The organism is Actinomadura sp. GTD37, from assembly GCF_041951365.1.
Lineage (GTDB): Bacteria > Actinomycetota > Actinomycetes > Streptosporangiales > Streptosporangiaceae > Spirillospora.
In genome coordinates this window covers 2576284-2626024 of the sequence record NZ_JBGNUS010000001.1, presented here as the reverse complement: position 1 = coordinate 2626024, position 49741 = coordinate 2576284, and the positions used below count along the sequence as shown (strand labels likewise).

At 70.3% G+C, this 49741-nt stretch carries 77 protein-coding genes (2 of these 77 running past the window's edge); 7 read left to right on the top strand and 70 right to left on the bottom strand.

Annotated elements, in window-relative coordinates; genetic code table 11:
• The 20 genes from ACA511_RS12800 to ACA511_RS12705 all read right to left on the bottom strand — a co-directional run.
• On the bottom strand, positions 1-143 hold the start of the coding sequence (locus tag ACA511_RS12800) for a hypothetical protein (protein WP_375024379.1). The gene continues 931 nt to the left of window position 1, outside the view; the window shows 143 of its 1074 coding nt (coding positions 1-143); the start codon lies at positions 141-143; its stop codon lies beyond the left edge, outside the window.
• Positions 140-1081 (bottom strand): hypothetical protein, encoded by a 942-nt coding sequence (locus tag ACA511_RS12795; RefSeq protein WP_375024378.1) that lies wholly within the window; start codon positions 1079-1081, stop codon positions 140-142. The genes ACA511_RS12800 and ACA511_RS12795 overlap by 4 nt, the downstream gene beginning before the upstream one ends.
• Entirely contained in the window at positions 1081-1578 is a 498-nt protein-coding gene (locus tag ACA511_RS12790) for a hypothetical protein (RefSeq protein WP_375024377.1), read from the bottom strand. Before ACA511_RS12790 ends, ACA511_RS12795 begins: the two co-directional genes overlap by 1 nt.
• A 47-nt stretch (positions 1579-1625) precedes the next feature.
• Complete coding sequence (locus ACA511_RS12785; protein WP_375024376.1) at positions 1626-2534, bottom strand: hypothetical protein; 909 nt, start codon at positions 2532-2534, stop codon at positions 1626-1628.
• A gap of 15 nt (positions 2535-2549) precedes the next feature.
• Positions 2550-3725: a siphovirus ReqiPepy6 Gp37-like family protein gene (locus ACA511_RS12780; RefSeq protein ID WP_375024375.1), complete on the bottom strand. Its 1176-nt coding sequence runs from the start codon at positions 3723-3725 to the stop codon at positions 2550-2552.
• Positions 3726-3731: 6 nt separating this feature from the next.
• Entirely contained in the window at positions 3732-4670 is a 939-nt protein-coding gene (locus ACA511_RS12775; RefSeq protein ID WP_375024374.1) for a phage tail domain-containing protein, read from the bottom strand.
• An 11-nt stretch (positions 4671-4681) separates the two neighbouring features.
• Positions 4682-9274, bottom strand: a complete 4593-nt coding sequence (locus ACA511_RS12770; protein WP_375024373.1) for an NlpC/P60 family protein — start codon at positions 9272-9274, stop codon at positions 4682-4684.
• 219 nt (positions 9275-9493) lie between these two features.
• Positions 9494-10096 (bottom strand): hypothetical protein, encoded by a 603-nt coding sequence (locus tag ACA511_RS12765; protein WP_375024372.1) that lies wholly within the window; start codon positions 10094-10096, stop codon positions 9494-9496.
• A complete protein-coding gene (locus ACA511_RS12760) occupies positions 10096-10677 on the bottom strand; it encodes a hypothetical protein (RefSeq protein WP_375024371.1) in 582 nt (193 codons plus the stop codon). Before ACA511_RS12760 ends, ACA511_RS12765 begins: the two co-directional genes overlap by 1 nt.
• A gap of 93 nt (positions 10678-10770) precedes the next feature.
• The gene (locus ACA511_RS12755) at positions 10771-11208 is read right to left on the bottom strand and encodes a hypothetical protein (protein ID WP_375024370.1); all 438 of its coding nucleotides are present in this window, start codon (positions 11206-11208) and stop codon (positions 10771-10773) included.
• Position 11209: 1 nt separating this feature from the next.
• Positions 11210-11650, bottom strand: a complete 441-nt coding sequence (locus tag ACA511_RS12750; RefSeq protein WP_375024369.1) for a hypothetical protein — start codon at positions 11648-11650, stop codon at positions 11210-11212.
• A 6-nt stretch (positions 11651-11656) separates the two neighbouring features.
• The gene (locus ACA511_RS12745; RefSeq protein WP_375024368.1) at positions 11657-11938 is read right to left on the bottom strand and encodes a hypothetical protein; all 282 of its coding nucleotides are present in this window, start codon (positions 11936-11938) and stop codon (positions 11657-11659) included.
• Positions 11939-11942: 4 nt separating this feature from the next.
• A complete protein-coding gene (locus tag ACA511_RS12740) occupies positions 11943-12263 on the bottom strand; it encodes a hypothetical protein (protein ID WP_375024367.1) in 321 nt (106 codons plus the stop codon).
• Between the two features lie 17 nt (positions 12264-12280).
• A complete protein-coding gene (locus ACA511_RS12735) occupies positions 12281-12718 on the bottom strand; it encodes a hypothetical protein (RefSeq protein WP_375024365.1) in 438 nt (145 codons plus the stop codon).
• Positions 12719-12721: 3 nt separating this feature from the next.
• A complete protein-coding gene (locus tag ACA511_RS12730) occupies positions 12722-13093 on the bottom strand; it encodes a hypothetical protein (RefSeq protein ID WP_375024364.1) in 372 nt (123 codons plus the stop codon).
• Between the two features lie 67 nt (positions 13094-13160).
• Positions 13161-13604, bottom strand: coding sequence for a hypothetical protein (locus ACA511_RS12725; RefSeq protein ID WP_375024363.1), 444 nt, complete (start codon positions 13602-13604; stop codon positions 13161-13163).
• Between the two features lie 11 nt (positions 13605-13615).
• The gene (locus tag ACA511_RS12720; protein WP_375024362.1) at positions 13616-14551 is read right to left on the bottom strand and encodes a hypothetical protein; all 936 of its coding nucleotides are present in this window, start codon (positions 14549-14551) and stop codon (positions 13616-13618) included.
• A 77-nt stretch (positions 14552-14628) separates the two neighbouring features.
• A complete protein-coding gene (locus ACA511_RS12715; RefSeq protein ID WP_375024361.1) occupies positions 14629-15021 on the bottom strand; it encodes a capsid cement protein in 393 nt (130 codons plus the stop codon).
• 3 nt (positions 15022-15024) lie between these two features.
• Positions 15025-16941, bottom strand: a complete 1917-nt coding sequence (locus ACA511_RS12710; protein WP_375024360.1) for a phage protease — start codon at positions 16939-16941, stop codon at positions 15025-15027.
• Positions 16938-19397: a hypothetical protein gene (locus ACA511_RS12705; protein ID WP_375024359.1), complete on the bottom strand. Its 2460-nt coding sequence runs from the start codon at positions 19395-19397 to the stop codon at positions 16938-16940. The genes ACA511_RS12710 and ACA511_RS12705 overlap by 4 nt, the downstream gene beginning before the upstream one ends.
• Positions 19398-19463: 66 nt before the next feature.
• On the opposite strand from ACA511_RS12705, the gene ACA511_RS12700 reads away from it, so the two are divergent.
• Entirely contained in the window at positions 19464-19682 is a 219-nt protein-coding gene (locus ACA511_RS12700; protein WP_375024358.1) for a hypothetical protein, read from the top strand.
• Between the two features lie 5 nt (positions 19683-19687).
• On the top strand, positions 19688-20155 hold the full coding sequence (locus tag ACA511_RS12695; RefSeq protein WP_375024357.1) for a hypothetical protein: 468 nt from the start codon (positions 19688-19690) through the stop codon (positions 20153-20155).
• 75 nt (positions 20156-20230) lie between these two features.
• On the opposite strand, the gene terL is transcribed toward ACA511_RS12695, so the two are convergent.
• From terL to ACA511_RS12635, 12 genes are all read right to left on the bottom strand, one after another.
• Entirely contained in the window at positions 20231-21865 is a 1635-nt protein-coding gene (gene terL / locus ACA511_RS12690; protein ID WP_375024356.1) for a phage terminase large subunit, read from the bottom strand.
• On the bottom strand, positions 21865-22074 hold the full coding sequence (locus ACA511_RS12685) for a hypothetical protein (RefSeq protein ID WP_375024355.1): 210 nt from the start codon (positions 22072-22074) through the stop codon (positions 21865-21867). The genes terL and ACA511_RS12685 overlap by 1 nt, the downstream gene beginning before the upstream one ends.
• A 158-nt stretch (positions 22075-22232) precedes the next feature.
• Positions 22233-22415, bottom strand: a complete 183-nt coding sequence (locus ACA511_RS12680; protein WP_375024354.1) for a hypothetical protein — start codon at positions 22413-22415, stop codon at positions 22233-22235.
• On the bottom strand, positions 22408-22848 hold the full coding sequence (locus ACA511_RS12675; protein ID WP_375024353.1) for a DUF6283 family protein: 441 nt from the start codon (positions 22846-22848) through the stop codon (positions 22408-22410). Before ACA511_RS12675 ends, ACA511_RS12680 begins: the two co-directional genes overlap by 8 nt.
• Complete coding sequence (locus ACA511_RS12670; protein ID WP_375024352.1) at positions 22845-23123, bottom strand: hypothetical protein; 279 nt, start codon at positions 23121-23123, stop codon at positions 22845-22847. The genes ACA511_RS12675 and ACA511_RS12670 overlap by 4 nt, the downstream gene beginning before the upstream one ends.
• Complete coding sequence (locus ACA511_RS12665) at positions 23120-23494, bottom strand: hypothetical protein (protein ID WP_375024351.1); 375 nt, start codon at positions 23492-23494, stop codon at positions 23120-23122. Before ACA511_RS12665 ends, ACA511_RS12670 begins: the two co-directional genes overlap by 4 nt.
• 62 nt (positions 23495-23556) lie before the next feature.
• Positions 23557-24078, bottom strand: coding sequence for a hypothetical protein (locus ACA511_RS12660; RefSeq protein WP_375024350.1), 522 nt, complete (start codon positions 24076-24078; stop codon positions 23557-23559).
• A gap of 121 nt (positions 24079-24199) precedes the next feature.
• Positions 24200-24445 carry a hypothetical protein gene (locus tag ACA511_RS12655; RefSeq protein WP_375024349.1) on the bottom strand — a complete coding sequence of 82 codons (246 nt, stop codon included), beginning with the start codon at positions 24443-24445 and terminating at the stop codon, positions 24200-24202.
• A 79-nt stretch (positions 24446-24524) separates the two neighbouring features.
• Complete coding sequence (locus tag ACA511_RS12650; protein ID WP_375024348.1) at positions 24525-24800, bottom strand: hypothetical protein; 276 nt, start codon at positions 24798-24800, stop codon at positions 24525-24527.
• A 53-nt stretch (positions 24801-24853) separates the two neighbouring features.
• Complete coding sequence (locus tag ACA511_RS12645; RefSeq protein WP_375024347.1) at positions 24854-25231, bottom strand: hypothetical protein; 378 nt, start codon at positions 25229-25231, stop codon at positions 24854-24856.
• A gap of 30 nt (positions 25232-25261) precedes the next feature.
• Complete coding sequence (locus ACA511_RS12640; protein ID WP_375024346.1) at positions 25262-25441, bottom strand: hypothetical protein; 180 nt, start codon at positions 25439-25441, stop codon at positions 25262-25264.
• A 15-nt stretch (positions 25442-25456) separates the two neighbouring features.
• On the bottom strand, positions 25457-25810 hold the full coding sequence (locus ACA511_RS12635; RefSeq protein ID WP_375024345.1) for a DUF6011 domain-containing protein: 354 nt from the start codon (positions 25808-25810) through the stop codon (positions 25457-25459).
• Positions 25811-25890: 80 nt separating this feature from the next.
• Between ACA511_RS12635 and ACA511_RS12630 the strand changes: the two genes are divergently transcribed.
• From ACA511_RS12630 to ACA511_RS12610, 5 genes are all read left to right on the top strand, one after another.
• Complete coding sequence (locus ACA511_RS12630) at positions 25891-26091, top strand: hypothetical protein (RefSeq protein ID WP_375024344.1); 201 nt, start codon at positions 25891-25893, stop codon at positions 26089-26091.
• Between the two features lie 286 nt (positions 26092-26377).
• Entirely contained in the window at positions 26378-26605 is a 228-nt protein-coding gene (locus ACA511_RS12625) for a hypothetical protein (RefSeq protein ID WP_375024343.1), read from the top strand.
• The gene (locus tag ACA511_RS12620) at positions 26602-26955 is read left to right on the top strand and encodes a hypothetical protein (RefSeq protein WP_375024342.1); all 354 of its coding nucleotides are present in this window, start codon (positions 26602-26604) and stop codon (positions 26953-26955) included. Before ACA511_RS12625 ends, ACA511_RS12620 begins: the two co-directional genes overlap by 4 nt.
• A complete protein-coding gene (locus ACA511_RS12615; RefSeq protein ID WP_375024341.1) occupies positions 26948-27376 on the top strand; it encodes a DUF6221 family protein in 429 nt (142 codons plus the stop codon). The genes ACA511_RS12620 and ACA511_RS12615 overlap by 8 nt, the downstream gene beginning before the upstream one ends.
• Positions 27373-27777, top strand: a complete 405-nt coding sequence (locus ACA511_RS12610) for a hypothetical protein (protein ID WP_375024340.1) — start codon at positions 27373-27375, stop codon at positions 27775-27777. Before ACA511_RS12615 ends, ACA511_RS12610 begins: the two co-directional genes overlap by 4 nt.
• A 17-nt stretch (positions 27778-27794) precedes the next feature.
• On the opposite strand, the gene ACA511_RS12605 is transcribed toward ACA511_RS12610, so the two are convergent.
• From ACA511_RS12605 to ACA511_RS12420, 38 genes are all read right to left on the bottom strand, one after another.
• On the bottom strand, positions 27795-28139 hold the full coding sequence (locus tag ACA511_RS12605) for a hypothetical protein (protein ID WP_375024339.1): 345 nt from the start codon (positions 28137-28139) through the stop codon (positions 27795-27797).
• On the bottom strand, positions 28136-29038 hold the full coding sequence (locus ACA511_RS12600; RefSeq protein WP_375024338.1) for a hypothetical protein: 903 nt from the start codon (positions 29036-29038) through the stop codon (positions 28136-28138). Before ACA511_RS12600 ends, ACA511_RS12605 begins: the two co-directional genes overlap by 4 nt.
• Positions 29035-29301, bottom strand: coding sequence for a hypothetical protein (locus ACA511_RS12595; RefSeq protein ID WP_375024337.1), 267 nt, complete (start codon positions 29299-29301; stop codon positions 29035-29037). The genes ACA511_RS12600 and ACA511_RS12595 overlap by 4 nt, the downstream gene beginning before the upstream one ends.
• Positions 29301-29570, bottom strand: coding sequence for a hypothetical protein (locus ACA511_RS12590; RefSeq protein ID WP_375024336.1), 270 nt, complete (start codon positions 29568-29570; stop codon positions 29301-29303). Before ACA511_RS12590 ends, ACA511_RS12595 begins: the two co-directional genes overlap by 1 nt.
• 130 nt (positions 29571-29700) lie before the next feature.
• Positions 29701-29919, bottom strand: coding sequence for a hypothetical protein (locus ACA511_RS12585; protein WP_375024335.1), 219 nt, complete (start codon positions 29917-29919; stop codon positions 29701-29703).
• The gene (locus ACA511_RS12580; protein ID WP_375024334.1) at positions 29916-30074 is read right to left on the bottom strand and encodes a hypothetical protein; all 159 of its coding nucleotides are present in this window, start codon (positions 30072-30074) and stop codon (positions 29916-29918) included. Before ACA511_RS12580 ends, ACA511_RS12585 begins: the two co-directional genes overlap by 4 nt.
• Positions 30074-30616: a hypothetical protein gene (locus tag ACA511_RS12575; protein WP_375024332.1), complete on the bottom strand. Its 543-nt coding sequence runs from the start codon at positions 30614-30616 to the stop codon at positions 30074-30076. Before ACA511_RS12575 ends, ACA511_RS12580 begins: the two co-directional genes overlap by 1 nt.
• Positions 30616-30999 carry a hypothetical protein gene (locus ACA511_RS12570; RefSeq protein ID WP_375024330.1) on the bottom strand — a complete coding sequence of 128 codons (384 nt, stop codon included), beginning with the start codon at positions 30997-30999 and terminating at the stop codon, positions 30616-30618. Before ACA511_RS12570 ends, ACA511_RS12575 begins: the two co-directional genes overlap by 1 nt.
• Positions 30996-31769: a hypothetical protein gene (locus tag ACA511_RS12565; protein ID WP_375024329.1), complete on the bottom strand. Its 774-nt coding sequence runs from the start codon at positions 31767-31769 to the stop codon at positions 30996-30998. The genes ACA511_RS12570 and ACA511_RS12565 overlap by 4 nt, the downstream gene beginning before the upstream one ends.
• Positions 31766-31966, bottom strand: coding sequence for a hypothetical protein (locus ACA511_RS12560; RefSeq protein WP_375024328.1), 201 nt, complete (start codon positions 31964-31966; stop codon positions 31766-31768). The genes ACA511_RS12565 and ACA511_RS12560 overlap by 4 nt, the downstream gene beginning before the upstream one ends.
• Complete coding sequence (locus ACA511_RS12555) at positions 31963-32301, bottom strand: hypothetical protein (protein WP_375024327.1); 339 nt, start codon at positions 32299-32301, stop codon at positions 31963-31965. The genes ACA511_RS12560 and ACA511_RS12555 overlap by 4 nt, the downstream gene beginning before the upstream one ends.
• Entirely contained in the window at positions 32298-32735 is a 438-nt protein-coding gene (locus ACA511_RS12550) for an HIT family protein (RefSeq protein ID WP_375024326.1), read from the bottom strand. Before ACA511_RS12550 ends, ACA511_RS12555 begins: the two co-directional genes overlap by 4 nt.
• The gene (locus ACA511_RS12545; RefSeq protein ID WP_375024325.1) at positions 32732-33166 is read right to left on the bottom strand and encodes a hypothetical protein; all 435 of its coding nucleotides are present in this window, start codon (positions 33164-33166) and stop codon (positions 32732-32734) included. The genes ACA511_RS12550 and ACA511_RS12545 overlap by 4 nt, the downstream gene beginning before the upstream one ends.
• 73 nt (positions 33167-33239) lie before the next feature.
• Entirely contained in the window at positions 33240-33527 is a 288-nt protein-coding gene (locus tag ACA511_RS12540; RefSeq protein ID WP_375024324.1) for a hypothetical protein, read from the bottom strand.
• Entirely contained in the window at positions 33520-33786 is a 267-nt protein-coding gene (locus ACA511_RS12535) for a hypothetical protein (RefSeq protein ID WP_375024323.1), read from the bottom strand. Before ACA511_RS12535 ends, ACA511_RS12540 begins: the two co-directional genes overlap by 8 nt.
• Positions 33783-34457, bottom strand: a complete 675-nt coding sequence (locus tag ACA511_RS12530) for a hypothetical protein (RefSeq protein ID WP_375024322.1) — start codon at positions 34455-34457, stop codon at positions 33783-33785. The genes ACA511_RS12535 and ACA511_RS12530 overlap by 4 nt, the downstream gene beginning before the upstream one ends.
• Positions 34454-34675: a hypothetical protein gene (locus ACA511_RS12525; protein ID WP_375024321.1), complete on the bottom strand. Its 222-nt coding sequence runs from the start codon at positions 34673-34675 to the stop codon at positions 34454-34456. Before ACA511_RS12525 ends, ACA511_RS12530 begins: the two co-directional genes overlap by 4 nt.
• The gene (locus ACA511_RS12520) at positions 34672-34950 is read right to left on the bottom strand and encodes a hypothetical protein (protein ID WP_375024320.1); all 279 of its coding nucleotides are present in this window, start codon (positions 34948-34950) and stop codon (positions 34672-34674) included. Before ACA511_RS12520 ends, ACA511_RS12525 begins: the two co-directional genes overlap by 4 nt.
• 241 nt (positions 34951-35191) lie before the next feature.
• Positions 35192-35806 (bottom strand): hypothetical protein, encoded by a 615-nt coding sequence (locus ACA511_RS12515; protein ID WP_375024319.1) that lies wholly within the window; start codon positions 35804-35806, stop codon positions 35192-35194.
• The gene (locus ACA511_RS12510) at positions 35803-36156 is read right to left on the bottom strand and encodes a hypothetical protein (protein ID WP_375024318.1); all 354 of its coding nucleotides are present in this window, start codon (positions 36154-36156) and stop codon (positions 35803-35805) included. Before ACA511_RS12510 ends, ACA511_RS12515 begins: the two co-directional genes overlap by 4 nt.
• On the bottom strand, positions 36156-36587 hold the full coding sequence (locus ACA511_RS12505; protein ID WP_375024316.1) for a hypothetical protein: 432 nt from the start codon (positions 36585-36587) through the stop codon (positions 36156-36158). The genes ACA511_RS12510 and ACA511_RS12505 overlap by 1 nt, the downstream gene beginning before the upstream one ends.
• Positions 36584-37102, bottom strand: a complete 519-nt coding sequence (locus ACA511_RS12500) for a hypothetical protein (protein WP_375024315.1) — start codon at positions 37100-37102, stop codon at positions 36584-36586. The genes ACA511_RS12505 and ACA511_RS12500 overlap by 4 nt, the downstream gene beginning before the upstream one ends.
• A gap of 490 nt (positions 37103-37592) precedes the next feature.
• Positions 37593-37889, bottom strand: a complete 297-nt coding sequence (locus ACA511_RS12495; RefSeq protein WP_375024314.1) for a hypothetical protein — start codon at positions 37887-37889, stop codon at positions 37593-37595.
• Between the two features lie 815 nt (positions 37890-38704).
• On the bottom strand, positions 38705-39991 hold the full coding sequence (locus ACA511_RS12490; RefSeq protein ID WP_375024313.1) for a hypothetical protein: 1287 nt from the start codon (positions 39989-39991) through the stop codon (positions 38705-38707).
• On the bottom strand, positions 39988-40452 hold the full coding sequence (locus ACA511_RS12485; protein WP_375024312.1) for a hypothetical protein: 465 nt from the start codon (positions 40450-40452) through the stop codon (positions 39988-39990). The genes ACA511_RS12490 and ACA511_RS12485 overlap by 4 nt, the downstream gene beginning before the upstream one ends.
• A gap of 34 nt (positions 40453-40486) precedes the next feature.
• Positions 40487-40705, bottom strand: a complete 219-nt coding sequence (locus ACA511_RS12480; RefSeq protein WP_375024311.1) for a hypothetical protein — start codon at positions 40703-40705, stop codon at positions 40487-40489.
• A complete protein-coding gene (locus ACA511_RS12475) occupies positions 40702-40833 on the bottom strand; it encodes a hypothetical protein (RefSeq protein WP_375024310.1) in 132 nt (43 codons plus the stop codon). Before ACA511_RS12475 ends, ACA511_RS12480 begins: the two co-directional genes overlap by 4 nt.
• The gene (locus ACA511_RS12470) at positions 40830-41648 is read right to left on the bottom strand and encodes a hypothetical protein (RefSeq protein WP_375024309.1); all 819 of its coding nucleotides are present in this window, start codon (positions 41646-41648) and stop codon (positions 40830-40832) included. The genes ACA511_RS12475 and ACA511_RS12470 overlap by 4 nt, the downstream gene beginning before the upstream one ends.
• Positions 41645-42163: a DUF2493 domain-containing protein gene (locus tag ACA511_RS12465; protein WP_375024308.1), complete on the bottom strand. Its 519-nt coding sequence runs from the start codon at positions 42161-42163 to the stop codon at positions 41645-41647. Before ACA511_RS12465 ends, ACA511_RS12470 begins: the two co-directional genes overlap by 4 nt.
• Positions 42160-42999, bottom strand: a complete 840-nt coding sequence (locus ACA511_RS12460; RefSeq protein WP_375024306.1) for a DUF2303 family protein — start codon at positions 42997-42999, stop codon at positions 42160-42162. Before ACA511_RS12460 ends, ACA511_RS12465 begins: the two co-directional genes overlap by 4 nt.
• Positions 42996-43241 carry a hypothetical protein gene (locus ACA511_RS12455; protein ID WP_375024305.1) on the bottom strand — a complete coding sequence of 82 codons (246 nt, stop codon included), beginning with the start codon at positions 43239-43241 and terminating at the stop codon, positions 42996-42998. The genes ACA511_RS12460 and ACA511_RS12455 overlap by 4 nt, the downstream gene beginning before the upstream one ends.
• Positions 43238-43630: a hypothetical protein gene (locus ACA511_RS12450; protein WP_375024304.1), complete on the bottom strand. Its 393-nt coding sequence runs from the start codon at positions 43628-43630 to the stop codon at positions 43238-43240. Before ACA511_RS12450 ends, ACA511_RS12455 begins: the two co-directional genes overlap by 4 nt.
• A gap of 58 nt (positions 43631-43688) precedes the next feature.
• Entirely contained in the window at positions 43689-45599 is a 1911-nt protein-coding gene (locus ACA511_RS12445; protein WP_375024303.1) for a DNA cytosine methyltransferase, read from the bottom strand.
• Complete coding sequence (locus ACA511_RS12440) at positions 45599-46234, bottom strand: hypothetical protein (protein ID WP_375024302.1); 636 nt, start codon at positions 46232-46234, stop codon at positions 45599-45601. Before ACA511_RS12440 ends, ACA511_RS12445 begins: the two co-directional genes overlap by 1 nt.
• Positions 46231-48756, bottom strand: a complete 2526-nt coding sequence (locus ACA511_RS12435; RefSeq protein ID WP_375024301.1) for a DNA methyltransferase — start codon at positions 48754-48756, stop codon at positions 46231-46233. Before ACA511_RS12435 ends, ACA511_RS12440 begins: the two co-directional genes overlap by 4 nt.
• Positions 48753-49223: a hypothetical protein gene (locus ACA511_RS12430; RefSeq protein ID WP_375024300.1), complete on the bottom strand. Its 471-nt coding sequence runs from the start codon at positions 49221-49223 to the stop codon at positions 48753-48755. The genes ACA511_RS12435 and ACA511_RS12430 overlap by 4 nt, the downstream gene beginning before the upstream one ends.
• Positions 49220-49432, bottom strand: a complete 213-nt coding sequence (locus ACA511_RS12425; RefSeq protein ID WP_375024299.1) for a hypothetical protein — start codon at positions 49430-49432, stop codon at positions 49220-49222. The genes ACA511_RS12430 and ACA511_RS12425 overlap by 4 nt, the downstream gene beginning before the upstream one ends.
• Positions 49432-49741: the 3' portion of a hypothetical protein gene (locus ACA511_RS12420; RefSeq protein WP_375024298.1), read on the bottom strand. 188 nt of this gene lie beyond the right edge of the window; 310 of the gene's 498 nt are visible here — the last part of the coding sequence; its start codon lies beyond the right edge, outside the window; the stop codon is at positions 49432-49434. Before ACA511_RS12420 ends, ACA511_RS12425 begins: the two co-directional genes overlap by 1 nt.

Below are 49741 nucleotides of genomic sequence, written 5' to 3'. Positions count from 1 at the left end.
GCGCCGGGGTCGACGTCAGCGGCGACGTCCACGGCGAGGATCATCCCGTCGCCGCCGACGACGGTCGACGGGATCGTTACCGCGAGGTCTCCGCCGATCGCGGCGAGGATCCCGACCGCGCCGTCCCTGTAGGCGATGCTCACGTGAGAGCCCTCCCTTGTTGAGCGACCGTGCGCCATGCGTCACGGCCGGCGGCGTCCAGGCTCCACGCGCCCGTGGCCGGGTCGTCGGAGTCCCAATAAAGGATCATGTCGAATTCGCTCGTGTTCTTGGCCCATTCGACCGACGCGATAATCTCTCTCGGCCGCGCGGTCGGGTCATTCGGGTCGACCACACGCCCGAACTCCGGGATCAGCAGCGGGCGGCCACGGCCCCGGAAATGCGAATACCAGCGCTGGAAATTGTCCGCCGTCGCCAGGGTCGTCCGCCCGGATGACGCCTTGGCGTTGTAGGTGTCGACGCCGTAGAAATCGGCTGATTCGGGTGGGACCTTCCAGGCATCGGCGTCGTAGCGGACCGCCCCGGGGCCGCCCGTCACCGGCGCGCCGGACTTCCAGGCGCTACCGAGATGCACCGGTCCGCACAACACCTTGGCGTTGGCGGCTTTCACGAGACCGTAGAACCGTACGAACATTTCCACGAACTGCTCGGCGCCGCCGGAGAAGGCTGGGCTCGACGGGGCAGGCTGGAAAGCAGGCGTGTCATTTTCCGGCTCATGCCAGATCGTCAAAAACCAGTCGCGGTCAGTGGGCCCGGACGCCGCCAATGCCGTGATCTGGGCGTCCCAGTCACCGGCGATGACCTCGGCCGGATCGGCCTTCACGCTGAGGAAAGTCGTCCAGGGATTACCGACGTCACCGGCCGAGGAACTCGACGCAAAACTGGCGGGAATGTTGGCGTTGAATTGGCGTCGAATGGTGAGCGGACCGTAGGCGGCGTTCGCCGCGGCGAAGGACCCGGCGGACGAGTCCGGGTGACCCACGTACGCGCCGACCAGCAGCCGCTCCGACGGAGGCTGAGTCACCCGCCTCGTGTAAGGGATCAGGTCGCCGGCTCGGGCGGCATAGAGCTGCAGCGGCATCAGGCCGATCCCCAGTACATGTCGAGCCCGTCGACCATCCCCGTGCCCCCGATCACCGGAGGCGAGGGTGTCTCCGGGAGGGTGTCGACCCAGATCGTCCACCTTGACGTCGCCGGCCGGTCCGGCCATACCCCCGTCGCGGGGTCCCGCCGCACCCATGCCGGGGCGCTATCGAAGTCCGAGGTCTCGGCCTCCAGCGTCGCGACCCGGGACGTGAGGTTCGAGACTTCCGACCCGAGATCGGTCGCGATCATCTTGTACCGGGTCGTGCCCCCGACAGGCTCCGCCCACATCGCCGTCACCGAGTCGGGGCCCTGGAACTCGGGGATGGTACCGACAGGGAGGAGCCCGGTTCCGTCCGCGCTGGTGATGGAGGTGACGGTGGCGCCGCCGCCGTCGAGGAGATCGGTGTACGGGAGCCCGCCGCTCTTGGCCGACCAGAAGGTGAGGGTGACGTCGCCGGCGGCGATGACCTCGCCACCGGACCCGATGTTCATCGTCCAGTCCGTCGGGGTCTGTCCGAAGGTGTGCCGCGCCATCGTCCTCAGCCCTTCAGCCAGGTACCGGACGCCTGCACGGTGCGGCCGCCCGGAATGTCATCGGTCAGCGGATAGACCCGCACTTCGCCGTTGGTCTCGACCCGCAGCATCACCGGGGACCGCGTGTGGTAGCCGCTCACCCACTCCGTCACGGTTGGCCAGAACGCCTCCGGCAGCATGAACACCCGCGAGCCGTCATCGCTGGTCGGCAGGGTCAGGCCGTTCTGCCTCTTGATCGAGATCCGCATATGCACCACGCCGTTCCGCAGCCGGATCCGGTTGGTGACGTTGGCCGTCCAGGCGCCTGCGTCGCCGCCGTTCATGGGCAGCGACACCCAGCCGGTGTCCTCGTAGGCGGTGGGCCAGCCCGTGCCGTCGTAGAAGATGACGCGGCCGGTGTCGGCCTCGTAGGCGTGCTGCCCGAGGGTCGGGTTGCGGGGCCGCGCGGTCGAGGTGCACGGCCGCACGGTGGAGCCGCGCCACGGCCGCCAGTCGATCAGGTTCTGGATGGTGCCGGCGGGAGTCTTCTGCCACGAGGCGAGCGGCTCGTCCCAGACACCGGTGTCGTTCTGGGTGAGCGCGGTCCCTTCGAGGGTGCGGGCGTACACGCCGGGGGTGTGGGAGTCGTCGTAGGTGAGGACGGCCCAGTCGGCCCGGTTGGAGCCGGTGCCGTTGGCTGAGACGGCGATGTTCTTCGGCCCGCCCGACAGCTCGTACAGTGCGCCCTGGATCACCGCGCGGCCGTTGGCGATGTTGATGCTGGTGCCGCCGGACGCGGTGACCTGCAGCGCAGTCGACCCGTAGGACGCGTCCACCAGGCCCGCACCAGTCGCGGGACGGTTCCGTTTGCGGAACTCCAGCGCCGTGGCGATGGGCGTTGCGTCGAAGGGCTTCGCCACCTCAGTGACAGCCAAGGCCCTCCCCCTCTCTCATTGCTTGGCCTGCAGGGCTTGGACCTTCTTCGTCACGTCCGCGAGGAACCGGATCATGCGGCTGGTGCCGGTCATCGAGGCGGTGCCCACGTCGCTCTTGGTGGTGGCGCCTTCGGTCGCGGTCCAGCCGATGGTGACGCCTCGCAGGACGTCGGTGACGTCCTCGGCCGTGACCCGGTCGCCGAGGTTGTAGTGCTTGGCGAAGGCAAGGTTGGGGGTGTCGATCGCCTCGATCGTGAGGCCGCTGATGGGCCCGTTGGTGACGAGCTGTTCGGCGCCTGCCTGATCCATCTCGTCCGTACTGCCGGCGCCGGACTGGTCGACGAAGACCTCGTTGCGGATGCTCCAGTCGGCTATCGCGTCGGGATCAGTGATCTCGCGGAAGGTTCTGGCCGTGCCTTCGCCGGAGCCGCCGACGATCGCGACGGACGCTTTGGGGGCTTCCTCGGTGTACTCGTAGTTCGCGAGGTTGCCGAGGTCGATGCCGAACCGCGCGTCCGCGGACTTGTCGGTGGGGACGTAGATCTGGAACTCCAGGTTCCCGTCGGTGTTGAACCTGATTCGCCAGCCCAGGCCGGCGGCCTCGGCGAGCGGGCCGATGATGTCGGGGAGCGGGTTCATTCGCGCGGATCCGATGACGGTGGCGCCGCGCCCGGCGTCGGTCTCGATGACCAGGCCCGCGGTGCGGCGGGCGACGAGGGCGCCGGGGCCGGCGTTGAGGTTGACGTAGTCCTTGATGACGGTCTCGCCCGGCCCGGTGCGGCGGTCGTACTCGGCACCGGTCTGCCCGCCGGTCGGCGGGGTCGTGGTCGCCGACTGGCCGGGGACCTGGTAGGCGAGGCGGTCAGCGAGGACCTGTTCGGCGGACGGACCGTAGAACGTCCTGGTGCCGGCGAACGGCTCGGAGTCGGAGCGGGCCAGCTTGCGGCCGCGGACCTGACCGGTGAAGACGTCGTCGCCGTCGGGCGTGTAGACGGAGATCCAGCCGCCCTTGACGAACAGGGCCTCCTGCGCCGACCCGGCCGGGAGGTTCATGGTCCAGCCGCCGACCCCGTTGAACACCGGGGTGAGCTCCAACGAGGTGAGGCGGTCGATCTGCCCGACCCTGGCCCGGCCTGCGTCGCGGGCCTCGATCACGTACGGGGGTGTCGCGACCGGCGGCGGACTCACCATCGAAGGTCAGTCGCTCTCGTAGCGGGGCTTGTAGGTCATGGACGCCCGGGTGTCCTCGGTCGACCCGGTCACCTCGATGGCGAGGTTGTTGCGGCCGGGCAGGAGGGGCCAGAGGGAGTAGCCGCCGCTCAGCGCGGACCAGCGGTTGGTTCCGGCCTGGTCGACCACGCTGGTTCGCCCGGGGCGGGTGTCGATGGTGATCGTGTCGGACGTGGTCGCGGCGGTGTGCGTCAGCGTCAGCGACTTCCCCGACGAGGTGTTGGTGAGCTGGATCTCGGTGAACGGCCCGGAGAAGGTCCACAGCGGGTAGGCGTCGACGTCGCCGAGGTTGTCCACGGTCGAGTCGCCGAGGATCCTGCTCGCGGAGACGACCTCGTAGAAGCCGTCGGCGCCGGGGATGGGGAGTTCGGTGCGGGACACGTCGGCTGATCCCCACGCGAGGGGGACGGACGGCCCGTACAGGTAGGGGTCGTCGGCGACGAAGGTGAGGCCGTAGGTCATCAGGAGGACGCCCCACGGCCCTTTACCCTCTTCGCCCTCCATGCCGGACACGTACCGGGCGTCGATCGAGCGGTAGGTGTTGTCGGGCTGCCGGGACACGATCGTGCACTCGCCGCGCTTCGGGGAGATCGCGGCGATCAGGGAGCGGCGCGCGGCCAACAGGTCGGCGCGGGTGTCGCCGATGATGACGATTGGGATGAACAGCTCCCGCACCGTCGCGCGGACACCTCGCCAGAACGCGCCGTCCACCGCCGGGGACTCGTCCCTGTAGTGCGTGTAGCTCGGCGCGTGGAACCCCTTACGGCCCGGCGTCCGCCACATGCCGTTCGTGCCGTCCAGTGGCCACTCGCGCCCGGACGGGTCGACGATGATGGTGACCGCCGTGACCACGGTCCCGACCGGCGGCCGGACGACCGGCGGTGCGCCTGGCGAATAGAGCGGCATCTACCCTCCCCTTACCAGCCGCCGCCGTGCATGATGAGCGCCTTGTCCAGCGAGCTGGTGATCTGCTGGTCGGAGGGGATGCCGGGCAGGGCGTGGTTGTGGACCTCGATCGGCCGCTGCGGCTCCGCTCCCCGCTGCGCGAGGCGGATCAGCGCCGACCACTGCTCGTCGGTCGTCACCCGTTCGGGGCGCCCGGTCCGGTTGAACATCCCCGGCGGCAGCAGGCCACCGCTATCGAAGGTGAGGGGGCGCAGTTGCGGCCCGTACCCGCGCACCACCCCGCCCGGGTCGCCGGCGAGCCCGAGCCATTTCGCGGCCGGGTTGCGGCCCTTGAGGAACTGCTCTCCCAGGCCCTTGACCAGCGCGCCGCCGGAGGCCATGCCGGGCGGCCAGCCCCACCACGGCGTCGACCGGGTCAGAGGATGCTCGCTGATGCGGGTGCCGGTCCGCTGCGCTTCGACGACCCATGTCTTGCCGCCCTGCACGCGGGACGCCATGTAGGTGTGCCCCGAGTGCGGCTGCCCGACGGCGCCGGGGCGGGGGCCGGGGATGGTCTTGAGGAACTTGCGTTGGGTGTAGGTGGTGCGGGTGATCTGCTTCTTCGCGCCGTGGCTCCATGCGCCCTGGGTGAGGCCGGAGCAGTCCAGGCCGTGATTCCAGTTCGTGCCGCCCCACACGTACGGGACGCCGATCTGTGTGCGTGCGGCCTTGACGACGCCTTGAGCGCCGCCGCCTCCGCCGAACCCCTTCTTGAACGCGTCGATCATGCCCTTGGCGGCTTCCCACGCCGCGCCCAGCAGGCGCTTGGGGACGGCGGCGATCGCGGTGCCCCACGGCGAGGTGGCCAGGTGCTGGGCGCCCGGCACCATTTTCGCGGCGGTCTGGTCGAACAGCTTCTTCGGATCGTCGAGGAGCGCGAGGCCCATCTTCCCGATGTCGGTGACCTTCGACGCGCCCTTCTTGATGCCCTTCCAGACCGAGCCCAGGAGCCCGCCGCCCTCCAGCATCTGCAGCTTGGACCCGGCCGCGGCCCACAAGGCTTGGGCTCGGGACCGGTGCGCGGGGTCTGTGGGGATGACGAACTCGGGGTGTGTCGTGTCTCCTTCGCCGACGATCGCCGTCGCCTTGGAGTACTTCCCGCCGGCTCCGACCCGCTGCGGGTTGTTGAGGGTGCCACCGGCGGCGAGCGCGGGGATTTTCCCGAGTTGCAGTCCCTTGAGGTGGAGCCAGCCGGTGACGGTGTTCCAGAGCCCGCGGATGCCCTTGTTGTAGACCGTGTTGATCACGAAGTTCACGGGTGCCTTTGTGACTCCGCGAATGCGGTCCCAGGTGCGGCCGATGGCGGTTACCGCGTTGGAGAAGGAATTGCGGACTGCGGTCATTCCTCGGTGGATTCCGGACTGGACGGCGTTGATCATGCCGGTCGTGATGCTCTTGATCTTGCTCCAGTGTTTGGTGACCAGCGCGACCGCCAGGCCGATCGGGCCGCCCAAGATCGACAGCAGGAGCCGCCAGTGCGACTTCACCCAATTGATCACAAACGTTGCCGCCACAACTACCGCGCCTTTTATTTGCGACCAGTATTTGGTAATGAGCGCTATCGCAATCCCGAACGGCCCAAGCAGGATTGGCAGCAGAAGCCGCCAGTGCGACTTCACGAAATTGACCACGAATGAGACCGCGGTTTGCAGCCAGGAGAAGACGGCCTGGACGCCTGTGCGGAACCAGCCGATCTTGTTGTAGGCGAGCACGAACGCGGCGATCAACCCGGCGACCGCCAGGACGACCAGGCCGATGGGGTTCGCGCTGAGCGCGGTGTTGAGGAGCCACTGCACCGCAGTCCAGGTGACCGTCGCGACCTTCACCACCCCGGCCGCCACGGCGGAGGCGATCGCGGCCGCGCGCTGGCGAAGGTTCGCGATCGCGCCTGCCGTGGCGGCGCGGGCATTGGCCAGGTGCGCGGCGGCCGCGGCACGCAGCGCTGCCGCCTGCACCGACAGCCAGTTCCCCGCTGCCGCGGCCTTCGCCCGCAGGTTCGCCGCCGCGTTGGTGGCCGCGGCGCGGGCATCCGCCAGCTTCGCCGCCGCGGCGGCGCGGAACGACGAGGCCTGCGTCTTCAGCCAGTTCCCCGCAGCGGCGGCCTTCGCGCGGGCGTTCGCGCGCGCGGTCGACAGGGTCGCCGCGGCCGAGGCGCGGGCGGCCGAGGCCTGCTGCCGCCACCGCTGCAACTGGGAGCGGAGCGCTGCACCGAGGGTCGTGGACCGGGACGCCCCGTCCTCGAACGCCCGGTTCACGTTGCGGAACCCGCCGACGAACCCGGCCGCCGCGCCCGCCCCCGTACGGAGCGCGCCGACCGTCCCCGAGATGGCGGTGCTCGCGGTTCTGGCTGCCGCGATCCCGAGCATCGCGACCTTGACCGCCACCAGCGCCACCGCGATCGCCTGGATCTGCCCCGGGCTGAGGCCCTGCACGGCGATGGCGAACAGCCGGATCGTGGACAGCGCCCCCAGCCCGGCAGTCCCGGCCAGCGGCGCCAACGCGACCACCAGGTGCTGGATCGCGGCCGAGACCTCCTTCAGGGTGGACAGGACCTGGGGGCCGGAGGTCTTGGCGTACTCGATGAAGTTCTTGAACCCCTCGGAGCCGCCGCCGGAGAAGTTGGTCTTGGACCACTCGGCGAACTTGGCGGTGAACTTCTCCAGGTAGGCCAAGGCGACGGGGGCGTAGGGGAGGAACGCCTGGAAGATCCGGCCGATCCCGACCGCCACGTTGATCGTCGAATTGCCGAGAGATTCGGTCGCGGGCCCGGACAGGGCGGCGAGCTGCTTCTTGAACCCGGCGAACTCCTTGCCCTTCGCGCCCTTGCTGACGCGGTCGAGGAGCTTGTCGAACCCGGACGCGGCGCCCTCAACGAACGGCGTCAAGCTGGGGAGTTGGGACTTGAGGATGCCGATGCCCTTGGAGAACAGCGGCAGGACGGTGGGCTCCATGGACCGCTGCCACTTGTCGAAGGTGGCGGTGAGGTCCTCCCAGTCGGCCTTCAGCTTCCGCTCGGCCGGCGACAGGTCCGCCATCGCGGCGGCGAGTGCGGCGTTCCCCGCCGCGCCCTGAAGGCTGGCCTGGGTGAGCGCGCGGCGGGCGGAGGTGACCGCGTCGGCGGACTGCGCGTCCGTCCTGGCGACGTTCGCCCGCGCCTGGCTGAGAGCGCGTTCGCTGCTGGCGACCTGGAGGTTCGCCGACCGGAGCGCCTCCCGCGCCGCCCGCACCTGCTCCGACCCGGAGACGCCAGCCTTGGCGGCCTTCCGGGAGTCGGCTTCCAGGCGCTTCTGTGCGAGCTGCTGCTCGCGGAGCTGCTGGATCGCCTGCTCGTACTGGAGCTGAGCTTCCTTGCGTTCGAGGGTGTGTTCGGTGCGTTGGGTCTGCGCGGACTTGACCGCCTGCTGAGCGGAGGAAACCGCCTGCTTGGCGGCCTCCTTCGCCGCGTCGGCGGCGGCCGGATCGGCGAGGACCTTCCGCGCGGCGGCCTCGGCGTCGGCGAGCCCGGCCTGAGCCTGCGCGACCGACGCATCGTCTTGGCGCGCCGACGTGAGTTTCTGCAGCGCGATCCGCGCCCGGTCGACCGCGAGTTCGTCCTGCCGGATCGCCAGGCGCCCCGAGATCAGCTGGTTCTGCTGATCCTGCAACGCGCGGGCCGCCTCTTGCCGCGCCCGCGTCAGGTCGAGTTGCGCGCCGATCGCCGACCGCTGCGCCTGCGACAGGGAGATCTCCGCAGTCCGGACCCCCTCCAGTGCCTGCTTGTGCGCGAACCCCGCATTCCTGACAGCGGACGCGAGGGCCTGCTGCGCACCGGCCAGCGCGAGCGCCCGCCCCTGCGACTGGACGGCGGCCTGCCCCGACTGGAGTTGCGCGGCCTTCTCCTGCGCGATCGCCTCCGCGATCCGGCCGAACGCCGGGACGGCGACGGCCTGCAGTCCGAGCACCCCGACCCCGGCGGCCGCGGCCGCGCCGGCGAGACCGGTCAGCCCAACGATCGCGGTGGCGCCGACCGGGATAGCCGCCAGGGACAGGAGCCCGATCCCGAGCTGCTGGATCGCCGCGAGGGCGGGCCCGGCGTTGATGTTGATCGGTGGGATGGCGGAGGCAGCGGAGGTGAACCCGGTCGAGAACTGCTGCCCGGACTCGCGGCCGCTCGCTCCGCTCTCGGAGACGTACCGGCCGAGGGCGTCGTGGAGGCGGCCGCGTGCGTCGCGGGTGAAACCTGCCCCGAACTGCTGCCCGAACTGCTGCCCCGACTCCCGCCCGCGGGCGGCGGACTCCGACACGTACCGGCCGAGCGAGTCACGGAGGATGCCGCTGGCGTCCCGGGTGAACCCGGCCCCGAACTGGCGGCCGGCGTTGCCGCCGGCGCCGGACCAGTCGCTGCCTCCGCCCAGGCTCCGCGACAGTGCGCGGCCCGCGCTGCGCAGCAGCCCCGAACCCAGGAACCCGCGGGTGAAGGTGTCGCCGGCCTCACGGCCCGCGCCCCCGAACTCGCGGTTGACGTCGCGGCGGACTCCATCGGTGCGGGCGCGCACCCGGACGAACGCTTCGGCGAGGGGAGCCAAGCAGCCACCCCCTCACCCGTGGTCGATCCCGGGGATGGCCGGGTCAGCGGAGACGGTGGAGGTTGGCGACTGCCGCCCGTACGCGCTTGTGCGCTTCGGCATCGGCTGGGTCGAGGGGTGCGGCGAGGATCTCCTCGACCTCGGCGACGTCCTTCTCCTCGCCGCCGGTGATCAGGGTGTAGTAGACGACGTTGCAGAACTGCCGCAGGGACAGGCTCGTCAGGCCCGCCGCGCCCCCGCCGCGGCGACCGGCACCGTCTCCCGGGCCCAGTCCGGCACCCGCGGCCCCGCCGGCAGATCCACCGAGGAGGAGGTGCGCGTCGAGCCAGGCCCAGTGGTCGAGTCCCCAGGCGATGAGTCGGAGGACTGTTGGGTAGGGCGGGCCGCGAGCATCTCGATCGTGCGGGCGACGACGGGCATGAGCTCTTCGACGTCGGCGTCCTTCTCCGTCATGTCCTCGACGAACCGGTCCCAGTCGACGGGGTGGATGCAGGCTTTGAGCATGTCGTAGATGCAGACCAGCGCCTCCATCTCGTCCTCGTCGACCTTCTTGGACACGTGCGCGAACCGCATCAAAGGCATCAACCCGACTTTGTCTTTGATGCGGTAGTGCCCGCCGAGGCATTCGACGCGGTCGACGAGGGTGATGCCCGCGGTCATGGCCTGGATCTCGTGCGCGTCGCCCTCCGGGTCCGGGGTGGGGGTGTCGGGGGTGTCGGGGGCGAGGCGGATGTGGGACGGCGGCGGCTGGTCAGCGGGCTGGCCCTTGCCGAGGATGACGCCGCCCTGCAGGGTCTGCTGCTCGGGCTGGGGGGTGGTCATCAGGCGAGGTCCGTTCCGATCGTCCAGTGGAAGTAGGGCGGGCTTCCGTCGAGCCGCTCGCAGCGGAACTCCACGGGGAGGGTGGCGTTGTCGGCGCCCTTCTGGCGGGCGGTGGTGACGTTGCCCTGCTGGAACGCCTTCGGCAGGACCAGGCGCTCCTTCAGCGACGTGGACTCCCAGCCGAGCATGATGCGGACCTCCTCGCCGATCTCCGGCGGGGTGTACTCGTTCAGCTGGTCGGCGCCCGCGCCGGTGGAGGTGATGGTGCCGCCGTTCATGGCGACCTTCTCCAAGCTGAGGGTGATGCGGGCGATCTCGAAGGACATGCCGATCTCGCGGCCGGTGGTGACGTAGGCCAGGACGTCGAGGAACTCGGCGACCTCGACGTTGTCGGTGTCCGGCTCCACGCTGAACTCGTGGCCTTCCTTGGTGATGCCGATCGGCTTCCACGCCGCCGGCCAGGTGTCGCTGAACAGGCCGGAGGTGACGGTGTTGGTGGGGATGTCGGAGCCGAGGGGGGCGTAGTACAGGTACCCCGGCCCGAGGGCGAGGCCCGTGGTGGGCACGGTGATCGCAGGCATGGCGTGATCCCTTCCGGGCTGCTACAGCCCAACGGTGGACAGGAGGGGTGGGTGGCCGCGCTCCGCGGCACCCGGCGGGTTGGGCAGGTGCGGTCAGGCTGCGACCGTGGAGGCGGCTGCGAGGTAGAAGTCGCCGTCGACGATGTAGACCCACTGCTCACGGTTGGAGTCGTGCTCGTCGCGTGGGACGGGCCCGGTGACATCGGCGACCGTGTGGCACAGGACGCCCGGGCCCATGGGGGTGGGGACGCCGTCGAGGGCTTCGAGGGCGGTGGCGTAGGCGACGGCCGCGTAGGAGGCGGTTTCGCGGGTGGTGCCGTAGAACATCGCCGAGACGCGGGCGGCGTGCACGGGGGCTTCGGCGGCGAGGGCGCGGGTCCCGTTGATGAGCTGCAGGTAGGCGTAGGCGCCTTTGCCGGGTGAGCGGAGCCGGTTCAGGTGAGCGCCGAGCGGGATGGCGTTGCCGTGGCCGACGAGGTCGAGTCGGCTGTTGAGCCAGTCTTTGACGGCGCCTTCGGCGTCGACGGCCACGTCAGCTCCGGACCATCTCGACTAGCGCCGGCCGCAGGTGCGGCTGTGCTTCGGTGCCCGGATGCCGCACGCTGCGGCCGAACACCTGGCCGGTCTGCCGGTTGCGGAGCGGGTAGTCGCCGTGCGAGGTGATGATGTGGGCGCGGGTCCCGAACTCCAGCAGCAGCGAGATGGGGATGCCGTCGCGGGTCCGGGCCGTGGACTTCACATCGACGTACAGGCCTCGCTCGTCGCGGCCGAGGGCGTGGCCGATGTTGGAGCGGGTGTAGCCGGACCCGCGGCCGTCGGAGCCGCGCGGGGAGGTTGGGCAGAGGCGCTTGGCGGTCTGGGTGCCGATCTCGCCGCGGCGGTTCAGGTCCCGGCCGACTGGCCCGTCCTCGCTGTTGAACAGGCGGTCGTACTCGCGTTCGTTCCATTGAAGTCTGCCGCCTGTGGGGGCCATCGCGGTTCACCCCTCCCTGGCGGGCTGTGCGTCCGCGTGGACGGCCGCCGGTGCCTGGGCTTTGGGCGGGTCGGGGGCGGACCGTTCGAGCCGCCAGAGCAGTGCCTGCGCTTGGCCGAGGGCGTCCTGTGCGGCTTCGGGCATCGCCGCGTACGCGTCCGGGGTCAGGTGCGCACTGAACCTGGCCATCGCGGCGACGAGGCCGAGGATGGGTTCGACGTCGGCGAGGCGGACCGAGACCTCCGGGGTGACGCCGAAGGCGGCGAGGTCTTCCGGGCGCGGCGGCATCAGGTCAGCCCGTCGGCTCGGGGGCCTCGGCGTCGCCCTTGCCGTCGCTGTCGCCGCTGCTCCGCTTGGCCTTCGCCGGGGTCGGCTTCGGGACGGCGGGCTGCTGCTTGGCGACCGGCTCGGCCGGCGGCTCGGGCGGCTCGGCGGTGAGCTCGCCGGTCACGCGCTTGGCGGCGTCGGTGCCGTACTCGGCGACGTCGACACCCACCTCGTAGTCGTGCTTCTCGACGTTCGCGGCGGGGACGGGGTCGCCGGTGTTGTAGGCGCGGGACCCGCCGTAGTAGATCGTCCGCATGGCGATGTAGTCGTAGGGCTTACCGGCCATCGCTGGTGTCCTTCCTGCTAGAGATAGGTGTCGCCCCACGGCACCGGGTCGGGGAATGACCATCGCGGGGTGCCTCCGTCGGCGCCGGTGCCCGCGTCATCGCACGCGTCGACCAGCTCTTTGAGCGCGAGCTTGGCTCGGGCGTCGAGGCGGTCGTACACCTCGCGCAGGTCGGCGTCCCGCTCCGGCCAGGCGAGTTCGATATCGGCGGCCGCCCTCCAGGCGGCGGCCTCAGTGGCCAGGGCTTCGAGTGTGGTGGGGATGGACCCGACGGCGTGGAGCACCGAGACGACAGCGCCGTCGATGAGGGGCTGCACCATCGCAGCGGTGGGCATGGTGCGGTCGGTCCAGGTGGCAAGAGGTGTGTCTTCGGGGGGTGGGACCGTGTCGTCGCGGGTGCGGGTCGGGATCTTCGCTCCGACCTGCGCCAGCGTCGGCGCCCACACTTCAGCCATCGGCTACGGAACGACCTTCGCGGTGATCGACACCCCGGTCACCACGTCGCAGGTGACCTTGGCGTACCCGTTGCTCACACCGCCCTGGTTGAACCGCTGGTCAGACGAGTCGAGATACACCTCCTTCTCGTCCGTCGCGCCGAGCGTGACCGTGAGGTTCTGGTCCTGGCCGTAGTTGGACGGGACGACGGAGTCGATCGTCGCTACGCAGGCGGTCCCACTGGTCTTGAGCCGGACGATGACGCCGCGGCCGGTCAACGGCACGAGGTCGCCGGTGGTCGCGGTGGCGGACTGCCATCCGGCGGCCTGCCCTGCCGTCGTGCCGGTGGTTCTGGAGCCGAGTGCGGTGAGGACGGTGGTGGCGAGAGTCGCCATGGCTCCTCCCTTCTACTGGTTGGGGCGGCCCGGCGTGCGACGGGGTGGCGCAACGCCGGGCCGCTGCTCACTCGGCCGGCTTGAGTGCCTTGATCAGGTCGTCGCGGGTCATGCCCTCGGCGTCCTCGCGGGTGAACCCGCGGGCGACGGCGTAGTCGACCCACGCCTCCTTGCCCGAACCCGCACCACCCGTCGGTGGCGGGGTGATGCCTGCGGTCACGCTGGGGGCCGGCACATCAGGGTCGGGGTCGACCTCGACACCCGGCTGCCGTCCCGGTGCCTGCCCCGGCTCGGGGCCCTGCCCCTTGGCCACCTCCGGGCCACCCGACTCCGGCTCGTCGGCGGCCTCGATCTCCTCGATCATCCCGCCGTCCAGCCAGAACCGGATCTTCTCCTCCGGCACCCCGCCTGGCAGCACGTCCCCGGCGTACACCGTGCCCAGCGCCGGGCCGGTCGCCGTCCGCACCGGCACATGCACCAGACACGGCGCCGTCACCCTGTAGCTCGACATGGTCACCAGCCTCACGACGTCGCGTTCGTGCCGGTGATCTTCCGCGCCGCCAGCGGCTCCTGGATCACCGGCACCGTCAGACGCCGACCCCACAGGTCCCATGCGTCGCGGCGCGCCAGCCGCTCCGACTGCACCTGCACCGCCATGTCCCCCACGGTGTAGCCGGGGTCGACCTCCGCCTCGTCGGCCATCCCGCCGAGCTGCTGCGAGTCCGCCACCCACACGTCGTCGCTGGGCAGGTTCGCCGAGGAGGTCGTGATGACGGTGAGGCCATCCACCAGGTCGATCTTCCCGGCGTAGATCGGGTTGTCGGTGGTCTCCCGCTGACGGAGACTGGCGACCACTGTGTCCGACGCCATGAGCGCGTACTTCGTCGAACTCATGAGGATGATGTCGGGGTTGTAGCCCTGGTTCTCGTCGATGATCGCGGCACGGGCCTTCTCCAGGTCCCGCAGGATCGTCGCCGTCGTCATCCCCCACCCCGCGCCCGCCGCGACGGTGCCGGTAACCGCGGACCCGATCGCGCTGATGGTGAGCGCGTCGACCTTGGAGATGATCGTGTTGACGACCTTGCGGAGCGCCCGGTCCACCGCCGCACCGGCATACACCGACCGCTTGACCTGCTCGTCGGTGAGCAGGACGGCCTGGCCCCACTTCTGGACGGCCGCGAGAGCGGCGGTGCCGACGCCGATGTTGGCGTGCGGGTACTCCGACCCCGCCCCCACCGACTCGGCGGCGCGGGCGTTGGTGATGGGCTCGGACACCTCGTACATGACCGCGCCGCCGCTGGTGCGGAAACGCTGCGTCAGGATCTGGTCAGACACGAACCGCAGGTCGGTGAACTCCCGCAGCCTGCGCTGGATCTGCGTCGGCGACTGGAGCAGCCGGTGGATGGTGAGCAGGTCGCCCGACAGAGTCGGGGCGCCCGCCGGGAAGGTCCCGGGCATATCTGGTTTCCTTTCTCAACGCAGAGACCCCCAGCCCGCAGGGTTGGGGGTCTCGCACGTATGGGAGGTTGGGCGCCTTAGAGGGCGACGTAGCGGACCGCCGCGGCGTCCGCGGCCGTGGTGAGGGCGATGCCGAGCATGGCCCGCGCGCCGTTGACGTCGGCGGCGGTGGGGGTGGTGACCACGGCGAGGGTCTTGACGGTCCCGGCCGTGGCGGCGACGAGGATGTCTCCGGCGGTGACCGCGCCGGTCGCGGTGACCTCGTGGACCTGGCCGCGCGGCCACACGGTCACCCGGCCGTTGGCGGCCGCGTCGTAGGCGGCGACGCCGACGACCTTCAGGGAGTCGGCCGCGGCCGGGCCGACCGTGCCGTCGCCGGACACCGCGACGAGCTGCCCGCCCGTCACGGTGGCGGACGCGGTGCAGGTCATGGCGGTGCCGGGGGTGTAGACGGGCGTGTAGTCGGCCATGGGTCAGGACCTCGCCTTCGGGCTGGTGGGGAAGAGGCGGTCGAACTCGGCGTCCACGGCCTCGTTGGTGAGTTCGCCGCCGGGCTGGCCGGCGTCCTCGACCGGGACCAGGCCGGGCGCCAGCGACGCGAGGGCCTGCCGGGCACCTTCCTCGTCCCGCTCCCAGTACGTCTCCCAGTGCTCCTTGCGGGCCGGGGGGAACTTGCCCGCCTTGACGGCGTCGGAGAGGGTACGGTCCCGGGCCTCGCGCTTCTGCTGCGCGCGGGCGGCGACACCCTGCTGCGCCTGCTCGCGGAGCTCGTTGAGGGCGGTCTCGTCGATCGCGACCGTGCCGGGCGGCAGAGCCGTCGTGGCCTGCTGCGTCACCGGCTCGGCCGGGGCGGTCTCACTCTCGCCGCCCTCGGTGCCCTCGCCTTCGCCCGGCTCGTTCGCCGGGTCCTCGGTGGGCGGCTGCGCAGGGGTGACGCCCTGCTCGGCCAGGGCGGCCCTGACCTCGTCGTCGCTGGCCTCGGGAGAGAGCCCCAGGGCCTCGCGGAGCTTCGCCGCGTCCATGGCGGCTCCTTCCTTACCGGTGGTGCCCCCGGCCCGGACGGGCGCGGGGGTGTTCTTCGATCCCGGCCGCGCCGCGGCGGCCGAAGCGTTCGTCGTGGTGTCGTCGTCCATGCCGGCGAGCTTCAGCAGGCTCTCGGGCGGGTCCTCGTCCAGCTCGTCCTGGTAGAGCTTCACCAGCGCCTTCGCGGCCTTCTCCCGCGCAGCATCGTCGATGCCCTTCACGGCGGAAATGCCGTGCGCGCCGGCCGCAGCATGCACGCCGTTGCGGTTGAGGGTGCCGTCGGGTTCGCGGACGGGGACCTTGTAGCGGTCCTTGGAGTCCTCCTCGCCCTCACCGGTGTCGATGAGGCACGCCTTCTTCCACTGGGTGATGTCGTAGTCGGCGGCGGTGAAGTCCGCCCAGGCGGTGTCGGACACGGTCTCGGCCCGCACCTGCCCGGGGCGGGACTCGGCGCGGGACGCATACGCCACGACCTGTCGTCCAGCGGATGCGGCGACCTGCGCGTCCTCGTAGCGGACGACCACGGTGACCGGGTCGGCGAACTCGACGGCGTCCTCACCATCGCCCTCGGCGAGGGTGACGGGGATGCGCTGGAGCTTTCCGGTGGTGTCGTCGATCGCGATGATCTGCAGGTCGGGTCCGAGCTGGATTTCGCAGATCCAGATGTCCCAGGACTTGCCGTAGTCGGAGTCGTAGAAGGCGCGGCGGACGTCGTCGGTGGTGACGCCCGCCCGCACCTGGGCAGGGTTCGGGTTGGGCATGGAAGCCTCCTGGCGGGCGGCGTGGACGGTGAGGGTGAACGAGGGGCCCGAGACCGGATCCGGGCCGGCCGCGGCCGCGACCTGCTCTCCGGGGTCGGTGACGCCGTACAGGGCGGCCACGTCCTGCAGCGACTGCAGGGTGCCGATGCCGGGGGCGACGACGCCGAGGAGCGCCACGGCCGTGATGACGAACGGGTGGGTGTGGCCGATCTGGCAGCGGAAGTCGTAGGTGCCCTCGATGCTGCGGTCCGGGTAGGCGGAGGCGAGGACCTCGCCGCCCAACCAGGACGGCATCCCCGCATAGTCCCCGATCAGCGTCTGGCCGCCGTCGACCGTGGCCATGTTCGTGATGTAGCCGACCGCGGGCTCCCCGTCCCAGCGTTTCTTCTGCTCGTCCGGGTCGGGCTCGTCATGGCCGAGCTTGAGGACGGGACGGCGGACGGCGGGGCAGGCGAGCGCGGCGACGGCGTTCTGCAAGTCGCCGGGGGTGAAGTTCGCGATGCCGGTGGAGATCGGCCACTGCCCGGTGTGCATCAGCTCGACGGCCGGGACGGTGATGAGGGGCGGCGCCTTCATGACGGTGACCTCAGGGGCCGGGTCGGTCACGAGTCACCCCATCTCGCCACGAGGATCCCCCGGCAGCGGAGCCTGCCGAGGCATTCGATGTAGCCGCCCGCCGCATACGCCGCACCGGCCGCGGCCCGGGACTCGAACTCGTGGCCGTCGATTTCCAGGCAGTTCTTGCAGGTCCCCTTGTCGAGGACCTCGGAGGCGACGTAGGTCGTGTCATCGGCGGTCGAGAGCGCGGCCCACCGGCCTCCGGCTTGCGCGGCCCACAGTGCGCCGCCGAGCTGCTCGCGCGGCCACGCATCGGTGAGGGACTCCATGTGCGTCCGCACCAGCTGCGCGACGTCGTCACCGGATGCGTCCGGGGTCCACACCCGCAGCGCTTCGCGGCCGGCGGCGTCCCCGCTCGCCCGGCCCATGAGCGCGGCGATCGTCTCGGCCAGCGTCGTCAGCGCGTCCTCGTCCAGGTCTGGGACCGCTAGGTCGACGCCCTGCGATGCGGCCTCGGCGACGACCTGCCCCGCGCCTACACCGGCCATCGCGATCAGCGCTGGAACCAGGACTTCGGCGGCCGGTGCTGTGTCGACGGCGAGGGCGGCGAGGGCGGCGGTGTCCGCTGCGGCGACGGCGGCGGTGACTTGCTCGATCAGTGCGTCGGTCTGCGCGACCTGGATTGCGGCCCAGGCTTCGAGGAGGTTGTCGAGGGCGGCGTCGTGGTCGGCCTGGATCTGGTCGGGGTCCATGCCGGATGCGGCTTCGATCATGGTGAGTTGCCGGTGCCCCGCGGTGGGATCACCGGCGGCGCGGATGCTGCGCGCGCGGGCCTTCCGGCCGGTGGCACGTCGGGGGGTGTGGCTGGTGCCGCGCCGGCTCGCCGGCCGCGCCGCGGCGGCCGGCGCGGCACCGTCTCCCGCAGGCTCCGTGGCATGGGGGGCCGGAGCGGCGGAAGAGCCCGAGACTGGCGCCGGAGGGGTGGCGGCCGCACCGGAAGCGGAGAGCCGTGAGCCCTCACCGCCAGGGAGGGCAGGGAGCCCGAGCTGCGCGCGCCGCTCGTCCACGGTGAGAAGCGGCTCCCGCTGTGCTGCGGCTGCCGCTTCGACCTGAGGCGCCTCCGGCCCGGTCTCCGGATCGGGCGGCACATACCGCAAATTCGATGGCGTGGGCAGCGCCTGCCCGGCGCCATTCGGCAGCGGCGGCAGGTTGATCTGCGCGCGCCGCTCGTCGATGGTGAGGATGCCGTAGTCCAGGTCGTACGCGTAAGACCGCTCAGCCGTGGCGACATCGTCGCGCTTGCGGGGCGGCAGCCGGTAGGCGCCGCGGAAGTAGGCCTCAAGGTCGTCGTCGGCGTGGATGACACCCGCCGTGACGAGTTCGTGGAGAGCTTCGGTGGTCAGGTCGTGGCGCTGCCCCACGTCCGTGCACACGATGCGCGGTGCGGGTTCGTCCTCGCCCCAGTTGACGTCCACAAGGTCGGTGACGGCGCCGCTCAACCCAGGCTGTCCGCTGGTGGCGACGTTCGCGATTTCGTCCGCGACGGCCTGCAGGCTGAGCATGAACATGTCGACGAGGCTGTCGCTCAACGCCCTGCTGCCGGTCTCGGTCTGCCCGAGGTCGAGGAACCCCGTCAACGCGGCCGTCGACATCTGCTGGTCGAGGTAACGGATCATCTCGACTGCGTCCGGCGCCGACCCGGTGAGGCCGGTGAGCTTGAACTGGAACCCGTTCGGAAGGCCGGCGCCGGCGGTGTCTCCGACGCGCATGGCGGAGGCGAGGCGCTGCGCTACGGCGATCTGCGCGGGTGCCGCACCAGGCGGGGCTTCGACGGTGGGAATGCCCATGCCGAACCGTCTGATCGCGGTGGCGTTGACCCGCCACATCTCGTGTTTGAGAAGCCAGGGCCCGTACGCGTCGCGCAGGAGGGACCGGCCGGTCCAGGTGGCGCCTTCGCGTTCGTTGGTGTACCACACGAGGCGGTTGGCGGGGATGGCGGCGGTGACGCCGAACTCCTGCCGGATGTCGGAGATGGTGCCGTCGCGGTTGAGGTTGATCGCGCCGATGGTCCAGGGCATGCGTTCGCCGAGGTTGACCAGGCGCGCTTGGCCGTTGCGGATCTCGTAGCGGCGCTCGAACACCGAGTGCCCGAACACCAGGGACAGGAGGGCGAGGCGGACGTGCTCCTGCCAGTTGACGCCGCGGCGGCGGGCGGGGCCTGGTTTGGTGTCCGCGCCGAGGATGGGGAGGCCGAGGTCGTCGGCGACGGTCTGGACGACTTCGTCTCGGCAGCCTGCCGGGTCCACGGCCCAGGTCGCGCGGCGGATGGGGAGTGAGTAGGCCTTGAGGATGGCGGCGAGGCGGGGGTCGTGGCGCATACGGGCGTACATCTGCACGGAGGTGGGCCACATGAGGTCGGGGACGAACTCGTTGACGTCGGCCCATTGGGAGGCGATGACGTCGCGCATGTCGATGACGCCGATGTCACGGGTGGGGGGAGCCACGGTCCACCCCCCGACATTTGTCTATGCGAGTAGCCTGGTTTCTGGCTAGGACGGTAGACTTCCCTGGTGAAGCACGCCGACCTGATCCGCACACTCCGTCAACTCGCGAAAGACCGCGACCTTGACTTCAAGGCGGGCGGGGGGAGCAAGCACGAGAAGTGGCTGGCCGGGGAGGCAATGGCGATAGTGCCCCGACACAAAGAGATCGGCGAGCATCTCGCACGGAGGATCATCAAAGACTTCGAGGAAGACCTGGAAGATCTCAATGGGGAGAAGGAGGACTGACCCGTATGGACACCTACATCGTGACCGCCCACCGCGACGGGAAGTTCTGGATGCTTGAGATCGACGGTCCAGGACTCAAACGCCCCGGAGCAACCCAGGTCCGCCGACTCGACCAGGCAGAGCCAATGGTTCGCGACTGGCTCGCGACCCGCTTTGACCTACTGGACGACGCTTCGATCAAGGTCGTCATCGAAGCTGATCTTCCATCCGCCAGCAGCTCGATCCTTGAGGAAGCGCTGCTCAAGCGACTCGACGCTATGCGGGCCCAGCGCGTTGCGCAGGCGGCTACCGCGGCCGCTGCCAGGGAACTGATTCGTCATGACCTGACTACCCGTGAGATCGGCACGCTGCTCGGCATCTCCCACCAGCGCGTGTCGCAGATGGTCAATTCGCCGGACTACTCCGACCGAGGGATGGTGACCAGGAAGTTCAGGAAGAAGACCACGGCCGGTCGAGGCCGCGTCGACGCCTGATCCCCGTTCCTGTGCAGACCTCAGCCACGGCCCGCCGTCCAGGCGGTGGGTCGTGGCGGTTTCTGTTTGGGCAGGTCAGTAGTTCATCGTCATGAAGTTGGTGCCGTTCGGCTGCGCCCCCGTGGCCGCCGCGAACGCCGCCCCGATCGCCCCATCGTCCGGCCGGCCACCCGCACGCCGCGCCTGCTCCTGCTCGGCCGACTCTTGCGGAAGCCAATGCGCCGACACGACCCTGGCCGCATAGGAGAACGTGTCGACCTGGTCATCGTTCGTCCCGGACGGGAACGCCGCGAGCTCGTCGCACCAGACGTCGAGCCAGGACGCGCCAGCCGGGAACCATGCCCGCCCGGCCTTCAGCTTCGAGGTCGCCGGGATCGCGCGGGTCACCTTGTCCGTATCAGCCGCCACGGGCTCAACCGGTATCCCGGCCTTCGTCGCCTCGATCACCATCGTCGACGAGATGAACGACTTCTCCACGAACACGCTGGACAGCGCCCACCGGGACACCAGCGGCCGCGCCGCATCCCAGTGATCCTCCTCGACCACCCGCACCCGCACCCTGTCGAGCAAGACGAGGTCGCCGTCCGGGCCGATCGCCCACGCGGCAACGACCGTCCAGTCCGCGCTCGTCTTCACCGACGCGGCGAGGTCGACGGTCGCGAACCGCCAGCAGTCGTCCAGGTAGACGACCCGCCCGTCGAGGTCGACACGCTTGCCGCCGAGCACCCCATGGCGCGACGGGTCCGCGGGCATGTCGTGCCAGTACCGGAACGACCCGCGGCGGAACAGGTTGCCCTCGGCCGCGACCGGGTTCTGCTGGTAGATCGACCGCCACACATACGGAGACCGGATCTCGTGAAGGCTGTGGAAGTATCCGCGCTTGCGGCCCTGCACGGAGACGAGCTCCTCGCCCGGCTGCCGGCCGAGCGGGTCCGGGCCGTCGGAGACCCACACCGTCTTGAGTGACCCGTCCGGCTGCTTGACTGCGATGTCCTTGCCCGCGATCGCCGGGATGGACACGACCCTCCACCGGCCGGGCTCCTTCTTCAGGAGACGGCCGGACAGGTCGTCCTCATGCCAGCGCGTGTTCATCAGGACGACCTTGAAGTTCGCCGACGCGCGGGTGGAGCCGTTCGACTCCCACCAGTCCCACACCGCATCCCGGTAGGTCTTGGACTCTGCCTCGGCGCGGCCACGGAACGGGTCGTCGATGATCAGGATGTCGACCGCTTCGCCGGTGATGCCGCCGCCGATGCCGACGCAGAAGATCCCGCCGCCCTGTTCGGTCTCCCAGTGGCCGGCCGCGCGGGAGTCCTGGCGGAGCTTGATGCCGAGCTGGGGGTTGGACTGGACGTCGCGGCGGATCGCCTTGCCCCAGCGGAGGGCCTTGGCGTCGTTGTAGGACACGATGCCGATGCGGAGGGTCCGGTCGTGGGCGAGGAGCCAGGTGGGGAACCGGCGGGAGACGCGCTGGCTCTTTCCCTCCTGGGGCGGGCAGTAGATCTGTAGTCGGTCGTCGTCGCCGTCGGCGAGGTTGACGAGTTCGCGGTCGATGACGTCGAGCGCCGGTGTCTGCACGGTTGTGTGGTCGAGAGCCTTCGCGAGCTCGCCTGGCGTTGCCCACTTCCGCGCCTTGGGCGGGGGTGGTGGGGCGAGTTGCCGGAGCATCGCTTCGGCGACGCCGCGCATGGGGTCGAGGGTGACCGTCATCAGGCGGCGACCTTGCTGCGGTTGCGGCGGCCGGTCCGCTTCGAGAGGGCGTCGGCGGCGACGAGGTCGACCAAGAGCGCGCCGGTGCGGGGGTGGTTCATCCGCTCGATGCGGCCGTCCCTGGCCCAGTTCCGGATCGTGCGTTCGGGACGCCGGGTGACGTAGACGACGTCGGCGACGGGCCGGAACCGTGCAGGGATCGGGGGCATGTGCGGCCACCCCCTTGACGTGCAGAAACCCGGCATCCGTGTGGCGGGTGCCGGGTTCTGGACATACTGGTCTAGGCAGATCGTGACTTAAGGACGCGGATCTTGTCAACTACGCGCCGTGTGCGCTTGCCGGGGTGTCGGGTCCGAGCGGCCAGCCATCACCAGATGACCTTCTTGCGGTGGCGGACGATACGGACGTCCGGGCCGCCCCGGTAGTAGTGCTTGCGCGCCTCACCGATCGCCTCGTCCGAGGTGTCGAACGTGCCGACCTCGTCCCAGTCGCCGCCGACCATGTACTGCTTCTCGACCACAAAGACCGTGGGCAGCTTGCCGTCAGCCATCTGATTCCTCCTCGATGAGGTCGTTCCGGGCGCGCTCGATCTTCGCCATTGCCTTCACCGCCCGCTCCCCCGGCGCCGCGATCTCCGCCTCTCCGTGCTCGGCGGCCTCTGCCCCGGACGCGAACAACGGCACCGGGGAGACGTAGTCGATCGTCGCGTCGATGTCCCCGAAGGCCATGGTCCCGTCCGCCGCGGCGATCCGCAGCGCGAGCAGGTGCGCCCCGTCGTGCGTGCCGGCCCAGCCCGCGCACACCCGGGCGTCGCCGGCGTCGCGGCCGCGCTGGTGGCACAGGAACACCTGCGGCGGCTGCTCCATGGTGGGCTGGTCGTAGGCGCGGAGCTTCTCGTACTCGGCGGCGGCCCAGATGCCGGAGGGGACGTCGCGGCGGTAGGGGCAGGACGTGCAGGGGCGCGGAGCGGGCGGGCGGATCATCGCGGCTCCCCGGTTTCGATGTAGCGGCGGACCGCGACCAGCGAGTCCGGGTGCTTGGGGTGGGCGGTCTCGTAGGGGCCGTCGTAGCGGACGTGGACACGGTGGTTGAACTCGGTGTCCCAGTGGAGCCGGGAGACCTTCTCGAAGTGCCCGTCTTCCACGACCAGGTCGCCCTCTCGGATGTTGAGGCGCCCGTCCTTGTCGGTCCAGGGGACGATCAGGTCAACGACCTCGCACCGGAGCTGGGTGGCGGTCGTGGGGGTGGGGTTGTTCATCGGTCCTCTCCCTGCTCTCGGCGGGGGCGGCGGTTCCGCATCTCCCGCAGGATCCGTGCCTTGTCCCGCTGGAACTGCTCCTCCCGCTGCAGCGTCACTTCGACCTGCAGTTGCAGTTCGGCCGCGGCCTTCTCTTCATCGGTGACGGCGCGGTTCGCGTCTTCGATGCAGGCCAGCAGCGCCGCGATGCCGGCGAGTCTCTTCCTTCCGTCGGCGCGTAGGGTGCGCCACTGGTCGAGGTAGTTCAGCGCCCCCGGCACGGTGAGTCGGCCGTTGACGTGGTCGATGAGGAGTTCGGCCGCCGTGTCGCGGGTGATGATGCCGTCCTCGATCGCGGAGCCGAGGAGTTCGACTTGGTCGACGAGGGGCATCGGGGGGTGTCCTTTCGAACGTCGGCGGTCAGGTGCGGCGCGCGTCTAGCGTCTGCGGGCGGTCAGGTGGTGGGCTGGCGGTCCAGGTGCGGCGGGACCAGGTCGGGGCGCACGGCCCGGAGGGCGTCCAGCCAGACGTTCGGGGCCGTGCCGTACACGGCGCCGAGGATCTGGCCCGCGCGGGCCGGCGCGACGGTGCGGTGGTCCAGGCGGTCCGGCCGCAGCCCGAACCGGGCCAGCACGTCGGCGACCATCCCCGCCGCGTGGGACCGGGCGTGGTCGAGCATGCGGGTCAAGTCGCGGGCGGTCAGCTCGCCGCGGATCGCGGTCCGCTCGCCCTCGACCATCGCCTTGCCGGGGCGCGGCTCGCGGTCGAGTTCCAGCCGGGCGGCGGCGGTGCCGTCACCGGTCTCCTGCCGGGCCTGGTCCAGGCCGGCGACCCAGTAGCGGCGCCCGGTCGGGACGTGCGTCACCGACCACAGCGCGGGGCCGCACACCTGCTGGTAGGTCCAGAACCGGTCGGTGGACACGGCGGCCTGAGGCTCACCGCGGAAGTCGTCGGTGATCACGATCGGGGTCATCATCGGTAGGTCGCTCCTTTGTGCTCTTGCGGGTGTCGCCTCGGTGTGGGGTCTGGCGTCACGCGGGCTGCCCCGCCACGGGCAGCCCGCCCGACTTGGTGCAGATAACTGAGGAGCGCGTCCGTCAGCCGCGAGCCTTGGCCGCGTCGAGCAGCCCGCGGACGGCCCGCATCTCCGCCTCCAACTCCTCGACGCGCTTGACCACGGCTGCGACCCGCACGGCCTGGTCGCCGTTCAACAGCGCGACCCGCGCGGCCGCCTCCTCCGTGCTGCCGTGGTCGGACTCCGGCTCGAACCGGCCGTCCGGCCGGTAGAACCCGACCGTCCACAGGCCCGGCTCGCTCCGGATGTACACGTACTTTTGGTCCATCTGATCTCCCTAGATCGGGGTTCGGTCTGGCGTCACGCGGGGTGCTCCGCCACGGGGCAGCGGAGCACCCTGCGCAACGTCAGCGCCCCGCCGCTACGCGTGGACCGGCCGGCTCCCTGCGCTCTGCCCCGTCCAATGCGACCGTCAACGCCAGCACACCCGCCGCCACGGCGGACAACAGGACCAGCGCGGCGACCGGGCGCTGCCCGACCTCGGCGAGCCGGACGGCCATCACCAGCAGCACGGCGCCGGCGAGCGCGAACGCGCCGGAGATGGTCTCCACGGGGCGGACCGCCGCCGCGTAGGCGGTCACGACGGCCAGCGCGGCCAGCAAGGGCAGAATGAGCGTGATCATCGGATTCTCCAGGTCGGGGCGAGGCGGTCTCGTTGAGGGGCTGGCTGCGGATCTCAGGTCGCGGGGGCGATGAACTCGGCGTCGAACCACTCCGGGAACTCGCGGTGGTCGAACTTGATGCAGATGGCCGTGTAGCGGCCGGTGGGGGCGTACGCGATCGTGGTGCCGTCCGGGACGGCGGGGATGCGCGGGAGGGGCGCGGAGTTGGCGTTGCCGAGGACGACGGTCCCGGTCCGTCCGGTGGTGGTGTGGCGGATGCGGGAGCCGACCGGCATGCGCGCCGCGATCTCGGCGGTCAGGTCGATCAGGACGGCGTGCGGGTCGATGTGGTGGTGCACGTCGTTGAGGAGGGTCTTGGCGTCGGCCTCGGCCATGGGCGCGAGTTCGGCGGGCTGGCCGGTGTCGGTGTAGCGGATCGTCCAGGTGTTCACTCGGGGCTCCTTCGGGTGGGTGGGGGCTGCTCAGCGGCGGTAGATGCGGTAGCGGACACGGTCGTCGAGGTATCCGGAGTCGCCCCGCTCGGTCTCGATCCAGACACCGTCGCGGTCGCGGTACACCTCGGTGATCTCGTCGCCGTCGGCGAAGACGTCGCCGGGCTCCAGGCTGCGGGGCTTGACGGAGACGAAGGTGGAGGTGGTCACGGCGGTCCTTCCGGATCAGGCGGCGAGCATGGTGGCGGCGGCGCGGTGAAAGCACCCGTGCTTTCCGCGGAGCCCGGCCTTGCAGGTGCAGCCCTGGGGGGCGGTGAGGTAGGTGGCGGTGCCGTCGGAGGACACGGCGCGGAAGACGCGGCGGCCGCGGACCGGGGCGATGCCGCCGTCGGCGATGAGCTCCATGGCCTTGGCGATGGTGGCGGGCTTGAATCCGGCGGTGCGGGCGGCGTCCTCGCGGCGCTTGCGGGCCCAGCAGCGGTCGCCGTAGCCGCGGGCGACGGAGCGGTGGTTCGTGAGGAGGGACCGGCAGCCGAGGCAGTTCGCCGTCTTGGTGGTGGTCGCGTCGCCGTTGTGCATATGCACACTGTAACCCGCCGTGCATATGCAAGGCAAGAGGTTTGCTCGACTGATTGCATATGCACGGCTAGTCTGTGAGCATGGTCTCCAGAGCGAAAGACACACACACCACCAACCGCGTCATCCGCATCGATGACGCGGACTGGGAAGAGTTCGGCAAGCAGGTGGGAGAGCGCCAGCGCGCCGAGACCATCCGGCAGTTCATCCGCTGGCGCCTACGCCGCCCCGGCGCGAAACTCCCCCGCCGCCCTGACCCTCAGCAGGAAGAAGACCTCACATGATCGGCACCGGGTACTGGTCGACCGGCATCACCCTCACCTGCCAGAACGGCAGATGGGGCGAGCCCGAGCAAGGCGACCCCGGCGTGAGCGCCGTGGCGGGGTTGCTCATGCGGCCAGTGCGGAGGAGCAAGGTCGGACTGCCGGAACCGCACCCGCGCTTCGGGTATCAGGGCCTCACGGGCTTCCAGCGTGCATGGCTCATGCGCCGGGATGGCTGTGACCACGTGGGCATGGCGTCCGTGTTCGGGGCCTGGGTTCACTGCCTCCGCTGCTATAGGAGGCTCGGATGAGCGGCGACACAGCGAACGTCCTCGCCGCCATCGGGCTCTACGCGGCGTGCGTGGTCGCGATGATGGCGCACCCACCGTTCCGCAGACGGGCGCTGGCGAAGATGGCCACATGGCTCAACGCGATCCGCTACGCCGCAGTCGAGATGCCGTTGAGGGCGGTGGCGGGGCGGTGGCGGCCGGATCATGCGCGGATCGCCGAACTGGAACGGAGCGAACTACCGTGACCGACCTCATCGAGATGCACCGCACCGCCGCGCGCTGCTCGTTCTACGAGCGCACCGCCGTCCCCGGCGGCTACACCTACGAGCACCTCGTCCTCAAGACTTCCCCCGGCGCCACAGGGCTCACGCTGCCGCACCCGCCGGCTGTGGGAGACCTCGTCAGCTTGCCAGGCATCGTGACCACGTTCCGGGTGGTCGAGAGGGCGTGGTCCTACAACGCTTACGGTTCGGCGAACTGGCCGCCTGTGGAGCATGAGCCGGTGGCGGGGCCGATGCTGGATGTGATCGTGGAGCGGGATGTGGGGCCATTCCGGGACGAGGTATCGACCGGGCTGGAGGATGACGATGACTGATCTGGTGGCGTTTCTCCACGCCCGGATGGCCGAGGACGAGCAGGCGGCGTACGACGCGGATCGCTCGATCGGCAGAGGGCACCTGGAATGGTCCTACCAGGACGATGGCGACCTGGGCGGGAAGGTGGTCGCCAGCGGCGTCGACCTGGTGCCTGACGTGACCACGGGCCCCGGCCAGCACATCGCCCGCCACGACCCGGCGCGGGTGCTGGCCGAGGTCGACAGCAAGCGGCGGATCATGGCCGAGCACAACCTCACACCCGCCGCCGCCCCACCACCGAACGGCCCCACCTTCGGCTGCGAGACCTGCCACGACCACCCCGAATACGGCATCGGCCCACTCGGGGAGTGCGACACCCTCAAGCACCTCGCGCTCGCCTACGCCTGGCACAAGGACTACCAGAAGGAATGGCGGCCATGAGCACCGACGACACCGAGCACCTCGGCGCACCCCCCGGAACCATCCTCGCGCGCGGCCGCGAAATCCTCGTCCTCAACCACGCCCACCAATGGCTCACCCCCGGCGTCATCAACCCGATGCCCGGCCCGACCGGCGACGGCTGGTTCGTGGTCAGGTGGGGTGAGGGCGACACCCAAGACGTCGAGATCCCCTCCCACGTGTCCACAGTGGATCTCCCGCCATGGGAGCAACGCATCTGGCAGATGCCGGGACTGAACGTCCAAGAGCGGCAGACTGCGATCTACCTGATCAGGCTGCAGCGCGGCGACCTTGAGGACGACACCGAAGGGCTGCGGCGCCTCTACAACGCGATCGCGCTGATCCTGGACGGGCCGGAGCAGCTGGGGCCGCGGCCGGTTTGAAGCGCGGCCGGCGGGGTTCAGAGGATGAGCCCCGCCCGGCCGCGGTCCCGCTCACGCCGCTGGTTCGCCCGGTCAACCTCGTGAAGCTCGCGGCACCACCAGCACAGCAGCAGGCCCGCCATGGGGTGCGGTTCGTGGGCGGGTTCGAGGCCGCATCCCCAGCATGCGTCCGGGTCGGCGTACGGTTCCACCATCCACAGCGGGGACGCGCCTGTGGACAACCCGGCGGCGCGGAGGGGCGCCGCGGCGCGGCGGAGGTCTCGCCTCAGCCGGACGGCCAGATCATCGCCTGTCGGGAGATCGGACAGGTAGCTCGCGGTCTCCACCCCCCGCGCCGCACCGTCGTCGCGGGGCGCGGTCATGACGCCCGCACCTCCTCCCCCTCCTCCCGCCGCTCGGCCTCAGCCAGCAGCGCGACCCAAGACCCCCGCGGCCACGACCTGCCGCACCGCGCGAACCCCACCGGCCCCCACTCCTCGCAGTCGGCCGACCAGTCCGGATCATCCGCGGCAGCCGGCCCGAGGATGGGCAGCCAGCCTGAGCACCACACCGCCGACGAGGCGTCCGCCCGGACCCACAGCTGCCCGCCGCAGTAGCGGCAGTGCACGTCCCGGAGCGGCACAGCGGGCGCGTCATAGTCGGCGGCGACCCGTGCGCGCGAGACGAGCGCGCGGAGTCTGGCCGCGATCCACTCCCCCGTCGCCACGTCGTCGAGGGCGATCGAGACGAGAGTGTCGTTCGGTGCCCGCCAGCCCTCCTCGTGCAGCTCGCGGCCGAGTTGCACGAGTTCGTGGCGGATGTCGTCGGCGGCGTGCCAGGCGTCGGTGATGGGTTCTCCCGGGTCGGGGGAACCTGCGACGAGGGGGGTGAGGGCGCCGTCTGCGTCCCAGCCGGGTGAGCCGGAGGGGATGGTGGCGCCGGGGTTGATGACGGGCGCGGGCCGCTGCTCGATCCGTTGGAATACGCGGCGGTCGTGTCGGCACCGGTCGGTCTTCTCGCGGCAGGGGCAGTCGGTGCGTTCCCACCGGTACACCTGCACGGGCACCGTGGCATGGCGGGTGGTGGTGACGCCGAGCTGGGTGAGTAGGCCGGGCTCGCGGACTACGTGGGTGCGCCAGTCGAGCACGGCGACGGTGCGGTCGGCGGCGCGGCGGACGCTGCGGTAGTGCGGGACCTTTTCGCGGGTGATGAGCTCGCCGTGGAGTTCGCCGAGGAGACGGCGGATCTCTTCGGCCGGGGTCTCCTGCTTGGGCTTGGTCAACGGTCACGCTCCCCCATGTCGTGTTCTTCCTGTAGCCGCGCGCGGATCGCGGCACAGTCGCGGTCGCGTAGGCGGTGGTTGCCTTCGGCGTTGCCGACAATGTTGGGGTCGGCATGGCTCGGCGGCGGGTCGGAGAACTCCATCCGGGTGCCCGAGCCCCAGCGGTACGGGGTGCCTTGCAACTGGCGAACGGCGCGGCCGATCCGGCGTCGGCTCCTCCTGCGGCGGGCCGCGCAGGTGAGGGTGTGCAGAGGATGGATCATCAGCTGGTCTCGCCCTTTCCGGTGACCGTGGCGGTGATGAGCTGGGCCGTCATCACCTGATGCATCCCGACCGCCATCGCCTCGGCCGCCGGCGGAGACCAGCCCTCGCCTTCGAGTTGGCGCCGGTACCCGGTGACCGCTTCGTCGATGGGTTTGAAGACGTCTCGCATCCCGGCCATGGCGATCGCGATCTGGTGGGAGACGGCGTCGAGGTCGACGGGGTTGGGGTCCTGGCCGAGGGGGCCGGTGGGCTGGGTGGGTTCGGTCATCGGGGTCGCCGTCCTTGGCAGTCGCGGGGCCGCCGCCCGGTGTGGGTGCGGTAGGTGCGGGGGCGGCCGGTGCGGTGGTGGAGGGGGAACGCGCGGACGCACCGCCATGCGTGCGGGTAGCGGCGGCGCATCAGGTCTCACCACCCGCGCTGGCCCGGCGTGTGGCGTGGGCGGGCTCCTCCCGGTAGGTGACGTCGACCGGAACCTGATCGGTGCGCAGGATCTCCCCGCCGCAGTTCGAGCAGGAGAGGGTGACGTCCGCGCGGCGCACGGCGTCGATGCTGGCGGCGTCGAGGGAGAGGGTGAGCGACAGCGCATCGGAGGCTCGGCAGTCGCGGAGGTGACTCATACGGCCCACCGCCACAGCCACACGATCGCGGGGATCGCGGCCATGAAGGCGATGAAGGTGGCCCATTGGATGGCTTGGGCCTTCGCCGCGAGGAGCTTCTCGTGCGCGGTCGAGGGTGGGGCGGGGAGTGCGCGAAGGTCGGGGTGGTCGTTCATCACTGGGTCGGCTCCTTCGTCTCGAAGGTGGCTTCGGGCCAGGTGTAGTCACAGCGGCCGCACTCCCGGTCGAGATGCTCGACGCCCTGCAGCGCGCCGATGCCGGGGTGATGGCAATCGCCCACCATGAAGCACGGCCGGTACTTGGTGATGGCGCCGACGTTGCCGCACTTGACGCAGGTCGGGTCGTCGCCGGAGAACGGCGGCAGCGCGGCGGGCGCGCCAGGGATCGCGCCGGCCGGGTAGATGCCGGACGGCCCGGACGGGCCGATCTCAGGTTCGTCCATCACGAGGGGCTCCTTGAAGACGGGTGCGGTGAAGATCGTGCGGGGCCTGAAGTGCGGCATGCGAGAGATCAGGTCTCGGGCGGTGACCAGGTCGTTGAGAAGTCCGTCGGACGGCGTGCCTTCGCACCAGAGCAGTTCGTACGCGGAGTAGTCCGGGTCCTCCCAGGCATGCGGAGCGTGCGGTTCTCCTTCCGCCCAGCGGGGGCAGCGCAGCACCCTGCCTCGGGCGATGCCGCGTGCCGCCTGGTCGTCCATCAGACGGTCTCCTCCGACTGACCGGTGCCGTCCGCCTCGGGCACGTGCTCGCGCAGGACGTTGCCGTCCGCGTCGACGAGGCGCCAGGCGGCCGGGTGCATGTCGTACCGGGTGACGATCGGGATGCCGGTCAGCTGCGCGAGCGGCGACGCCGGCGCGGCCGTCTTGGGGGTGGCGGCGAGGAGTTGCCGGGCGGCGTCCCATCCGGCTTCGAGGCGGCGTACGGGCGGGGGTTCGGGGAGGTTGGCGGCGAGGGCGGCGAGGTCTTTGATGCTGAACGGTGCGGGGTGTGTGCCGGGGGCGGCTTCGGCGTAGGAGTCGGCGTCGAGGGCTTCGTGGGTGAGGGCGTTCAGGAGGTTGTGGCGCGTGTGGTCGTCGGTCACCGGGGCTCCTTCGGCTGGTCGATGTGGTCGCCGTACGGGTAGGTGTCGGTGCCGTCGAGGACCGCGTTGATCGTCTGCACGTCGGGTTCGACGTCGTGCTGGTCGCACCAGAGGGCGTATGTCCGCACCCGCTGCACGGCGCCCTCGGCCTCCTCGGCGTGCTGCCGCTGCTCGGTGATTGCGGCCTTGACGACCCGCTGACCGGCCTCCCGGTCGTTGCACAGCAGTTCGATAATGCGCTCGGCCTCGATCAGATCAGCGTGTGCGGCGTTGCGCTCCCGCAGGTAGAGCTCCTTCAGGCCCCGGTGGCCCATGACCTGGCGGCGGAGCTTGTCGGTCCCGTCGCGGGCGGCGGCAAGCGCCTCCCGGATGTCCGGCGTGATCGCATCGGTTAGGGCATGCGATACCTGGGCTCGCTGCTCGGGAGGCAGGCTGACGTGGTCGCTCAGGTGGAAGGTGAGGGTGACGCGAATCTGGTAGAGAAGCTCGGGGTCTCCGGCGAGGGCGCGGGCGAGCGGCATGGCCTGGGCGGGCAGCCGCAACGGCTCGGGCGGCGGCGTCAGGGACGCGGACAGCGGCACAACACCTTCGGGCACCTGGCCGGGGATGACGTGGACGCCGTGCGCAGGGGCGTCCCGGCGCATCTGCGCGATGACGTCCTCTTCATTGGCACCGGTCAGCGGCCAGGGCGGGACGGGGCGGGGTGCGGGCGGGTGGCTGGGCAGCTCATACTCGCCGTTCGGGTCGCCGCCGTGCGCGCGGTCGGTCATACGTCCTCCAAGGCCCGCTCAAGCGCAGCAGCCGCAACCCACACACCCTGCGGAAGCCGCCCGAACATGAAGCCAGGGCGGATGCTCCCGACCTGGTGATAGATCGCGTCGTGAAGCGCCGCGAGCGCGAGATGTGCCGCCTCGTCCAGGGGCAGCCGACGCGGCGGCACGGGATCGGCGACGATCGCGCCGGTCACGCCTGGCCCCGCGCGATCTGCGCGTCCCTCTCGGCCTGCTTGCGGCGCTCCATGCGGATGCGTACCCCCTCCGGGGTCGAGGGTGGGGCGATCGGGCGTCCGTCCGGCGTGCGCTGCTCCCGCTCGGCGCGCTCACCGAGGATCTGCTCGGCCACGCGCTCGCGGACCTGCCGCATCTCGGCGAGGAACCACGCCTGGAAGTCCTCCTCAGTGCGGAAGGTGATGCGGGCGACGTCGTCCCCGTAGTGGCTGCACTTGCGGAAATCGACCTGCCCCGCGTCGAACGCGCGAGTCAGCGCGGCCGACGCGACGGGCGAGACATCTTCGGGCTTCATCGGTCCTCCAGGTGGACGGTTCGGTGCGCGGACAGGTCCCCGCCCCACTCGTCAGGGCGGCAGTTCGGGGCGCACCGCCGGACCCCGCCACGCGGGTCAGGGACGTCCCCGTGGAAACGCGGGATCAAATGGATATGCAGGTGATCGACGCTCCGGCCGGCGGCCTTGCCCTCGTTGACGCCGACCGTCCAGGCATCCGGATGGTGCTCGGCATCAAGGAGCGCGCGGGCCTCGGTGAGCAGCGACCACGCCTCGAACACCTCGTCCGGCGACAGCTCCCACAGCGACACGATGTGGCGGCGCGGCACGATCTCCACGTGGCCGCAGTTCGCGGGGAAAGTGTCGAAGCGGGCATAGAACCGCATCGACTCGCAGAGGATCTTGTGGCCGGGCACGCAGAACAGGCAGTCGCCTGGCGTGGGGGCGCCGGTCACGGCTCGCCCCGCGCGATCCGGGCGTCCTCCCGGCGGCACGCGCACCCGCCGCACACATCGGCCTCCACATCCACGCAGCGCCGCGCCTCAATCTGCCCGGCCACCCGCTCGCGGACCCGCCGCTCGCCAGCGCACACCCCGTCCCTCGCCTGGTTCAGCCCCATCGCGAGCACGACCAAGTCCTCGACCGCGTCAGCAGGGATCGCCCACTCGTCCACATCGGCGAGACCCACACCCCGATCCCAGGCCACGCCGAGAACCGAGACGACGGTGACATCCGCATCGTCGGCGTCGTCGGCGTCATGCAACTCAACGAGGCGGTCCCGGATCACGGCGATGCCAGCGGGCCCAGTGTGGACGTGGACGCACCGGCCAGCGGTGCCACCGAAGACGAGCGCGGCGCCGAGGCGTCTGGTGGTCGAGTCAGGCATGGGTGTGGTCCTTTCGTGCATGGCGCTGACGCTCCCTGTGTGGGCCGGGCGGTGCTGGGTCATGACGCGGCCCTCATGCATCGAGCCCTCCGATCGGGTAGGAGTCGGCGGTCCCAGCGATCACGCCGGGCCGGCCCTCCCGGAGCCGCGCCGCCACGTCGACGAGCGCGGCCGCCGCACGCTCGATCCGGCCGAGGTCGCCGGCGTCGATGCCGTCGAGGGACTGCGCGGCAGCCTCCCGGGACGTGTGCTCGTCCGGGGTGTTGAGGAGGGTGGCGATGGTTGCGCCGGCGGCGATGGACAGGCGCGCGGTTGCGAACATGTCGCCGAGCTCTGCGAGGGGGTTGGTGGGGTCAGGCATGGGGGGTTCCTTCGGGTGGGCGGCGGAGGCGCCGCGGGGACGGGATTACCTCGGCCGCGCCGGATGGGCGGCGTACGAGGACGTTGCGGGGGCCGCTCTTCGGCTGGTGGTGCCAGTGCAGCCAGGCCGGGCGCTCAGCGGGCGGGTGCTGGCGGGAGGTGCCGCGCCACTGCTGCAGGACGGTCACCCGCTCGGGCGGGGTACGGCGGCCGGAGAGGCGGTCGCCGGGGTCGAGGTAGCAGCGGCCCAACATGCTCATGACCGCGCCGCCTCGCTCACGACCGCGGCCTGGCGCCCGCCGGTGACCGCGTCCCAGAGGGCTCGCGCCCATTGCGCGTCGCCGAGCGCGGTGTGCCGGTCGAACTGGTCCGGGTCGACTCCCACCGCACCCGACAGGGTGTTGGAGTTCCACGGCAGGTCGGTGACCAGAGTTGGGCCCCGGTCGACCGCATCGTGCGGCAGATCCCGCCGCGCCAACTCCTCGGCCGCCTGCCGGAACACGCCGTGCACCCACCCTGCCGCGAGGGCTTCGGTGTCGATGAGGTGGTAGTGCCAGCCAGGCGCCAGCCCGAACTGGTCGAGGAGCCGCGCAATGCGCTCGGTGTCGAAGTTCGGAACCGCCCCGACAATGTGGGGCCGCTCGCCCATGGGCACGGCGCTCGGCATCAGCGCCGCGATCTCCTTCGCGGCCTGCTTACGCGACCTGACATCGGGGTGCCAGCGAGACGTGTCCGAGGCGGGGAACCGGTTTCGGTGATCGGTCAGGAACGGCTCGGGTAGCGCGCTGCAACGCTGGACGTCGTGCTGGATGAACATGTGGGTCGTGCGCTCCGTGCCGTCCGGGGCACGCACGATCGCGGCGAACTCCCAGATGTCGTCGTCCGGGCGGAGGCCGGTGGTTTCTGTATCGAGGAAGATGAGACTGCTCACGGTTGCTCCTTGATGAGGTCGTTGAGGAGTGCGCGCTCGTAGGCGGCCTTGTAAACGTCCGGGCCGGCGTCCGGACCGTGCTCGGCGTTCCAGTCGATGACCGCCCGCCAGCACTCCCCCGCCAGGACGTGATGCGTGCGGTGCAGGACGCAGTCCCCCAGCAGCTGCTCGGGCGGGTCCGGCTGGGTGACGATCAACGTCAGGTGCGGGCCGCTCACGACGCGGCCCCATCGGGCGCGCCCGGCCCGGACACCAGCCGATACCCGGTCCGGCGCTCCCGGCCCGCCCGGGTGGTGCCGGTGGCGTAGAGCGCCGACACCAGAATCGACCGCGGATACTTCCCCGTCGCATGGTCGACCACGTCAGCGCGGCTCGTCCCCGGCGTGTACGCCACCACGCGAATCAGGAACCCGCCGCGCGGGTCGCAGCTGGCGTAGACCTGGCCCGGCTCGATGGCCACCGGCGCGGGCGGGGCGGGGTTGGTGTAGCTCAAGGTCGGCTCCGGGCGGCCGATCATGACCCGCCTCCCGGGCGGCACACCGCGCACGGCCCGTTCTTATATCGCTCGACCGCGCGGTCACACGGCAGTGTGACGACCTCCCACTGAGGGTCTTCCAGGCCGCGTGCCTTGGCCCACTCACCAACGGGCGGGTAGGCGTCGGCAACGATGCACGCATGCCCGCACTCGGCGTGGATGAGGGCGGCAACGAGACGCTCAGACGGCGGCAGTGCGCTCATGATGCGGCCCCCGTCAGGTCGAGCAGCCGCCGCGCCTCATCGAGGCGACGCCAGTCCCCCGGGTCCCCGCCGGCGTCCGGATGGAACCGGCGCGCGAGGAACCGGTACACCTTCGGCGGTGGCGACGTGCTCACATCGAGGCCGAGCACCCGCGCCTTCTCCCCCATCCAACGGACCGCCTCGTCCGCCGAAGCGAAGCCCGCCACCGGCGCCGCGAGCGCACGCCACCCGATGTACTGCTCACCCCGTTTGGTGACGCCGTACCGGTCGACGGCACGCAGCGCACCCAGGGCAAGGGCGATCCCGCGGACGTTGTCCTGCCACCCGGTGAACTGATCCGTCGCATACCGGAGCGGCCCATGCTCGGACTCGAACGAGATGACCACCCCGGGGTGCCCTACCTTGGCGTTCGCCTTCAGCATCCCGTCCCGGCGGCGGATGTCGTCCTCGGCCACGTCGACCTGCATGACGACCAGGTCGGCGCCGAGCCAGCCCGCCTCACGGCCGAGCTTCTCCAGCGTGTCGGCCCACCCGGCGCGGAAGAACGCGCGGGTCCGGTCGGGGGTTTCGGGGTCGGTCCAATGACCGAGCGGCCTGATCTCGTATCTCATACGCCACCTCCAGTGGCCTCGTCGGTCAACACGGCGAGCCCGGCAGCCACCTTCGGATGCGCAGCCACCACCCGCTCCAAATGCGCCCGCGAGAACCGCACACCAGACCCCAGAGCATTGGCGACCTGGAAGTGCTGCAGCGCCCGCCCATCCAGGAGCGCAGCCGCGCCACCGCGGCCGGCAACCAGGTTGTCCCGAGCGCGCACATCGAGCGCCTCGCCGACGACACGGTGCTCCCGCGCCCGCACCGCCTCAACCTCGAACACGGCACGCTCAGCGGCCAGCTGCGCCGCGGCCGCGACCGGATCGGTGCACGCGTAGCAGCCGGGGCCATGCGCGAGACGGGCCATCACGCGACATCACTGGCCGCGCGGCCCCGCCTCGTGTAGGCGGCCCACTCTGCCCAGCACGGGCGGCACCGCTGCCCGCTCTTGATCCGAGCCCACAGCGGACGGCGCTCGCCACAGCCCTTGCACGTGATGGTGCGGCCGAGCTGCCGGACGGTCACGCCCTTGGGGTGCAGGCCATGCCCAACGAGGACACCAGCGATGAACTCGGCTTCCTCACGGTCAGTGCACGTCAGGTAGAGCAGCGCGCCGGGCGGGGCGATGAACAGGTAGATCGTCCGCGCGGCGATGCCGGGGCGCCCTGAGTGCAGCGCCCACCACGCCATGGCGTCTCGGTCCTGCCCGCCGATGGAGTTCAGGAAGATCTCGTCAACCTCTACGACCCACTCGATCAGGTCCTCGGGGTCGAACAGCGTCAGCGTCTCGGCGGTCACGCGGCACCCCCGGTCAGCGCCTGCAACCGGCCCTGCACCACCTGCGGCACCCGCGCCCGCTGCTCCGCCGTCAACTGCAGATCATCAAGAACCTGCTCCAGGACCTGCACATACGAGCCCGCGATCTGCTCATACACCTGAACGACCCGCTCCGACACCCCGGCATCGATCGCAGCCTTCGCCACCCGCGCCAGATGCTGACGCTCCTGCTGATACAGCAGCACCCACGCATTCGGCGTCGCCTTCCGCTTCACCTCCAAGCCCCCACCGATCTGATCCCCGTCCCGCCCGTACACCGCAGGCCGGTCAACCTCCTCTGCCACGCCCCACACGACCTCGTCCCGATCGAGCTCGGCCACCACCGACGCCAGCCACGCCACGTGACCCGCCGTCCGATGCACCTCCTCCAGGAGCGCCTGCCCTGGATCCACCTCGATCGGAACCCCATACGTCGCCGCCGCCAACGCCGCCCGCCCCCGATGCATCGACAACTCAGCCGACTGCCCCGCATGCATCCGGCACCGATCCAGCCCGATGATCCGCGTCCCGTGACAGCGGCCACCGCCACGCGACTCCTTCCGGTTCCGGACGCACTCCCACCGGTGGTGCTCCTCGCACCACACCGCACCCGCGGCATCACGCCGCATGGGGCCGTCACCCGCATGGGGTTCCCTGCTCACGGCTTCGCCTCCGGGACGGCCAGCGCGCTCCCAGCAGGCCGGTGAGCGCAGTTGCAGCGCCGCCCCGACCCGTACCTACCGCCATCCGGGGGCGGCCCGTCCACGCACTCCTCCGCCCCATGGCCCCGGTTCCTGCAGCCGTGGCACGTCATCGTCCCCGGCCAGTTCCCGCCGCAGCAGCAGCGGCCTTCGGTCAGCGAGTGGTGCTCACCGCACGGGGAGCCGGTCAGGCAGCCGACACGGCCGCGCGCTGTCGGGCGGTTGATCGGGTTCGTGGGCTGGAGGAGGGGGACGGGGGTTTTCCGGTCGAGGGGCTTGCCGGCCATCACGCGCCCGCCTCTCGGCAGTCGGTGTCGATGGGCAGTTCCACGGTCACGCCGTTCGACTCCTCGGCCCAGGCGTGCGCCGAGTTCGCGCGGTCCCGGCCGGTGAAGGTCGCGAGTTTGCCGTCGCCCTGGATGACGAGGTGGACGACGTCGCCCGTGTCGAGGTCGTCGTCGGTGTAGGCGTGGGTGGAGGTGGGTTGGAGTCGGGCGTGGTCGCGGATGGTGCCGGCGATTTCGCCGAGGACGGCTTCTTTCGTCCAGTCGGTGTCGAAGGTGAGGGAGATGGTGATGCTCACGATGCGGTCCTTTCGATGAGGTAGGGGTTGCCGCAGGGCGGCTTCCGGAAGGGTGAGTTGGGCTCTGCCGAGTGGGTGTGTGGTCGGTGGCAGTGGGGGCAGTCGGCGACGAGGAGGAGGAGGCGGCCGCTGCCGGGGCCTCGTCGTTCGGCTGCTTCGGCCCGGCCGCGGGTGATGCACACGTCGACGGGTTTTGGCTTTTTGGTGTGGTCGCAGACGATGACGCAGACTCGGCAGGAGCCTCTGCCTTCGGGGTGGTGGCAGCGGCGGCAGTGGGGTCGGCAGGTGGTGTCGGGGAGTTTCGTGAGGTCGGGGAGGGGGCGGTAGTAGCTGGCTGGCGGTCGGGCTGGGGTGGGTTTTGGTTTGGGGGTGCGCCAGTCGGGGGGGAGGGTGGCCCAGGGGTCTGTGGTGGGGGTGGTCATGGGTGTCGGGCTCCGGTGTTTGTGCTGGTCAGGACTTCTTCCGCACTTAATACGCACTTAATACGCAAGGCCGTTTCGGTGTTTCCGCAGGTCAGCGCCTTAATACGCTTAATACGCTTCTTACGCGGGGTTGGGTGAGTGGGAGGGGTCTCTCGCGTATGTACGTCATCCTGTACTTTACTTAGTAATCTTCCCACTTCAGAGCCACTATCTTTCCGATACTCAACTCTGTGCAACTGATCCCGTACACGTCTCTCACTCTCTCGGCCCGGATAAAGCGTATTAAGCTGAATAAGCCCACTGACCTGCGAAAACGGCTGCGTATTAAGGGGGGTGCGGACCTTAATCCGCACCTGCGTACAAAGCCCTCCCCGCGGCGTCGCGCCGCGGCGGTCACGCCGACTCGGCGGCATACCCGTCGCCCCCGTCCGCGTCCCACAGGCTCGACTGCTCCGGCGGGCGGCGCCGCACCACCGTCTTCGGACGGCCGGCGGTGGGGATCTCCGCCGATTCGTACTCCTCCATCTCGATCAGCGCGTCCATGAGCGCGTCGAGCTGGGCGCGGGTCTTGTGGTTGCGGAACAGGTCCTTGGCGATGTGGGTGCGGGTGACGCCCTGGATGCCGAACCCGTCGACGTACTCCATGAGCTTGCCGAGGTCGGGGTTGCCGATGGCGCCGCCGAACACGTAGCCGACGGTGGCCTTGACGTACTCCCAGCAGGCGAGGGAGGCGATGAGGTGGACTTCGTCGATCTCGCGGGCGCTGTCGAGGAGGGCGTAGGCGGTGGACAGGCGGATGACCTGGGGGACGGCGCGGGCGGAGACCCAGGCGATGGGGCCTTCGGTGAGGTCGTCGGGGGTGAGTTCGTCGTAGAAGGAGTGCCAGAGGCGGTTGGCGCCGGGGGTGCGTTGCATTCGGCCGTAGCGGCGGGTCTGGTCTTTGGCGCGGGTGAGTCCGGCGGCGAGGTACTCCAGGACGTCGGGGGGTGTGCCGCCGCCGTCGGGGAGTTTTTTGGAGCGGATGGACCAGCAGGGCAGGAACCGGTTGACCAGGCCGCCGGCCATGTCGGAGTCGGTGAGTTTGGCGATGAGTTCTGTGGGGGTGATGTGGCCGATGACGGAGATGTGGTGGCCGGAGGCGGTGAGGGCGTTGACCTTGCGGGTCATGGTCTGGAGGCGTTTGCCGTCCCACACGTCGCGGAGGACTGGGGACAGAACGTTGCCTTCGCGGCGGGCGCGGCCGAGGACGGCTGCGAATTCGGACTCGATGACCATGAGTCGTTTGTCGGTGATGCCTTCGTCGAACCCGTCGGCTTCGGGGTCGGTGCCGTTGGCGTCGCGGACTTGTTCGATGAGCCCTTCGGCGGTGGAGAGGCCGGAGGCGGTGTGGGCGGCGGCGAAGGCGGGGTCGGTTTGTTCGATGATGCGGGTGACGACGTTCCAGCTTGTGCCTTTCATGCCGTTGCTGGTGGGGCCGACGATGAGGGGCCAGAGGCGGGCGGGGTGGATGGCGTCGCCGGCGAACATGTGGGGCTGGCCGCCGAGGTAGGTTCCGGCGGAGGCGAGGAAGGTGAAGAGGATGGCTGCGCCGGAGGCTTCTGTGTAGGGCGCGGTGTATTTGACCGTCTCGCCGGCGAGGCCGTAGAGGGCGGTGTCGGGGAGGCGTGGTGGTGGGGTCATGCGCCCCCCTCCGCGGCTGGGGTGGGGAGTGCGGCCCAGGGGTCGGTGGGTGGGTTGAGGGGCTGGCCGGTGTGGTAGTCGATGGGGCCGCCGGTGTATTCGCGGTGGCCGCGGCGGATGTAGGCGGCGGTGTAGGTGTCGGGTTCGGGGTCGTCGCCGCGGGTGTGGCGCCAGAGGTTGCCGGGTTCGGTGCGGGTGAGTTCGAGGTGGGTGTGTGTGGGGTGCCCGGCGCGGCTGCGGACGGCGGGGGCGACTTCGGTCCAGCGGGCGGCCATGTCGTCTTCGGCTTGGGCGTAGCCGGTTTCGTAGCCGTGCTGGAAGAAGAGGAGGGCGGCTTCGTGGTAGCCGGCGTTGTAGGAGGCGTGGTCGCGTTCGGTTTGGTCGCCGATCTGGTTGACGAGGGTTTGGGCCTGCTGGATGAGCCGAGCGAGGCTGTTCTGCTCGGTGGTGTCGGTGTCCACGCTGGCCCCCTTTGGCTGGTGGTGCTGGTGTGGTTTAGAAGAGCTGGGCCTGCGTTGTTGCGGGCTCCGGCTGGTGCGCGGGGTTGAGGGGTTGTTGGTGGACGGTGGGGCCTGCTCGGGCGACCCATGAGCGGTGTTGTCGGAGGTGGCCGTCGCAGGTGAGGGCGGCGCGGTAGGTGATGGGGCCGGTGCCGTGGGCGGTGAGGAGGGTGGTGGCTGCTGTGGGGCAGGCGGGGGTGGCGCAGTGGTTCATGTGAGGTCCGTGGGGAGGAGGTAGTGGTCGAGGGTGTGGGGGTCGTGGCGGCGGCGTGGCGGTGTGAGGGTCCAGGTGAGGGTGAAGGTGATGTGGCCGGCGAACATGGCGAGGGCGTAGAGGGTCATGCGGCGTCCTCCAGGTCGAGTTGGACGGGCGCGGTTGCGGCGGTGAGGACGCGGTCTCGCCAGGCGAGGGCGTAGGTGAGGCAGTTCGCGCAGTTCTTGTGGCCGGAGCATCCGGGGAGGGGCGGGTTGCGGCGGGCTTGGTAGGACCAGGCCATGGAGTCGGCGGTGGTGAGCCAGCGGCCGTAGCGCTGGAGGCCGCTGGTCTTGACGCCGAACCCGTGGAGGGGGAGGTCGAGGTGGGCGAGCTCGCGGAAGATCGCGGCGATCTCGGTGGTGTTCTGGCGGCGGCAGACGGAGCCGACGCCGACGACGGGGTACTGCTCGGTGAGGCGGACGCCGGCGGCCTCGTACATGTCGACGCAGCGCACGTAGTCGTCGATGGTCCAGCCCTGCAGGACGGGCATGACCGGGTTGTCGCCGTGCCCGTGGGCGGGCCAGAGCGCCTCCAGTTCCACGAAGTTGGCGACCGTGCGTTCTTGATGCTCGCGGACGGTGAGGCCCGTGCGGGCGAGCATGTGGGGCTCGACCATCCAGTCCTGGGGTGCGGCCCAGGCGATGTCGCCGATCTCGTCGTCGTAGCGGATCAGGGCCTCGACGTACTCGGCGGGGGTGGTGATCCAGCGGCCGTGCATGGACAGTTCGGTGAAGCCTCCGGAGTCGACGGCGTAGTGCCGGTACTCGGGCCGGGGTAGGCGCTTGATGGGGGCGAGGACGCGGTGGGAGATGAAGAGGCTGACGTCGCGGGGTGCGGTGATCAGCCAGCGCGGCCGGTGGGTGCCGAGGTAGAAGTTGAATGCTTGGTCGTCGCAGATCACGGTGCTCCCCCGAAGGTGAGCTGGACGGCGTCGTGCCGGGTCTTCCAGGGGGGGTCGGGGGTGACGGGGATCCCGGCGGCGTGGGCTTTGCGCGCGCAGTCTTCGGCGCCGTGGGAGCCGTGGGGCATGGGCTTGTCGCAGGCGGGCTTGGCGCACAGGTCGATGAAGGCGAGGCAGATGTGGGCACCGGCCTGGACCATGGCGGTGTTGCGGCGACCGCCGGCCGCGGCCTTGTAGCGGCGCCACTCGGCGGGGTGCCGGACGATGCGGTTGTCGGGCAGGCCGCGGAGTCTTGCCCACCGGTCCGCGATGGCGTCGGCGCCCTGTTTGCATGCGCCGTGTACGAGGACGAGGTCGGGATGCGTGGTGAGGAGTTCGTCCAGCGCGGCGTGGATTGGGGCGTGGTTCTTCCACGTCCTGGATCCGGTGACCAGGACGCGGTGCGGGGCGGGGCCGGAGCCCCGCGTGGCCGGGGTGGTGGCCGCGCGGGGTCCGGTGTCGGGGCTGGTGGTCATTCGGTGGGGGTCCCGCGCATGACCTGGTGGGACGGCTGGTCGCCGCCTTCGGGGGTGAGGCTGGTCTCCAGGTTCTTGATGACGTCGAGGACGGCGTCGCGGACGACGGCGGCCGGGTCGTCGAGCAGGTAGGTGATGGACAGGTCCCCGCTGGCGACGCGGTACCGGAACCGGGCGTTGACCTCGGCCGCGTTGGCGAAGTCGAAGGGCGCGACCCGGATCGTGAACTGGGTGGGGACGTCGAACTTCCCGGACTCGCCGGCGCGGGCGTCGGTGGTCTCTTCCCAGTTGAGGCGGCGGCTGCCGTTGGAGAGGGTGACGCCGCTGGAGAACTTGACCTTGGTGGATGCTTCCAGGGTGGAGGCGATCTCCAGCATGGTCGCCGCGTTGGGGTTGAGGATGTCGTCGAGGTGGTCCTCGATGTACTCGGCGAAGGCGACCTGCTTGAACGCGGTGCGGTCGTGCTTCGTCCAGTCGGCCCACCGGTCGGTGGGGGTCATGCGGAGGATGAGGCGGTGCTGGCCCCAGTCGGCGCCGTCGCGGGTGTGGGCGTCGAGGACGGCGGTGATCTGTGCCTTGTCGACGTTGACGTAGATCTCGGACGCCGGGGTGGAGTGCTTGCGGAAGTAGACGAGGAACGAGTTCAGGTCGTCGACGTAGACGTTGCCGGTCTTGCGCTTGGGCTGGTTGAGGTACTCGTCGCCGGTGAAGTCCCAGACTTCGCGGCCGCCGTCGCCGGAGGGGGTGAGGTAGAGCTTCCCGGCCTGGACGCTTTGCGGTGGGGTGGTGTCGCGGGCTGTGTTGATGACGGCCTGGATGTTGTCGGTCTCGGTCACGTGCTGCCCTTCTCTGATGGGTTACTGGCCGGGCTGGTGGGGTCCGCCGTCTTGGTCGCGGTGCGGACGTAGGTCTTGAGCGCTTCGTCCATGCGGTCCTGGGCGTGGTCCAGGTCGAAGGAGTCGCCGGCGGTCTCGCGGCCGTTGCCCCATTCGGTGGCGGCGAGGTTGAGCGCCGCGGTGATGACGCCGGTTCGGGCGTTCTCCATCGCGCGGGTCATCTCGTCGGGGGTGGGGCTCACTGGCCGGCCCTTCGGAGGTCGCCGCCGTCGGGCTGGCCGCGGGTGACGGTGCGGAGGTCGGGGAGGGCGAGCTGTCGGGGGTCGTCGCGCAGGAGGTTGCCGCCGGAGTCGGCGAAGAACACCGACTCGATGGGCTCTTCGGCGGGCATCTTGAGATCGCGGCGGGCGGTGACGTTGAGGGCGGTGCTGCTGCCCTTGCGGGGGGCGACCTCGAACTTGAGGGTGAGGGTGCCCTTGCGGCCGAGGTCGCGGACGGCGGTCACGAGGTCCTGCATGTCGCCGGCGATCTGGGTGGCGAACTCGCCGCCGTTGATGTCCTGGAGGATCGCGGCGAACGGGCGGACCCGGCCTGCGTCGTCCGGCTCGATGTTGTTCGGCTGGTCGGTCACTTGCGTGCCCCTTCCTGGGGTTGTTGTGGATGGGTAATGCGCGGGTTCAGAGGACGGATCAGGCGGCGGTGACGACATCGCCCGGGGCTCGCCGTTCGGGATCGACGTCTTGGGGGGTGTGGATGACGGCTCGTAGCCGCGCCCCGATCCATGCGCCGACCTGGGGAGAGACGGCGTTGCCGAATCCGTCGACCTGGTGGCGGGCCGAGCCCCAGACGATGAAGGTTCCGTTGTGGTCGGGGAAGTCGACGTCGAAGCCGCAGCCGCGGCCGACTTCGTGCGCGGCCATCATGCGGAAGTAGCAGTCCTCCAGAGGGAGGTCCGCGAGCTTGGCCCGCCATTCGGCCATGAGGAGCGCCGTGGTGTCGTGCGCGGTGAGGGTGCCGAGCGGGTCGCTCATGGGGTGCGGGGCGGTGCCGTGGCTCGGGCTCGTGCCGTTCTGCTTGTACCAGCCGGAGAACAGCAGTCCGTGCCCGGCGCCGTCGGCGACCACCGTGTTCAGCGGCTGATCGACACCGGCCACACGACGGTCGGTCCCCTCCCGGAACTGCACGGTGCCAGCGGCGGTGAGGACTCCGGGAATTTGGTCGGAGGTGACGGTCGGCATCGCTTCGGCGTGCGTCGCGGAGAGGGTGTTCTGCCGGTACGGGACGACCCCGGCCGACACCACAGCGAGCGTCTCCGAGCCGCCCTGTGTGGGCAGCGGCGTATCGACGCCGCGGGGGCCGCCCTGGTAGTTGTCGACCGCGAGCAGGATCGCCTTCTCGTGGGTCGAGGTCACCGTGTCCATCGGTTGGGCGAGGTTCTTGCCGTCGCCGTTGTGTCGGTGCGCGGCGAACACCGCGCCCGCGGACAGGAGCGCCGTCTCCTGCTGGCTGGTCTGCGTGGCCAGCGGCTGGGTCAGGGTCCGTTCTGTGCCGTGCACGCCTTTCGCCGGCATGAGGATCGCCGGGAACTCCGCGAACTTCTGGCGGCACTTCTCCGCGCGGGCCATCGTGGAGGGCGCCATCGGCCCCTTGGTGATGGTGCCGGTCTTCTTGTCCTTGAATTCCTTGATCGGTTTGTCGCCGATCCGGGTCCCGAGGTTGGTCAGGTCCAGCGCGTTCAGCGACGGCGTCATCAGCGGGACGACCGGGCGGCGGCAGGACGGGCATGTGTACTCGTACTGCGCGCCGTACCGCACCGATCCCGTCGGGGGGATCCCGGTGCGCCAGGTCCACACTGCTGCGACGTCCTTGTCGCAGCGGTGGCACTGCGCCGCCGGGCGGTGGTCGAGGTCGGGGTCGCGCAGGGCCTTGTCCCAGAACGCGATGTACAGGCGGTCGCGAGACTGCGGAACGGCGAAGAACATCGAGTTCAGGTACAGGACCCGGTGCTTGTACCCGAGGGCGTCGAACTGCTTGAGCCACCACCTGTAGGTGGTTCCGTCGCCGTACTTCTTGCCCGGCACCTGCTTGCCCCACGAACTGAGTTCGGTGGTGCATTCGACGAGGATCAGCCGTGGGTGGTGTTCGGCGGCGTAGTGCAGGACGCAGTTCGCGGTCGCCCGGTCTCGCTCGGACCGTGTCACCCGCGCCTCGAACTCGGGGTCGGGTAGGTCGAACAAGGCCATGCCCTGCTCGTACGCCTTGACCGTGTTCGCCTGGGAGTGGTTGACGCAGCTCACGCCAGCGACGAGCAGGTCACCTGCGGGGAGGTCTCGGGCGGAGTGGTAGTCCGCGGCGTCGGGGTCGACCAGGTCGGCGATCCAGTGCTCGGCGTGGGGGTGGTTTGCCTCGTGGACCTCGACCTTGTACGCGTTGTGGTTCGCAGCCATGATCGTGGTGAATCCTGCGATCTCGATTCCGCGGGTGAGCCCACCGAATCCGCTGAAGAGGTCCACGGCGATGAGGTCGTCGTGGCGGAACCGGCGGCGTCTGCTGGCCGGCCGATGAGTGGCGGTCTGGTTCGCCTTCTTGGAGCGGCCCATCAGTTGGTCTCCCTTCGTGTCAGGTCGGGCCAGGCGACTTTGTCGAGGGCGGCCCGCCGGTTCTTCGGCATGGCCACGAGGGGGTGGCCGAGGCGGTCGAGGCCCATGGCGCGGAGCCACCAGGCGTCGCACTCGTCGTCAGTGGGGAACTCCAGCCCGGTCCGCTTGTAGGCGGCCATGGACATGTCCCGCTTCTCCGCCTTGGCCGTGCCAGTGGCGTAGATCTTCAGGTGCATGGTGTTCACCAGGGCGACGGCGGCGCCGGCGCGGTGGCAGGCGAGGCGGACGTTGCCGCTGATCTCGGCGAGCCGGTGCGCGGCGGCGGAGCGGATGCCGGGGGTGTAGTCCTCGATTACGGCGAGGTCGACCGGCTGCTCGCGCAGGTGCCGCTCGATCTCGCTGGTGATGTGGTCCATTCGGTCGAGGTCGGCGAGGAGGGTCCGCTTGCCTTTGATCTTGGGTTCGCAGATGGCGAGGGTGGTGCCGTCGGGGAGGGCGACGCCGGAGCGGCCGGCGGCGAGGTCGAGGCCGATCACCCGCGGGCCCGGACCGGGTGCGGGCTTCCTCGGCTCCGGCCGTGCCCCGGACGTCTGCCCCTCTCCCGGCAGCGGGATCACGATCTGCGCGCCGCTCACGCCGACACCCCGTCCGCCTCTGCTTCGAGCCCGATCAGGTCGAACAGCGTCGGTGTCCGTGCCTCCCGCGCCACGCTCTCGACGTAGGCGACCCCGTCGGCGAAGTAGCGGGGGTTCAGCTCGATCCCGATCCCGCGGCGGTCGAGCTTGAGTGCGCAGTACGGGACCGTCATCAGCCCGCCGAACGGGTCGAACACCGTCTCCCCCGGCATGGAGTACTGGACGATCAGCCGGTCGACGATGTCGAACTGCAGGGGGCAGAGGTGCATCTGCTGGCCCTTGCGTTCCTGCAGCATGTTGAGGGTGCGCATCCGCGCGATGTCGGTCCACACGTCCGGATGCCACGAGGGCGGCTGCAGCAGCATGAACCCGGACGGGAGGCGGCGGCGCGCTTCGAGGACCTCCCCCAGTTCGATGTGCTGCTCGTAGTCGTAGACGTGGGTGAGGTTGTGGTCGCGGAACAGCTTGAACACCTGGTCCGCGGGGAGCTCCGCGATCTCCTCCGGCAGCAGCGGCCTGTCGCCGTTGGAGCGGGCGAAGCCGTGGGCGTCGACCTGCCACCGCGCCCGGCTGAAAGCGTTCTTGTCCTTGACGACGGGCGCGTCGGCGTACCCGTTGCTGCTATCGGTTGGCGGCTTGCGGAACAGCAGCATGTACTCGGGTAGGCCGGCGCCCATCTTCGAGCCGTCCTTGCATTGCTCAGTCCAGCCGAGCCGGTAGGTCTGGTTGTTCTCCCGGACCACGTCGGTGACGATCGTTTTCATGCCGAGGAACGCGAACCCGTGCCGCATGTAATGCGTGATCGCTTCGGCGTGGAAAGGCTGGACGGTCTGGAACCCCAGCCCTGTGATCCCGCCGGGGGCGATGCGGTCCTTGACGTGGATCGCGGCGACCCGGCCCGGGCGGAGGACTCGCAGTAGTTCCGGGGTGAGGTAGTCCATTTGCGCCCAGAAGTGCGCGTTGTCTTCGGAGTGGCCGAAGTCGTTGTAGGAGGGCGTGTATTCGTACTGGGTTGAGAACGGGATCGAGGTGACGATCAGGTCGATGCTGTCGGTGTCCATCCGGCGGGTCTCGTCGACGGTGTCGTTGTTGACCAGCCGGTACCTGTCACCTGCCGCTTCCTGGCGTTGGACGCCGATGGAGCGGGCGAGGGTCTGCGTCATCGCCTCGTGGGACAGTCCGTATTCGCGGATGATTTCGCCCATGCGGGCGACCATTTCTTCGTGCGCGGCCCATTTGCGTTCGAGGCTGGCGCGGACGTCGCGCTCGGCCTCGGTGTAGATCAGGTCGATGCGGACCGGTTCGGTCTGCAGGAACCGGTGGATGCGGTGCACGGCCTGGATGAAGTCGGCGAACTTGAACCCGATCCCGACGAAGACCGCGCGGTGGCAGTGCCGCTGGAAGTTGCAGCCGCTCCCGGCGATGACGGGCTTGGTGGCGAGGTGGGTGATCTTCCCGTCGGAGAAGTCGATGATCCGGCGTTCGCGTTCGTCCAGGTCCTGTGATCCCCACACCGTCACGGCTTCGGGGAGGGCGGCCTCGATGGCGTAGCGTTCGGCCTCCAGGTCGTGCCACAGCAGGAAGTGCTCCCCCGGCGACGCGTCGACCAGCTGCCGCATCTTGGCGACCCGGGCCGGCAGGCTGTCCCGCTTCTCCGCGGCGGCCTGCTGGACGCCGAGGGCGGCGTTGCGCCACAGGGCGCCGCGGCCGTGCCGGTCGAACTCCTCGACCTCCCCAGAGGGGATCTCGTGCCAGCGGACGTCCAGCGGCGGTAGCTCGTACCCCTCGTCGGAGTGGCCGAGGTCGCTCGGCTTCTGCAGGAACAGGGCCCACGAGGCGACCCACAGCCAGAACTCGCGCTCCATGTGGGGATGGAGGGTGAGCTTGTCGGCCTTGGTGGAGTCGCGTTTGAAGAAGCGGGTCTTGGCCTGCCCGACGTCCATGACGTCGAGGAACGCGGCGTAGGCGAGGAGCTCGATGTATTCGTTGGGGGACGGGGTGGCGGTGGCCACGAACCGGTACCCGGCCTGCCCTTCGTACAGGCGCATCAGTTCGCGGAACGTTTTGGTTCCGCCGAGGCCTCGCAGGATCGCGGCTTCGTCGAGGGAGATGACGTCGAATTCGCGGGGGTCCAGGCGGCCGTCGCGGACGGTCTCGTAGTTGGTGGTGTAGATGCCGTTGTCGTCGGCTTCGGCGGCGGTGCGGATGAAGCGGACGGTGAGGTCGAGGAGTTGGGCGTCGCGGGCGAATTCCTGGCGGACGCCGAGGGGCAGGACGATGAGGCCGCGGCCGCGGCCGAGTTTGGCTAGGACGAGGCGGATGGTCTCCAGCTGGATGAGGGTCTTGCCGAGGCCGAAGTTGGCGAAGATGGCGCGGCGGCCGCCGCGGACGGCCCAGATGACGGCGTCGCGCTGGTGGGGTTTGAGGACGGGGTTGACTTCGTCGGGGTGGACGTCGAGGCCGGTGGTGGTGGCGAGCTGGGCTTTGGCTTCGAGGAACGCCCGGTAGTCCTGGGTGGTCACCACAGGGTCACCTCCGCTAGGTCCGCGGCGGCCTTGACCGGGGTGCATGGCCATGCCACCAGGTTGGTTTCGCGCTGGATGGTGGGGCTGCCTGTGCAGGTCGCGCAGATCGCGGCGCCGGGGGCGAGTGCGCTGGCGTCGGCGGTGAGGGTGGAGCCGAGGACGAGTAGCGGCCCCGGTGCGGATGCCCGGTGGTGTTCGGCGAGCGAGGCCTGCAGCTCGGGCAGGTGCGGGATGTCCGGGCGGGCGATGGTCGGTGGGGTGGTGAGGGGGACGGTGGCTTCGGTGAACTGGTGGTCGTCGCCGGCGCGGGTGTAGGTGATGGTGTCGCCGGTGACGGTGATGTCGTGGCGGGTGGAGGCGTCGCCGATGTTGTTGGCGAGGATCCAGTCGAGGTGTGTTTCCCAGTCGTGCCGGGGGATCCAGTAGGGCTCGTAGGCGTGGAACCGCCAGGGGGTGCCGGTCATAGGTCTTCCTTCGGGGGCCGGTGGCGGCGGACGTGGACGCCGGGTGCCCGGTCGGGTCGGTCCCAGGCGCCGATCGTCGTGTCGTCGGAGTCGGGGCCGTGCACGCTGTCGGGCATGCCGTCGGTGTGGATCGGGGCGGTGTGGTGGCCGCGGGTGAAGGCCCGCAGCATGAGTGCGCCGGCGGCGGCGAGCATCAGGAGGTGCGGCATCAGACGGCCTCCCCGCACGGCACCGGCCGCAGCATCGCCGGCGCCGGGACACCGGCGATCGCGGCGAGTTGCTCGACACCGTCCTCGGCACCCTCGATCAGCGACACGGCGGCGACATAGCCGGGGTAGGCGTCAGCCAGCTGCGCGCGGTCGAGGATGTCGGCGCGGGCGATGGCCTCGATCAGCGCCCGCCTGAACGGGCCGGGCTCGGTACCGCGGTGGCCGTACTCGTGGAGGACGTGCCCGGCCGTGGCGGCGGTGATGACCGGGCGGCGGACGAGTTCGATGGTCCGGGACTGGCCTCGGCCG

Excerpts from the sequence above, each read along its gene's own strand:
- ACA511_RS12680 (WP_375024354.1), bottom strand. The coding sequence starts at position 22,415 with ATGGCTGACGGCAAGCTGCCCACGGTCTTTGTGGTCGAGAAGCAGTAC.
- ACA511_RS12490 (WP_375024313.1), bottom strand. The coding sequence starts at position 39,991 with ATGACCCCACCACCACGCCTCCCCGACACCGCCCTCTACGGCCTCGCC.
- ACA511_RS12565 (WP_375024329.1), bottom strand. The coding sequence starts at position 31,769 with ATGACCGACCGCGCGCACGGCGGCGACCCGAACGGCGAGTATGAGCTG.
- ACA511_RS12515 (WP_375024319.1), bottom strand. The coding sequence starts at position 35,806 with ATGAGATACGAGATCAGGCCGCTCGGTCATTGGACCGACCCCGAAACC.
- ACA511_RS12540 (WP_375024324.1), bottom strand. The coding sequence starts at position 33,527 with ATGCCTGACCCCACCAACCCCCTCGCAGAGCTCGGCGACATGTTCGCA.
- ACA511_RS12715 (WP_375024361.1), bottom strand. The coding sequence starts at position 15,021 with ATGGCCGACTACACGCCCGTCTACACCCCCGGCACCGCCATGACCTGC.
- ACA511_RS12790 (WP_375024377.1), bottom strand. The coding sequence starts at position 1,578 with ATGAACATCGGGTCCGGTGGCGAGGTCATCGCCGCCGGCGACGTCACC.
- ACA511_RS12775 (WP_375024374.1), bottom strand. The coding sequence starts at position 4,670 with ATGCCGCTCTATTCGCCAGGCGCACCGCCGGTCGTCCGGCCGCCGGTC.
- ACA511_RS12630 (WP_375024344.1), top strand. The coding sequence starts at position 25,891 with ATGGTCTCCAGAGCGAAAGACACACACACCACCAACCGCGTCATCCGC.
- terL (WP_375024356.1), bottom strand. The coding sequence starts at position 21,865 with ATGACGGTCACCCTCGACCCCATGCGCGGCGTCGCCGAAGCGATGCTC.
- ACA511_RS12545 (WP_375024325.1), bottom strand. The coding sequence starts at position 33,166 with ATGCCTGACTCGACCACCAGACGCCTCGGCGCCGCGCTCGTCTTCGGT.
- ACA511_RS12585 (WP_375024335.1), bottom strand. The coding sequence starts at position 29,919 with ATGAGTCACCTCCGCGACTGCCGAGCCTCCGATGCGCTGTCGCTCACC.
- ACA511_RS12555 (WP_375024327.1), bottom strand. The coding sequence starts at position 32,301 with ATGAAGCCCGAAGATGTCTCGCCCGTCGCGTCGGCCGCGCTGACTCGC.
- ACA511_RS12795 (WP_375024378.1), bottom strand. The coding sequence starts at position 1,081 with ATGCCGCTGCAGCTCTATGCCGCCCGAGCCGGCGACCTGATCCCTTAC.
- ACA511_RS12580 (WP_375024334.1), bottom strand. The coding sequence starts at position 30,074 with ATGAACGACCACCCCGACCTTCGCGCACTCCCCGCCCCACCCTCGACC.
- ACA511_RS12445 (WP_375024303.1), bottom strand. The coding sequence starts at position 45,599 with ATGGGCCGCTCCAAGAAGGCGAACCAGACCGCCACTCATCGGCCGGCC.
- ACA511_RS12685 (WP_375024355.1), bottom strand. The coding sequence starts at position 22,074 with ATGCCCCCGATCCCTGCACGGTTCCGGCCCGTCGCCGACGTCGTCTAC.
- ACA511_RS12765 (WP_375024372.1), bottom strand. The coding sequence starts at position 10,096 with ATGACCACCCCCCAGCCCGAGCAGCAGACCCTGCAGGGCGGCGTCATC.
- ACA511_RS12430 (WP_375024300.1), bottom strand. The coding sequence starts at position 49,223 with ATGACCGGCACCCCCTGGCGGTTCCACGCCTACGAGCCCTACTGGATC.
- ACA511_RS12760 (WP_375024371.1), bottom strand. The coding sequence starts at position 10,677 with ATGCCTGCGATCACCGTGCCCACCACGGGCCTCGCCCTCGGGCCGGGG.
- ACA511_RS12480 (WP_375024311.1), bottom strand. The coding sequence starts at position 40,705 with ATGAACCACTGCGCCACCCCCGCCTGCCCCACAGCAGCCACCACCCTC.
- ACA511_RS12590 (WP_375024336.1), bottom strand. The coding sequence starts at position 29,570 with ATGACCGAACCCACCCAGCCCACCGGCCCCCTCGGCCAGGACCCCAAC.
- ACA511_RS12475 (WP_375024310.1), bottom strand. The coding sequence starts at position 40,833 with ATGACCCTCTACGCCCTCGCCATGTTCGCCGGCCACATCACCTTCACC.
- ACA511_RS12735 (WP_375024365.1), bottom strand. The coding sequence starts at position 12,718 with ATGGCTGAAGTGTGGGCGCCGACGCTGGCGCAGGTCGGAGCGAAGATC.
- ACA511_RS12510 (WP_375024318.1), bottom strand. The coding sequence starts at position 36,156 with ATGGCCCGTCTCGCGCATGGCCCCGGCTGCTACGCGTGCACCGATCCG.
- ACA511_RS12650 (WP_375024348.1), bottom strand. The coding sequence starts at position 24,800 with ATGATCACGCTCATTCTGCCCTTGCTGGCCGCGCTGGCCGTCGTGACC.
- ACA511_RS12730 (WP_375024364.1), bottom strand. The coding sequence starts at position 13,093 with ATGGCGACTCTCGCCACCACCGTCCTCACCGCACTCGGCTCCAGAACC.
- ACA511_RS12655 (WP_375024349.1), bottom strand. The coding sequence starts at position 24,445 with ATGGACCAAAAGTACGTGTACATCCGGAGCGAGCCGGGCCTGTGGACG.
- ACA511_RS12615 (WP_375024341.1), top strand. The coding sequence starts at position 26,948 with ATGACTGATCTGGTGGCGTTTCTCCACGCCCGGATGGCCGAGGACGAG.
- ACA511_RS12780 (WP_375024375.1), bottom strand. The coding sequence starts at position 3,725 with ATGGTGAGTCCGCCGCCGGTCGCGACACCCCCGTACGTGATCGAGGCC.
- ACA511_RS12670 (WP_375024352.1), bottom strand. The coding sequence starts at position 23,123 with ATGAACAACCCCACCCCCACGACCGCCACCCAGCTCCGGTGCGAGGTC.
- ACA511_RS12675 (WP_375024353.1), bottom strand. The coding sequence starts at position 22,848 with ATGATCCGCCCGCCCGCTCCGCGCCCCTGCACGTCCTGCCCCTACCGC.
- ACA511_RS12740 (WP_375024367.1), bottom strand. The coding sequence starts at position 12,263 with ATGGCCGGTAAGCCCTACGACTACATCGCCATGCGGACGATCTACTAC.
- ACA511_RS12635 (WP_375024345.1), bottom strand. The coding sequence starts at position 25,810 with ATGCACAACGGCGACGCGACCACCACCAAGACGGCGAACTGCCTCGGC.
- ACA511_RS12665 (WP_375024351.1), bottom strand. The coding sequence starts at position 23,494 with ATGCCCCTCGTCGACCAAGTCGAACTCCTCGGCTCCGCGATCGAGGAC.
- ACA511_RS12725 (WP_375024363.1), bottom strand. The coding sequence starts at position 13,604 with ATGTCGAGCTACAGGGTGACGGCGCCGTGTCTGGTGCATGTGCCGGTG.
- ACA511_RS12605 (WP_375024339.1), bottom strand. The coding sequence starts at position 28,139 with ATGACCGCGCCCCGCGACGACGGTGCGGCGCGGGGGGTGGAGACCGCG.
- ACA511_RS12595 (WP_375024337.1), bottom strand. The coding sequence starts at position 29,301 with ATGATCCATCCTCTGCACACCCTCACCTGCGCGGCCCGCCGCAGGAGG.
- ACA511_RS12500 (WP_375024315.1), bottom strand. The coding sequence starts at position 37,102 with ATGCATGCGGGGCAGTCGGCTGAGTTGTCGATGCATCGGGGGCGGGCG.
- ACA511_RS12575 (WP_375024332.1), bottom strand. The coding sequence starts at position 30,616 with ATGGACGACCAGGCGGCACGCGGCATCGCCCGAGGCAGGGTGCTGCGC.
- ACA511_RS12535 (WP_375024323.1), bottom strand. The coding sequence starts at position 33,786 with ATGAGCATGTTGGGCCGCTGCTACCTCGACCCCGGCGACCGCCTCTCC.
- ACA511_RS12750 (WP_375024369.1), bottom strand. The coding sequence starts at position 11,650 with ATGGCCCCCACAGGCGGCAGACTTCAATGGAACGAACGCGAGTACGAC.
- ACA511_RS12610 (WP_375024340.1), top strand. The coding sequence starts at position 27,373 with ATGAGCACCGACGACACCGAGCACCTCGGCGCACCCCCCGGAACCATC.
- ACA511_RS12425 (WP_375024299.1), bottom strand. The coding sequence starts at position 49,432 with ATGCCGCACCTCCTGATGCTCGCCGCCGCCGGCGCACTCATGCTGCGG.
- ACA511_RS12695 (WP_375024357.1), top strand. The coding sequence starts at position 19,688 with ATGGACACCTACATCGTGACCGCCCACCGCGACGGGAAGTTCTGGATG.
- ACA511_RS12465 (WP_375024308.1), bottom strand. The coding sequence starts at position 42,163 with ATGACCACCAGCCCCGACACCGGACCCCGCGCGGCCACCACCCCGGCC.
- ACA511_RS12720 (WP_375024362.1), bottom strand. The coding sequence starts at position 14,551 with ATGCCCGGGACCTTCCCGGCGGGCGCCCCGACTCTGTCGGGCGACCTG.
- ACA511_RS12625 (WP_375024343.1), top strand. The coding sequence starts at position 26,378 with ATGAGCGGCGACACAGCGAACGTCCTCGCCGCCATCGGGCTCTACGCG.
- ACA511_RS12660 (WP_375024350.1), bottom strand. The coding sequence starts at position 24,078 with ATGATGACCCCGATCGTGATCACCGACGACTTCCGCGGTGAGCCTCAG.
- ACA511_RS12745 (WP_375024368.1), bottom strand. The coding sequence starts at position 11,938 with ATGCCGCCGCGCCCGGAAGACCTCGCCGCCTTCGGCGTCACCCCGGAG.